This is a genomic window from Brachybacterium phenoliresistens (genome assembly GCF_000576425.1).
In the GTDB taxonomy this organism is placed as follows: domain Bacteria; phylum Actinomycetota; class Actinomycetes; order Actinomycetales; family Dermabacteraceae; genus Brachybacterium; species Brachybacterium phenoliresistens.
This window is the reverse complement of record NZ_KK069990.1, coordinates 1-56,820: the sequence shown is the minus strand read 5'-3', so window position 1 is coordinate 56,820 and position 56,820 is coordinate 1. Positions and strand designations below refer to the sequence as shown.

The 56,820-nt window shown below is 74.1% G+C and carries 51 protein-coding genes and 1 tRNA gene (1 of these 52 only partly in view); 23 read left to right on the top strand and 29 right to left on the bottom strand.

Annotation, left to right across the window (positions count from 1 at the left end):
* Together BF93_RS05535 and BF93_RS05530 are read right to left on the bottom strand one after the other, a co-directional pair.
* Positions 1–71 carry the 5' end (the start) of an ABC transporter permease gene (locus BF93_RS05535; RefSeq protein ID WP_051486581.1) on the bottom strand. Its footprint begins 946 nt before the window's first position, so the window shows 71 of its 1,017 coding nt (coding positions 1–71); the start codon lies at positions 69–71; the stop codon falls past the left edge of the window.
* A gap of 4 nt (positions 72–75) precedes the next feature.
* Entirely contained in the window at positions 76–1,068 is a 993-nt protein-coding gene (locus BF93_RS05530) for an ABC transporter permease (protein WP_038371215.1), read from the bottom strand.
* Positions 1,069–1,353: 285 nt separating this feature from the next.
* Here BF93_RS05530 and BF93_RS05525 point away from each other — a divergent pair, with 285 nt between their 5' ends.
* The gene (locus BF93_RS05525) at positions 1,354–1,665 is read left to right on the top strand and encodes a hypothetical protein (protein ID WP_038371214.1); all 312 of its coding nucleotides are present in this window, start codon (positions 1,354–1,356) and stop codon (positions 1,663–1,665) included.
* A gap of 47 nt (positions 1,666–1,712) precedes the next feature.
* Here the strand turns inward: BF93_RS05525 and BF93_RS05520 are convergent, their stop codons facing one another.
* A complete protein-coding gene (locus BF93_RS05520) occupies positions 1,713–3,083 on the bottom strand; it encodes a molybdopterin molybdotransferase MoeA (protein ID WP_051486580.1) in 1,371 nt (456 codons plus the stop codon).
* Between the two features lie 83 nt (positions 3,084–3,166).
* Between BF93_RS05520 and BF93_RS05515 the strand changes: the two genes are divergently transcribed.
* The 10 genes from BF93_RS05515 to BF93_RS05470 all read left to right on the top strand — a co-directional run bounded on the left by BF93_RS05515 (position 3,167) and on the right by BF93_RS05470 (position 13,439).
* Positions 3,167–4,135, top strand: coding sequence for an NADP-dependent oxidoreductase (locus tag BF93_RS05515; protein ID WP_038371213.1), 969 nt, complete (start codon positions 3,167–3,169; stop codon positions 4,133–4,135).
* A gap of 57 nt (positions 4,136–4,192) precedes the next feature.
* Positions 4,193–5,518 (top strand): class I SAM-dependent methyltransferase, encoded by a 1,326-nt coding sequence (locus BF93_RS05510; protein ID WP_198025362.1) that lies wholly within the window; start codon positions 4,193–4,195, stop codon positions 5,516–5,518.
* Positions 5,515–6,282, top strand: coding sequence for a DUF4129 domain-containing protein (locus BF93_RS05505; RefSeq protein ID WP_038371212.1), 768 nt, complete (start codon positions 5,515–5,517; stop codon positions 6,280–6,282). The genes BF93_RS05510 and BF93_RS05505 overlap by 4 nt, the downstream gene beginning before the upstream one ends.
* Positions 6,279–6,872 carry a hypothetical protein gene (locus BF93_RS05500; protein ID WP_051486579.1) on the top strand — a complete coding sequence of 198 codons (594 nt, stop codon included), beginning with the start codon at positions 6,279–6,281 and terminating at the stop codon, positions 6,870–6,872. The genes BF93_RS05505 and BF93_RS05500 overlap by 4 nt, the downstream gene beginning before the upstream one ends.
* Entirely contained in the window at positions 6,869–7,906 is a 1,038-nt protein-coding gene (locus BF93_RS05495; RefSeq protein WP_051486578.1) for an AAA family ATPase, read from the top strand. Before BF93_RS05500 ends, BF93_RS05495 begins: the two co-directional genes overlap by 4 nt.
* A complete protein-coding gene (locus BF93_RS05490) occupies positions 7,903–9,282 on the top strand; it encodes a DUF58 domain-containing protein (protein ID WP_232226211.1) in 1,380 nt (459 codons plus the stop codon). The genes BF93_RS05495 and BF93_RS05490 overlap by 4 nt, the downstream gene beginning before the upstream one ends.
* Positions 9,282–9,878 (top strand): hypothetical protein, encoded by a 597-nt coding sequence (locus BF93_RS05485; RefSeq protein ID WP_038371210.1) that lies wholly within the window; start codon positions 9,282–9,284, stop codon positions 9,876–9,878. The genes BF93_RS05490 and BF93_RS05485 overlap by 1 nt, the downstream gene beginning before the upstream one ends.
* A gap of 67 nt (positions 9,879–9,945) precedes the next feature.
* On the top strand, positions 9,946–10,656 hold the full coding sequence (msrA, locus tag BF93_RS05480; RefSeq protein ID WP_038371208.1) for a peptide-methionine (S)-S-oxide reductase MsrA: 711 nt from the start codon (positions 9,946–9,948) through the stop codon (positions 10,654–10,656).
* 103 nt (positions 10,657–10,759) lie between these two features.
* Positions 10,760–12,217, top strand: coding sequence for a DUF2079 domain-containing protein (locus BF93_RS05475; protein ID WP_084148297.1), 1,458 nt, complete (start codon positions 10,760–10,762; stop codon positions 12,215–12,217).
* Between the two features lie 388 nt (positions 12,218–12,605).
* Entirely contained in the window at positions 12,606–13,439 is an 834-nt protein-coding gene (locus tag BF93_RS05470) for a hypothetical protein (protein ID WP_038371206.1), read from the top strand.
* 107 nt (positions 13,440–13,546) lie between these two features.
* Here the strand turns inward: BF93_RS05470 and BF93_RS05465 are convergent, their stop codons facing one another.
* From BF93_RS05465 to BF93_RS05455, 3 genes are read right to left on the bottom strand one after another with little or no spacing between them, the layout of a single operon-like run.
* On the bottom strand, positions 13,547–14,869 hold the full coding sequence (locus tag BF93_RS05465; RefSeq protein WP_038371408.1) for an alpha/beta fold hydrolase: 1,323 nt from the start codon (positions 14,867–14,869) through the stop codon (positions 13,547–13,549).
* Positions 14,866–17,028, bottom strand: coding sequence for a prolyl oligopeptidase family serine peptidase (locus BF93_RS05460; protein WP_051486576.1), 2,163 nt, complete (start codon positions 17,026–17,028; stop codon positions 14,866–14,868). Before BF93_RS05460 ends, BF93_RS05465 begins: the two co-directional genes overlap by 4 nt.
* Positions 17,025–17,639 (bottom strand): hypothetical protein, encoded by a 615-nt coding sequence (locus tag BF93_RS05455; protein WP_038371405.1) that lies wholly within the window; start codon positions 17,637–17,639, stop codon positions 17,025–17,027. Before BF93_RS05455 ends, BF93_RS05460 begins: the two co-directional genes overlap by 4 nt.
* 35 nt (positions 17,640–17,674) lie before the next feature.
* On the opposite strand from BF93_RS05455, the gene BF93_RS05450 reads away from it, so the two are divergent.
* A complete protein-coding gene (locus tag BF93_RS05450) occupies positions 17,675–18,892 on the top strand; it encodes a glycoside hydrolase family 3 N-terminal domain-containing protein (protein ID WP_038371205.1) in 1,218 nt (405 codons plus the stop codon).
* A 13-nt stretch (positions 18,893–18,905) separates the two neighbouring features.
* Here the strand turns inward: BF93_RS05450 and thiD are convergent, their stop codons facing one another.
* Positions 18,906–19,784, bottom strand: a complete 879-nt coding sequence (thiD, locus tag BF93_RS05445) for a bifunctional hydroxymethylpyrimidine kinase/phosphomethylpyrimidine kinase (RefSeq protein WP_038371204.1) — start codon at positions 19,782–19,784, stop codon at positions 18,906–18,908.
* A 95-nt stretch (positions 19,785–19,879) separates the two neighbouring features.
* On the opposite strand from thiD, the gene BF93_RS05440 reads away from it, so the two are divergent.
* Positions 19,880–20,806, top strand: a complete 927-nt coding sequence (locus BF93_RS05440) for a hypothetical protein (RefSeq protein ID WP_038371203.1) — start codon at positions 19,880–19,882, stop codon at positions 20,804–20,806.
* A 94-nt stretch (positions 20,807–20,900) separates the two neighbouring features.
* The gene (locus BF93_RS05435; protein ID WP_038371202.1) at positions 20,901–21,686 is read left to right on the top strand and encodes a hypothetical protein; all 786 of its coding nucleotides are present in this window, start codon (positions 20,901–20,903) and stop codon (positions 21,684–21,686) included.
* A 42-nt stretch (positions 21,687–21,728) separates the two neighbouring features.
* Here BF93_RS05435 and cls read toward each other — a convergent pair whose 3' ends face one another.
* The 10 genes from cls to BF93_RS05385 all read right to left on the bottom strand — a co-directional run bounded on the left by cls (position 21,729) and on the right by BF93_RS05385 (position 31,345).
* Positions 21,729–23,207, bottom strand: a complete 1,479-nt coding sequence (cls, locus tag BF93_RS05430; RefSeq protein WP_232226222.1) for a cardiolipin synthase — start codon at positions 23,205–23,207, stop codon at positions 21,729–21,731.
* Between the two features lie 97 nt (positions 23,208–23,304).
* Entirely contained in the window at positions 23,305–24,159 is an 855-nt protein-coding gene (locus tag BF93_RS05425; RefSeq protein WP_038371201.1) for a Bax inhibitor-1/YccA family protein, read from the bottom strand.
* Positions 24,160–24,327: 168 nt separating this feature from the next.
* A complete protein-coding gene (locus BF93_RS05420) occupies positions 24,328–25,113 on the bottom strand; it encodes an amino acid ABC transporter ATP-binding protein (RefSeq protein ID WP_051486575.1) in 786 nt (261 codons plus the stop codon).
* A complete protein-coding gene (locus BF93_RS05415) occupies positions 25,097–25,765 on the bottom strand; it encodes an amino acid ABC transporter permease (protein WP_038371199.1) in 669 nt (222 codons plus the stop codon). The genes BF93_RS05420 and BF93_RS05415 overlap by 17 nt, the downstream gene beginning before the upstream one ends.
* A gap of 6 nt (positions 25,766–25,771) precedes the next feature.
* Entirely contained in the window at positions 25,772–26,620 is an 849-nt protein-coding gene (locus BF93_RS05410) for a transporter substrate-binding domain-containing protein (RefSeq protein WP_051486574.1), read from the bottom strand.
* Between the two features lie 26 nt (positions 26,621–26,646).
* Positions 26,647–27,780 carry a trans-sulfuration enzyme family protein gene (locus BF93_RS05405; RefSeq protein WP_051486573.1) on the bottom strand — a complete coding sequence of 378 codons (1,134 nt, stop codon included), beginning with the start codon at positions 27,778–27,780 and terminating at the stop codon, positions 26,647–26,649.
* Positions 27,781–27,906: 126 nt separating this feature from the next.
* Positions 27,907–29,205 carry an MFS transporter gene (locus BF93_RS05400; protein ID WP_051486572.1) on the bottom strand — a complete coding sequence of 433 codons (1,299 nt, stop codon included), beginning with the start codon at positions 29,203–29,205 and terminating at the stop codon, positions 27,907–27,909.
* A gap of 274 nt (positions 29,206–29,479) precedes the next feature.
* Complete coding sequence (locus tag BF93_RS05395; RefSeq protein WP_038371197.1) at positions 29,480–30,199, bottom strand: YggS family pyridoxal phosphate-dependent enzyme; 720 nt, start codon at positions 30,197–30,199, stop codon at positions 29,480–29,482.
* A gap of 4 nt (positions 30,200–30,203) precedes the next feature.
* Entirely contained in the window at positions 30,204–31,205 is a 1,002-nt protein-coding gene (locus tag BF93_RS05390; RefSeq protein WP_038371196.1) for a DUF368 domain-containing protein, read from the bottom strand.
* Positions 31,206–31,271: 66 nt separating this feature from the next.
* Positions 31,272–31,345, bottom strand: a tRNA-Leu gene (locus BF93_RS05385).
* 51 nt (positions 31,346–31,396) lie between these two features.
* Here BF93_RS05385 and BF93_RS05380 point away from each other — a divergent pair.
* Positions 31,397–33,577 (top strand): helicase-associated domain-containing protein, encoded by a 2,181-nt coding sequence (locus BF93_RS05380; protein ID WP_038371398.1) that lies wholly within the window; start codon positions 31,397–31,399, stop codon positions 33,575–33,577.
* Here the strand turns inward: BF93_RS05380 and BF93_RS18845 are convergent.
* A complete protein-coding gene (locus tag BF93_RS18845; protein ID WP_156954055.1) occupies positions 33,543–35,237 on the bottom strand; it encodes an HNH endonuclease signature motif containing protein in 1,695 nt (564 codons plus the stop codon). The genes BF93_RS05380 and BF93_RS18845 overlap by 35 nt on opposite strands.
* 627 nt (positions 35,238–35,864) lie before the next feature.
* Here BF93_RS18845 and BF93_RS05370 point away from each other — a divergent pair.
* Entirely contained in the window at positions 35,865–36,110 is a 246-nt protein-coding gene (locus tag BF93_RS05370) for a hypothetical protein (protein WP_038371194.1), read from the top strand.
* A gap of 96 nt (positions 36,111–36,206) precedes the next feature.
* On the opposite strand, the gene gndA is transcribed toward BF93_RS05370, so the two are convergent.
* A complete protein-coding gene (gene gndA / locus BF93_RS05365) occupies positions 36,207–37,670 on the bottom strand; it encodes an NADP-dependent phosphogluconate dehydrogenase (protein WP_038371193.1) in 1,464 nt (487 codons plus the stop codon).
* 285 nt (positions 37,671–37,955) lie between these two features.
* Here gndA and BF93_RS05360 point away from each other — a divergent pair, with 285 nt between their 5' ends.
* The 5 genes from BF93_RS05360 to BF93_RS05340 all read left to right on the top strand — a co-directional run bounded on the left by BF93_RS05360 (position 37,956) and on the right by BF93_RS05340 (position 43,565).
* Positions 37,956–38,882: a hypothetical protein gene (locus BF93_RS05360; protein WP_051486570.1), complete on the top strand. Its 927-nt coding sequence runs from the start codon at positions 37,956–37,958 to the stop codon at positions 38,880–38,882.
* A gap of 69 nt (positions 38,883–38,951) precedes the next feature.
* Positions 38,952–40,610, top strand: a complete 1,659-nt coding sequence (locus BF93_RS05355; protein ID WP_038371191.1) for a DNA repair helicase XPB — start codon at positions 38,952–38,954, stop codon at positions 40,608–40,610.
* A gap of 82 nt (positions 40,611–40,692) precedes the next feature.
* Complete coding sequence (locus BF93_RS05350; protein WP_232226210.1) at positions 40,693–41,190, top strand: LapA family protein; 498 nt, start codon at positions 40,693–40,695, stop codon at positions 41,188–41,190.
* A 73-nt stretch (positions 41,191–41,263) separates the two neighbouring features.
* Positions 41,264–41,983: a response regulator transcription factor gene (locus BF93_RS05345; RefSeq protein ID WP_038371190.1), complete on the top strand. Its 720-nt coding sequence runs from the start codon at positions 41,264–41,266 to the stop codon at positions 41,981–41,983.
* A 4-nt stretch (positions 41,984–41,987) separates the two neighbouring features.
* On the top strand, positions 41,988–43,565 hold the full coding sequence (locus BF93_RS05340; protein ID WP_084148294.1) for a sensor histidine kinase: 1,578 nt from the start codon (positions 41,988–41,990) through the stop codon (positions 43,563–43,565).
* Between the two features lie 31 nt (positions 43,566–43,596).
* Here the strand turns inward: BF93_RS05340 and BF93_RS05335 are convergent, their stop codons facing one another.
* On the bottom strand, positions 43,597–44,445 hold the full coding sequence (locus tag BF93_RS05335) for a histidine phosphatase family protein (RefSeq protein WP_051486569.1): 849 nt from the start codon (positions 44,443–44,445) through the stop codon (positions 43,597–43,599).
* Between the two features lie 170 nt (positions 44,446–44,615).
* Here BF93_RS05335 and BF93_RS05330 point away from each other — a divergent pair, with 170 nt between their 5' ends.
* Entirely contained in the window at positions 44,616–45,944 is a 1,329-nt protein-coding gene (locus tag BF93_RS05330; RefSeq protein WP_051486568.1) for a TetR/AcrR family transcriptional regulator, read from the top strand.
* 24 nt (positions 45,945–45,968) lie between these two features.
* On the opposite strand, the gene BF93_RS05325 is transcribed toward BF93_RS05330, so the two are convergent.
* The 9 genes from BF93_RS05325 to BF93_RS05285 all read right to left on the bottom strand — a co-directional run bounded on the left by BF93_RS05325 (position 45,969) and on the right by BF93_RS05285 (position 55,276).
* Positions 45,969–46,508 carry a DUF4031 domain-containing protein gene (locus BF93_RS05325; protein WP_038371189.1) on the bottom strand — a complete coding sequence of 180 codons (540 nt, stop codon included), beginning with the start codon at positions 46,506–46,508 and terminating at the stop codon, positions 45,969–45,971.
* Positions 46,505–47,707 (bottom strand): DUF418 domain-containing protein, encoded by a 1,203-nt coding sequence (locus BF93_RS05320; RefSeq protein ID WP_232226209.1) that lies wholly within the window; start codon positions 47,705–47,707, stop codon positions 46,505–46,507. The genes BF93_RS05325 and BF93_RS05320 overlap by 4 nt, the downstream gene beginning before the upstream one ends.
* Entirely contained in the window at positions 47,704–48,717 is a 1,014-nt protein-coding gene (locus tag BF93_RS05315; protein WP_038371188.1) for a ribonuclease HI family protein, read from the bottom strand. The genes BF93_RS05320 and BF93_RS05315 overlap by 4 nt, the downstream gene beginning before the upstream one ends.
* 125 nt (positions 48,718–48,842) lie before the next feature.
* Entirely contained in the window at positions 48,843–49,607 is a 765-nt protein-coding gene (locus BF93_RS05310; RefSeq protein ID WP_038371187.1) for a hypothetical protein, read from the bottom strand.
* Entirely contained in the window at positions 49,604–50,503 is a 900-nt protein-coding gene (locus BF93_RS05305) for an ATP-binding cassette domain-containing protein (protein ID WP_051486567.1), read from the bottom strand. Before BF93_RS05305 ends, BF93_RS05310 begins: the two co-directional genes overlap by 4 nt.
* Positions 50,500–50,895 (bottom strand): GntR family transcriptional regulator, encoded by a 396-nt coding sequence (locus BF93_RS05300; RefSeq protein WP_038371186.1) that lies wholly within the window; start codon positions 50,893–50,895, stop codon positions 50,500–50,502. The genes BF93_RS05305 and BF93_RS05300 overlap by 4 nt, the downstream gene beginning before the upstream one ends.
* Positions 50,896–51,005: 110 nt before the next feature.
* Positions 51,006–52,076, bottom strand: a complete 1,071-nt coding sequence (locus BF93_RS05295; RefSeq protein ID WP_038371185.1) for an alcohol dehydrogenase catalytic domain-containing protein — start codon at positions 52,074–52,076, stop codon at positions 51,006–51,008.
* An 86-nt stretch (positions 52,077–52,162) separates the two neighbouring features.
* The gene (locus BF93_RS05290; RefSeq protein ID WP_198025361.1) at positions 52,163–54,112 is read right to left on the bottom strand and encodes a glycoside hydrolase family 2 protein; all 1,950 of its coding nucleotides are present in this window, start codon (positions 54,110–54,112) and stop codon (positions 52,163–52,165) included.
* A gap of 141 nt (positions 54,113–54,253) precedes the next feature.
* A complete protein-coding gene (locus tag BF93_RS05285; protein ID WP_198025360.1) occupies positions 54,254–55,276 on the bottom strand; it encodes a LacI family DNA-binding transcriptional regulator in 1,023 nt (340 codons plus the stop codon).
* Between the two features lie 319 nt (positions 55,277–55,595).
* Here BF93_RS05285 and BF93_RS05280 point away from each other — a divergent pair.
* The coding region (locus BF93_RS05280; protein WP_038371184.1) for a DEAD/DEAH box helicase at positions 55,596–56,820 on the top strand (1,225 nt) is incomplete at its 3' end.

Genomic DNA, 56,820 nt, shown 5'->3' with positions numbered 1-56,820 from the left:
TCGGCCGGGTCGGAGTGCGCCTGCAGCTGGGCGGCCTCGTCGGTGCCGCGCATGTCGGAAGGATTCGTCATGGGGTCACCGGATCCTCGGGTCGAGCACACCCTGCAGGAAGTCTGCGAAGGTCGCGGAGAGCAGGGTCAGGATCGCCGTGTACAGCACGACGCCCGCGGTCCCGTTGACGTCGGCCATGCCGATGGAGGACACGGCGAAGCGGCCGATGCCCTGCCAGTTGAACATGAGCTCGACGAACAGGGACCCGGTGAAGGCCGCCCCCACCGCGAAGGCGAAGTACTGGCCCATCGGGATCAGGGCCATCCGCAGACCGTGCTTGGTCATCGCCCGGCCGCGGGTGAGCCCCTTGGCGCGGGCGGTGCGCAGGTAGTCGCTGCCCAGCACGTCGAGGGTCGTGACCTTCATGTACCGCGAGTAGGACGCGGCGGCGAAGAGCGCCAGCACGATGGTGGGCATCACCAGCGCCTTGATCTGGTAGCTGATGGACTCCCAGGAGCCGGGCGCCAGCAGGGGGTTGATCGGGTTGATCGCCGGCAGTCCCCAGCCGGTGAGGTCCATGACGCCCTGGTTCGTCTGCTGCACGATGAGGATGACGACGGGGGTCGGCAGGGACAGCAGCACGAAGGCGAGGAAGGTGGAGACGCGGTCGCCGATCGAGTTCCGGCGCACGGCCGAGACCATGCCCACCAGCACGCCGAGCACGGTGCCGATGACGGTTCCCAGCACCACCAGGCGGAGGCTGATCGGGATCCTGGTGGCCAGCTCCTGCACCACGGGCACCATCGACTTGTTGGTCCCGGTGGTCACGCCGAGGTCCCCGCGGATCAGCCCGCCCAGCCACGTCGCGTAGCGCTCGAACAGCGGGGTGTCCGGGTTGACGTTGCGGACGTCGAGGTACATCTGGGCCGTCGCCGGCGGGATCGGCTGCGTCGCGATCGGCGGGTAGAGCACCTCCTCGGGATGCATCAGCGAGGCCGCCAGCAGGTAGGCGAAGCTCGTGGCGACGAACGCCAGGATCACGTAGGTCAGCAATCGGAGCGAGACGAACCTAATCACGTCGTCTCCCCACCAGGCTGTGCATCATCGCGAAGTGTTCCTTTCCGTACCCAGGGTGCCGCTCGTCGACCGGGCCCCGCTCGGGACCGGGGGCGACCGCGCCGGGCCCGCAGGCTCCGGCCGCTGTGCCGGGTCGAGCTCGAGGTCCGAGCTGTCGCGACGCAGGAGGGTCAGGAACCGGTCCGTTCCGGACGGTTCCGTCGGTCACCATAACGCTTTGCAGTCGTCCAGAGTGCCGCACATCGGAGGTCTCCCCCGTGCCCGGGGGCTGGTTATGCTCGAATCGTGACCTTCTGGCATCTGATCCTCCTGGTCGTCGGCATCCTCGCCGCGATCGCGTCCGCCGATGCCCTCCGCCACCGCGGCATCGGCGTCTGGCCTGTGGGGATCCTGGCCCTCGCCCTGGTCTTCCTGGCGGGCTGGACCTACAGCGCGTGGCTCTCGGCGCTGAGCCTCGGAGCCGCCGCCGGCGTGGGGATCGTGCTGGTCGCGACGATGGTCCGCGGCATCTCGCTCCGACGCCGGGACCGGCGCGCCGCCCGGGCGGCGCAGGACGAGGCGCTTCGCCGGCGCCTCGAGGACCGCTCTCCCGGCTGACCCGATCGCTGACCCCGCCCCGGGCGCCCGGGCGCATCACCGAGCGCTCACGCCCCCAGCCGGACCACCGGCACCGCCGCCCCCTCCTCCGCCTCCTGCCCGGGCGCGAGCTCCAGCAGCACCAGGGCATCGGCGCGGGCGAAGGGCGCGAGCCGGCGTCCCGGCAGCAGCAGCGCCCGCGGGGCCCCGTGACCGGCGTCGTCGTGCTCCTCGAGGACGGCCGGCAGCGCGTGCAGCCGCGTCTGCGCGGCGCCGCCGCTCCCCCGCCGGCCGGGCTGCGGGCGGGCGGCCTCGGGGATCGGACCGAGCACGCCCTGCGTGATCTCCCCGGCGCCGAGCAGCGGGCGCACGAAGAGATGGAACCCGACCAGGGCGCCGACGGGCGTCCCGGGCAGGTGGACGAGCGGGGCGAGGGAGCCGTCGGCGCGGGCGAGCGTCCCCCGGCCCTGCGGCCCGCCGGGGCGCAGGGCGAGGTGGGCGAAGCGGGAGCCGCCCGTGCCGCCCTCCCCGAGCACCGCCTTGACCACGTCGAAGGCGCCGTGGCCGATGCCGCCCGTGGTGAGCACGAGATCCGCCTCCTCGGCGGCCTCGCGCAGGGATCGGAGGAACGGCGCGGGCGCGTCGGAGCAGCGTCGCGGCAGGGCCCGGGCGCCGAGCTCCGCCAGGGCCGCGGCGAGCATGACGCCGTTGGAGTCGCGGACGGCGCCATCGGCCTGCCCGGCGGCGATGTCGTGTCCGGGCAGGACCTCGTCGCCCGTCACCAGCACGGCCACCCGAGGGCCGTCCGCCCGCGTCCGGGAGGGCAGCCCCGGCGCCAGGGGCAGGCGGCCCAGCCCGAGCATCGCGGCCACGGCCACCAGGCCGGGCGTCACCTCCTGCCTGGCGGGGGCGATCACCGCGCCGCGGGGGATCTCCTCGCCGGGGCGGCGCACGTGCCGCCCGGGGCGCAGCTGCGGGACGGGGCCGATCCTCACCTTTGCGGGCGCCGCACCCGCCCGGGCGGCGTCGGTGCGCTCGACCTCGATCACGGCGTCCGCACCGGTGGGGACGGGGGCGCCGGTCATGATGCGCGCGGCCGTGCCCGGCGACAGGCGCCGCGCGCCGCCGGGGGCGGCGGGGATGTCGGCGAGGACGGGCAGCACGGTGGGGCCGGCGGGGTCGACGTCGGCCGCCCGCACGGCGAAGCCGTCCATCGCGGAGACCGGCAGGGCCGGCACGTCCTCGGGGGCGCGGAGGTCCTCGGCCAGGCGCCCGCCGAGGGCGGACAGCAGGGAGGCCGTGCCCGCCTCGGGCCGGGCCTCGCCCGCATCCTGGGGACGGCGCGCGGCGCCCGTCCGCCCGCCGCCTGCCGTGAGCAGCGGGCCCAGCTGCTCGGCGAGCTCCTGGCGCCACGACCAGGGATCCGGATGCTCCACCACGTTCGCGTCCTCCTGACCTCGTCGCGCGCCGGCCGACACGCCGCACCGCCCCGATGATCCCATCGGTGGGACAGAATCGAGGCATGCGAGAGATCATCATCGACACCTTCGGCACCCCGGACGTCCTCCAGCTGCGCGAGAGCGCGCCTCCTGCTGCGGGGCCCGGGGACGTGCTGGTGTCGGTGGCGTTCGCCGGGCTGAACCCGATCGACTACAAGATGCGCGACGGCAGCTCCGGCCAGGCGAAGAACCTCGAGCTGCCCGCCGTGCTGGGCCGGGAGATGTCCGGGCACGTGATCGGCGCGGCCGACGACGTGGACCTCGAGGCCCTGGGCATGCCGGTGGGCTCCCCCGTCTTCGGGGTGAGGACCCTCGGCGACATGCGCGGCGCCTACGCCGAGACCGTCGCCTTCTCCGCCCACGACCTGTGCCCCGTCCCCGGCGCCGAGCCTGACCTGCGCGCCTACGCCGGCCTGGCGCTGGCCGGCACCACCGCGCAGACGGCCCTCGAGGACGACGCCCGCCTGCGCCCCGGGGAGACCCTGCTGGTCCACGGCGGCACCGGCGGGGTGGGCCAGCTGCTGATCCCCCTGGCCCTGCAGGCCGGGGCCGCCCGGGTGCTGGCCACCGGCCGCGCCGAGAACGCGGAGCGGATCCGCGAGCTGGGCGGGGAGCCGATCGCCTACGACGAGGAGGACTGGGCCGAGCGGGTGCTGTCCGAGACCCGCGGCCGCGGGGTCGACGTCGTCATCGACCTGCACTACTTCACGACCTTCCTGCCCAGCCTGGACGTGATCGCCGAGGGCGGCCGGATCGTCGCGGTGCCGAGCCTGGCCGACCTCGCCCCGGCCCGCGAGCGCGGCATCCGCGCGAGCGTGACCCGCATGTCCCCCTCCCGCGGCCGGCTGCAGCAGCTGGCGCAGGGGCACGCGAGCGGGCTGCTGCCGCTCGAGGTCGCCGCGGTGCTGCCCCTGGCGGAGGCGGGCCGCGGCCACGAGGTCCTCGAGAGCGGCCACGCCCGGGGGAAGATCGTGCTGGAGACCCACGCCTGAGCGATCCGGAGGGCGTCCGGCCCCGTCGGGACAGCGGATTCCGATAGTCTCGTGCGCATGGATCCGTCGACGCCGCATTCCTCCGCCTCCGCGGATCCCGCCCCCGACCCGCTGGTCGCCGAGCTCGAGCAGGTGCTGCAGCCGGCCGGCTGGGATCTGCTGAACTCCCTGCCCCCGTACGAGGAGAGCGGCGCGCTCGCCCTCGGCGCGCGGCTGCGCGGCGCCGGCCATGCGCCCGAGCTCGTCGCCGCCGCGCTCACCCAGTCGCGGCTGCGCGCCCGCGCGGCGGACAAGTTCGGGGAGTTCGCCGCGACGATGCTGTTCACCCCGCACGGTCTGGAGCAGGCGACCCGGCTGCCCGTGGCGGCGCTGCACGCCCGCCGCTTCCGGGACGCCGGGGTCGCGTCGGTCGCGGACCTCGGCTGCGGCATCGGCGGGGACGCCATGGCCAACGCCGCCCTGGGCACCGAGGTGCTGGCCGTGGACCGCGACGCCGCCACCGTCGCCGTCGCGACCGTGAACCTGCGCCCCTTCCCCACCGCGAGCGTCCGCCTGGGCCGTGCGGAGGACCACGACCCCTCGGCCACCGAGGGCATCTGGCTGGATCCCGCCCGGCGTGCCCCGGCCCGCGGCCGCACCCGCCGCCTGCACGACCCGGAGGAGTACGAGCCGCCGCTGTCGACGGTCCACGACCTCGCCCGCCGCATCGGCCGCGACGGCCAGGCCGGCCCGCTGGGCGCCAAGCTGGGCCCCGGCATCGACCATGCGGCGCTGCCGGAGGGGACGGAGACGCAGTGGCTGTCCTGGCACGGCCAGGTCCTCGAGGCCACCTGCTGGTTCGGTCCGCTCGCGGCCGACGGGGTGCGCCGCAGCGCCCTGGTGATCGGCCGCGACGGCGCCCATGCGCTGCGCGAGCGCACCGGCGAGGAGGTCCCCGACCCGGACTCCGGCCCCGTGGGCGCGCACCTGTACGAGCCGGACGGCGCGGTGATCCGCGCGGGCCTCATCGGCCAGGTCGCCGCGGGGATGGACGCCCGCACCCTGGACCCGAGCATCGCCTATCTCACCGCCGACCAGCGCATCCGCTCCCCGTTCCTGCAGGGCTACGCGGTGCGGGACGTGTTCGGCTTCTCCCTCAAGCGCCTCGCCGCCTACCTGCGCGAGCATCGCATCGGCGTGCTCGAGATCAAGAAGCGCGGGACCGCGATCACGCCGGAGGAGCTGCGGCGCAGCCTGCGGCCGCGCCGCTTCGGCGACGAGAAGGCGACCCTGATCCTCACCCGCATCGCCGGGGAGCAGTCGGTGATCGTCGCCTCCCCGCACACGGAGCAGGCAGAGCACACGGAGCAGACGGAGCACACGGACGGGGACGGTCCCGCATGAGCCGGGAGGGGGTCCGGGGGGACGGCGCCGAGCAGGCGGACGGCGCGGCACGGCGATGGAGCATCGGCCCGTGGGCCCTGCTCGTGCTGGCCCTGGGGACGCTGTGCCTGGTGCTGGCGGGCCTCGCCTCCACCCGCAGCGACGAGCCGCTGGCCTCGTTCGAGCCGGCGGCACCCACCTCCTCGCGGGAGCTCACCGTGCAGGACCCGGGGCCCGACGAGCCCGAGTGGGCCACGCGGGATGTCACCCCGCCGCCGGTGCGGGAGGGCGTGCGCGAGGCGATGGACCTGATCGGTCTGGTCCTGGGCGTGCTCGCAGGGCTGGTCGTGCTGGTGCTGGTCGTCTGGATCGCCCAGCGCGTGATCGCGCTGGGCCGCCGGGAGCGGCGCTCCGAGGCCGCGGCCGAGGCCGAGCCCGAGGAGCTCACCGCCCAGCAGGCCGCGACCGCGCTGGACGAGGCCGTCGTCCAGCTCACCCGTGCCCGCCGGCCCGGCGATGCGGTGATCGCCGCGTGGCTCGCCCTCGAGCAGGCGATCGCCGAGGCGGGGATCCGCCGCGGCGGATCCCAGACCACCCGCGAGTTCGTCCTCGCGGTGCTCGGGGCCCTGTCCCTCCCCCGGGAGGATCTCGAGGACTTCGCCCGGCTGTACGGCCGGGCGCTGTTCTCCGGCACCCCCATCACCGAGGCGGACCGGGAGCGGGCGATCGCCCTGCTCACCTGGCTGTCCGCGGATCTGCGCTCCCAGACGGGCACCGGCGCATGAGGGCCGCGCTGCGCGACCGCGGGCCCGTCGGCGAGCTGGTGATCCTGGTCCGCGACACCGGGATCGCCCTGGCGGTCGCCCTGGTCGTGATGCTGGTGCTGGCCCTCGCCGGCGCCCACCTCGACCCGGTGCTGCCGGTGTCCCTGGCCCTCGCCGTCGCCGCCTGCTCCTGGTTCCTGCGCCGCGGGATCGCCCGCGCGGACGCATCGGCCGCGCCGCCCCTGGACACCGACCCCGACGCCGCCCGCCTCGACGGACGCGATCTGCGGGTGCGGCGCCTGGAGGCCGCCGCCTATTCCGCGCAGCCGGCCCGGAAGATCACCGCCCGCGCCATCGGGCAGGCCCTCGGGGAGATCGCCGCCGAGCGCGAGCATCGCGAGGACGCCCCGCCGCTGTCCGAGCCGCTGCGCCGTCTGATCGCGGAGTCCGCCCACGAGGACCACGACGCCCACCCGGTGGCCCCCATCGACCGCGCCACCCTGCACCGCTACCTCCGCGAGCTGGCCGTCGCGCCCCCTGCACCGATCGCCGCCCCCACCGGGCGGACCCCGCATCCCGCCCCGACCCCGACCGAGGAGTCCCGTCCATGACCGCCAGCCCCGAGCGCACCGCCTCCGACCCCGCCCCGGAGCCCGTCGCCCCGCAGCCCGAGACCCCCGAGGAGGCCTTCGCCTCCGCCGGCGCCGTCCTGGACGCCGTCGAGCAGGCCGTGGTCGGCAAGCGGGAGGCCCTCGAGCTGGTGCTCGCCGGCATCCTCGCCGGCGGCCACGTGCTCCTCGAGGACCTGCCCGGCCTCGGCAAGACCCTCGCGGCCCGCTCCTTCGCGCAGGCCCTGGGCCTGCCCTTCACCCGCGCCCAGTTCACGCCGGACCTGCTGCCGGCCGATCTCACCGGCGCGGAGGTCTTCGACCAGCGCACGGGCGAGTTCGCCTTCCGGCCCGGCCCCGTGTTCACCGGCCTGCTGCTGGCCGACGAGATCAACCGCACGCCCCCGAAGACGCAGTCCGCGCTGCTCGAGGCGATGCAGGAGCGGCAGGTCACCGTCGAGGGCACGACCCGCCCGCTGCCGCGGCCCTTCCATGTGCTGGCCACCGCCAATCCCGTCGAGCACGAGGGCACCTACCCGCTGCCCGAGGCGCAGCTGGACCGCTTCCTGCTGCGGCTGTCCTTCGGATACCCCAGCGCCCAGCAGGAGTGGGACGTGCTCTCGCGCCGGCTGCGCCGCGGCACCGAGGAGCAGTCCGTCCCGCAGGTCATCGACGCCGCCGGCCTGCTCGCGGTCCAGGAGGCCGTGGAGCGGGTCCACGTCGAGGACGAGGTCGGCGCGTACGCCGTCGAGCTGGTCCGCGCCACCCGCCGCCACCCCCACGCGCTGGTGGGAGCCTCCCCCCGCGGGACCCTCGCGCTGATCGTCTGCGCGCGGGCGCTCGCGGTGATCCGCGGCCGCGGCTTCGTGCTGCCCGAGGATGTCAAGGACCTCGCCCACGCCGCCCTGGACCACCGCGTCACCATCAAGCCGGAGCTGTGGCTGCAGAACGCCAGCAGCCACGCCGTGGTCGCGGCGGTCCTCACGGAGGTCGAGGTCCCCGTCGCGCAGCCCGCCGGCGCGGTGCCGGCGCCGTGAGCGGGAGCGCGCAGCCCCGCGTCCCGTCCGGCGGGGTCCGCACCCCGGCCGGGCCGCCGCTGCGGCTGCGCCCCACCCCCGCCCACACCCGCGCCGTCGTCGCCGGCGGCGGCGCCGGGGCCATCGCCGTGCTCGCCGGCCGGCCGGACCTGCTGGTGGTCGTGCTGCCGCTGCTGGTGTGGGCGCTGCTCGCGCACGCCGCCCTCCTGCTGCGCGCCGGCGCCCCCGGGCCGATGGCGGAGCCCGCCCCGGTGCTGCGCCTGGGCACGGACCGCCTCCCCGAGGGCGGCACGGTCCGCGCGAGCGTCCACGTCGCCCCGGGTACGGTGGCCGGCGTGGTGCTGCCCCCGCGCGCGCACGCCTACACCACGCCCCGCTACGCGACCGCGGCCGATGCGGACGCCGTCTCCCTCTCCCTGACCGTGCGGCGCTGGGGCAACTACCGCATCGGCCCCGTGCACGTGCAGGTGGCCGACGCCGCCGGCGCCTTCCGCGCCCAGAGCGTGCTGGGGCCCCTGGACCTGCAGGTCACCCCCGACTCCCCGATCCTCGAGGCGCCCGTGGACGTGCCCTCGGTGATCGGCATCAGCGGCGCGCACATCTCCCGCCGCCGCGGCCCCGGCACGGCCCTGGCCGATGTGCGTCCGTTCCAGGCCGGCGACCGCCTGCACCGCATCAACTGGCGCGTCACCTCCCGCACGGGCACCATGCACACCAACGCCACCTTCTCCGAGCAGGACACCGACGTCCTCCTGGTCACCGACACCCTGGTGGACATTCCGCCGCTGCCCTCGGCCCCGCCGGAGTCCCCCTCCAGCCTGGACGTGACCGTCCGGGCCTCCGCGGCGGTCGCCCGCCACTACCTCGCCGCCGGGGACCGGGTCGCCCTGCACGACCTCGGCCATCTCATCGGCCCCGTGCGCGCCGGCACCGGGCCCCGCCAGCTGCGGGTGCTCACCGACGCGCTCTCCCGCGCCACCCGGGAGATCGGCAGCGGCCGGGCGGTGCGGCTGCGCACCGTGCGCACCGGCACCCTCACCGTGGTGTTCTCGCCCCTGCTCAGCGAGCCGGTGATCGCCCAGGTCGGCGACCTCGTCGCCCAGGGGGCCGATGTGATCGTCGTGGACCCCCTGCCGCTGTCCGTCGGCGACGCCTCGGCGCTGCACGGCCGGCCCGAGCGCCGCCCCGACGGCCGGGCCTCGGACCGGTTCTGGGCCGAGGCCTGGGTGATGCGGCGCCTGCTGCGCGAGCAGATCGTGCGGGAGCTGCGCGAGCGCGGCGTGCCGGTGACGGCGTGGGAGGGGCCCGCGTCCCTGGCGCCGGTGGTCCTGTCCCTCATGGCGGCGGGCTCCGCCCCGCGGATCCGGAGGTCCTGATGAGATCGCTCGTCGAGGGCGTCGCGCAGGCCATCGCGGACCTGCGCATCGTGGACCCGAGCCAGTGGGCGCTGCGCCTGGGCGCGCTCGCGGCGCTGCTGCTGGCTGCGGCGCTGGTGACCGGCATGGCTCCCTTCGGCTCGCCGCAGGCGGTGCTGCTGACCCTGGTCGTCCTCCTGCTGGGACTGCTGCAGACGGCGCGGCCCGACGCCGATGCGGGACTGGTCGCCTTCTGCGTGCTGGTGATCGCCGTGGTGATCGCCGGACCGCTCGGGGCCGGGGCCACGCTGGCCCTGGCGGCGCTGCTGATGGTGTCCCACGCCCTGTGGGCGCTGGCGGCCTCGGTCCCCGCCCACGGGGTGGTGCGGCGCGGCGCGCTGGCGGCGACGGTGCGGCGGGCGCTGCCGGCGCTGGGCATCGGCCTGGTGGCCGGGGCGGGGCTGCTGGCCCTCGCCGGCGCCGGCGCGGCGGTCCCGGCCTGGCTGATGATCCCGGGCGTCGTCGCGGTGGTCGTGCTGCTGGTGCTGCTGCTGCCGCGGGACGGGGCGCCGCCCGCCCCGCGGGACCCGACCGCCCCGCGGGATCCGGCCGCCTGATCCCGCCCGGCGCGATGCGCGACACCTTCTCCCCCACGGCGCCCCGCACAGGTCTAGCGTGAGGACCATGTGGCAGATGATGGATCTCCTGTACGGGCACAAGAAGCAGATGGTCACGCGCGAGGAGGCGCTGCCGGGCCGCGACGCGTCCCCGTACCCCCTGCTGCGCGAGCACCTCGTGCTGGGCACCGACATGCTGGGCCCCGACGCCCCCGTCGACCCCCGTCCCTGGCCCGCCGACGCGGAGGAGATCATCCTGGCCGGCGGCTGCTTCTGGGGCATCGAGCGGATCGCCTGGCAGATCCCCGGGGTGCACACGACCTCCGCCGGCTACGCCGGAGGCTTCACGGCCCACCCCACCTACGAGGAGGTCTTCTCCGCGAGGACCGGGCACGCCGAGGCCGTGCGGGTGATCTACCGCGGCGCCGACCAGGACGCGCGCGACGCCGTGCTGCGCGCCCTGCTCACCGAGTTCTGGCAGCAGCACGACCCGACCACCGCCATGCGCCAGGGCAACGACGTCGGCACCGAGTACCGCAGCGCCGTCTACTGGACGACCGCGCACCAGGGGGAGATCGTCACCGCCTCGGCCCGCAGCTACCAGCAGGCGCTGGACGCCGCAGGCCGCGGCGCCATCACCACCGAGCTCGCGGCGCTGGCCGACGCCGGGGACGGCGTCTACTACACGGCCGAGCCCGAGCACCAGCAGTACCTCGCCAAGAACCCCGGCGGCTACTGCAACCACGGCTTCAACGGGGTCGCCTGCTCGATCTCCTGATCGGAGGCCGGGGCGGCCCGCCCTGCGCACCGGCCGGACCGGGCCGATGCGCCTATCCGGGCCGATGCGCCCCGCCGGGCCGTGCGCCAGTACCCTCGAGTCCATGAGCGCGGCCGTGAGCACCGAAGGCGCCGGGGTCCCCGGCATCCGCCCCGGGAACGCATCCCCGGCCCCTGCCCCGGAGGCGGTGCGCGGGGGCGTGCCGCTCGCGATCGCCGCCGCCGCGACCGCCGTCTACGGCCTGCTCGGCGTGCAGCAGTGGCGCAGCTTCGCCTCCCGCTCCTGGGACCTGGGCATCTTCTCCGAGCTCGCGAAGGCATACTCCGAGCTGCGCGCCCCCATCGTCCCCATCAAGGGCGACGGCGTGAACCTGCTCGGCGACCACTTCCACCCGCTGCTCGTGCTGCTGGGCCCGGTGTGGGCGGTCTGGCCCTCGGGGCTGGCGCTGCTGTGGACGCAGGCGCTGCTGTTCGGTCTCAGCGCGATCCCGCTGACCCGCCTGGCGATCGACCGCCTCGGCCCCGGGCTCGGCACGCTCGCCGGCCTGGCCTACGCCTTCTCCTTCGGCCTGCAGTCCGCGGCCGATGTCCAGTTCCACGAGATCGCCTTCGCCGTCCCGCTGATGGCGTTCTCCCTCACCGCTCTGCTGCGCGGACGGATCGTGCCGGCCCTCGTCCTCGCGGCGCTGCTCGTGTTCGTCAAGGAGGACCTGGGCCTGACGGTCGCGGTGCTCGGCGCGGTCGTCGCCCTGAGGCGGCGCGAGCATCGCGTCCACGGCGCGGTGCTCGCCGCGTGGGGGCTGGGCTGGTTCGTGCTGTCGACCTTCGTGATCCTGCCGCTGCTGAACACGGCAGGGCAGTACGACTACACCGGCAACCTCGGCTCGCCGCTGGACGTGTTCTTCCCCGCCGACAAATGGATGACGGTGGGGATGCTGCTGCTGGCCGCCGGTGTGGTCGGGGCCCGCTCGCCGCTGATCTGGCTGATGCTGCCGACCCTGGCCTGGCGGTTCACCGGAACCGTCGAGTTCTACTGGACCTGGTACTGGCACTACAACGCGATCCTGGTTCCGATCGCCCTCGCGGCCCTGCTCGATGCCCTGGGCGACCGCCGCACCGGCCGCGCGACCGCCTGGCTCACGGCCGATGCGCCCCGCCCCGGCGGCCTCGTGCGCACCACGGCCGTCGCCGCAACCGCGGCCGTCACCCTCGTGCTGGGCTCCCAGATGCCGATCGCCGCCCTGGCCCGCCCCGACGCCCTCGCCCACAGCCCCCGCTGGGACGCCGCCCAGGCCGCTGTCGCGGCGATCCCCGACGGCACGGTCGTCGCCTCCGACATCACGCTCATGGCCTACCTGGTGCCGGACCACGACGTGCAGTGGACCCACGGCCCCAACACGCGGGTGCCCGACTGCGTGCTCGTGGACCAGGCCGCGTTCTCCTGGAGCGGGAACCCGCCCGCCGATCCCGCCCAGTGGGCGGCTGACACCTACCAGGTCGCCTACCAGCCCCTCCTGGACGAGAACGGCTTCCAGGTGTCCTGCCGCACCGAGGCCCTCTGACCCGGAAGGCCTCGCGGCGGGAGCACGCCTCGGGCGGGAGCACGCCTCGGGCGGGACCGCGCCTCGACCTCGGAACGTCGCAGGTCCGCGAAGGCTCCTCTCGGCACGGGGAGCCGGGGTGTCCCGCTCTGCGCACTCTGCTCGACTGATCACTTCGGCCCCGGAAGACGCCCGCGAAGGGCATGCGATCGATCAGTCGCCCCGAGGCTCCGGCATGGGAATCCTCCCGCACGACGGGGATCGTTCGGGGACGGAACTCGGGAGGCCGGCGACCTCATCGATCCGGGGAGACCGGCGACCCCGATCTCGCAGGTCCTGGTCCGGCCACCTCCTGCGTCGGCGACCGCTGCGTCAGGGCGAGGTCGGCTCCGGCAGCCCGGGCGTCCCCGTGCTCCTGGGCGTTCCCGTGCTGCTGGGCGAGGCGGAGGTGCTCGGCGACCCGCTCGTGGTCGGGCTGCTGCTCCCGCTCGGGGTGCCGCTGGGGGTCCCGCTCGGGGTGCCGCTCGGGGAGCTGGGCGGGGCCGAGCTGCTCGATGCCGTGGACGTCGGGGTCGAGGTCGTGCTCGGCCGCGAGGACGGCGTCCCGCTCGTCGTCGTCTCGGGGGCGCTCGGGGTCTGCTCCGGCGGCTCGGTCGATTCCGACGGCTCGGGCTGGGTCGAGTCCGACGGCTCGGGCTCGCTCGATTCCGACGGCTCGGGCTCGGTCGAGTCCGTCGGCTCGGGCTCGGGGGAGGGATCCTCCCCGGTCGGCTCCTCGGTGGGGACCGGGACCTCCTCGCCGGGGTCGGAGGGCCGCGGCCGCGGGGAGGGATCCCTGCCGGGCCGGGACCCCGATCCCTTCCCGGGCGAGGGCTCCGCGGGCTCTGCGGGATCCGAGGAGTCCTCGACATCCGCGGGGTCGGTCTCCTCGGACGTCGGGCGCTGCGACGGGGCGGAGCTGCTCGGATCGGGCGAGGGCGGATCGGGCGTCGCGGAGGGATCGGAGGCGGTCGACGGATCCGTCGACGGATCTGGGGACGGGGCGTCCGTCGACGGGGACTCCGCGTCGGAAGGCGCCGCGGCGCCGGTGCTCGGGGAGGTGGTGGTCGCCGGGCCGCCGGTGGTGTCCGTGTCGGCGGGGCGTCCGCCGAGCGGCGCGAGGGGACCGACGCCGACCAGTCCCCCGGCAGCCAGCGTCCCCACGGCGACCACGGAGGCGAGCGCCGCGACCGCTGCTGCGTAGGGTCGGCGGCGCGGGACCTCGGCGAGGGATCGGACCCCCTGGGCGCGCTTGCGCATCGGCACCTCCTGCGTCGCGGTCAGCGTACCCGGCCGTGCCGGTGCCGGGCGCTACATCTTCACGGTGCGGGCCCGCCGCGAATGCGGGTCGACGCTGGCGCCCTCGCGGTCGTGGCGCACCGTCTGGATGCGCATCCGCCAGGGGGAGATCTGCTCGGCGGCGAGCGCGAGGTGCAGCCCGCTGGTGAGGGCGCGGTTGGCGGGGGTGCGCGGCAGGGCCGCGAGCTCATCGGCCCGCTCGACCAGAAGATGGCCGGCGCCGGCGCCGCTCCAGCGGGCGGCGATCTGCGCGATCGCGGCATGCGAGTCGAGGATGCTGTGCCCGGTCTCCCGCACGGGAAGCAGGCGGGCCCGGGGCATCCTCGCGACGAGGTCCTCGGCGACGGCGCGCGGGGTGATGAGGTCGAGGTCGCCGCTGAGCACCAGGGCGGGCACCCCGATCTGCGCGCTGAGGGCACGCAGGTCCAGCTCCTCGCCGGCGAACTCGGGCACCCCGCGGGTGCGCTGCGCGCTGACCTGCAGGGCGTCCAGCGGCCCGCCGTCGGCGTGGCGTCCCTGCCCCAGGCTGGTGCGGGAGATGTGCGCGACGAGGTCGTGCTCGCACACGTAGGGGGCCGACTGCAGCCAGTCCTGCGCGAGCACCTGGCGCACGCTGCGCCAGGTGAGGGATCCGCGACCGGTCACCAGCAGGTCCACGAGGTCCCGCACCGCGCCGATCCCGCCGTACTCGTGGACGGCGAGGATCACGCTGCCCGCGTGCGGGCCGTCGATGTCCCCGGAGGCGACGAGCCTCCGCAGGGCCGCCGCGATGGTGTCGGTGCGCAGGTCCTCGCCGTGCCAGTACAGGCGGCGCAGCTCCGCCTGCGCGACCACCTCGTCATCGGCCGAGGTCAGAGGCGAGTCCAGGACGAGGGAGTGCACCCGCTCGGGGTGCAGGGCCGCCAGGCCCAGGGCGAGGTAGGCGCCGTAGCCGACCCCGAGGACGACGGCCTGCTCGACCTTCCCGTGCTCGAGGACGGCGGCGAGGTCGTCGATCGCCTCGCGCACGCGCATGGCGCTCGCAGGCAGGTCGTGGCCCTGCGCATCCAGGCGCGAGAGGCCCACGCCGCGGTGCTCGACCATCAGCACGTCCAGACCGGCGGCGCTGAACGTGCGGCGCAGCGGGTCGTAGGGCAGCACGGAGGCCATCGCCGGGCCGTCGGGGATGATCAGGACGGGCACGGGCGCGCCGCGCCGCGCCGGCATGCGCGAGTAGCGCAGCGGGAACAGCCGCGGGTCCTCCGCGCTGATCGGCCGATACACGGTGACCAGATCGTTGCGGATCTGGAGCAGCTCGTCCTGGCCCGCCCGGTCGAGGATGCGCTGGGCGCTCACGGCGCGCCCGGCTCGCTCCCCCGCGGCTGCGAGCGGCCGATGCTCGCCCACAGGAAGGTGTACAGGAGGGCGTTCATCCGGGCCGCCTGCTCGTTCGTCGCGGCCCCGCCGTGCCCGCCCTCGATGTTCTCGAAGGAGCGGACATCGGCCCCCAGGGACTCCAGAGCGGCGACCAGCTTGCGGGCGTGCCCGGGGTGGACGCGGTCGTCGCGCGTGGAGGTGAGCACGAAGGTCGGCGGGTACTCGACGCCCTCGCGCAGCAGGTGGTAGGGGCTGAAGGTGCGGATGAACTCCCAGTCGTCGGTGTCCGGGTCGCCGTACTCGGCCATCCAGGAGGCGCCGGCGAGCAGGTGGGAGTACCGCTTCATGTCCAGCAGCGGGACCTGGATGATGACGGCGCCGAACAGCTCCGGGTACTGGGCGAGCATGTTCCCGGTGAGCAGGCCGCCGTTGGATCCGCCGCGCACCGCGAGGTGCTCGCGGTCGGTGACGCCGCGCTCGAGGAGGTCCTTCGCCACGGAGGAGAAGTCCTCGTAGGCGCGGTGGCGGTTCTCGCGCAGGGCGGCCTGGTGCCAGGCCGGCCCGTACTCGCCGCCGCCGCGGATGTTCGCCACCACGTAGGTGCCGCCGCGCTCGCACCAGGCCTTGCCGATGGCGCCCAGGTAGGAGGGCGTCAGCGAGATCTCGAAGCCGCCGTAGCCGTACAGGAGGGTGGGCGCGGCCTGCCCGCCCCCGTCGGCCGGGCCGATCTGGAAGTAGGGCACGCGGGTGCCGTCGTCGCTGGTGGCGAAGTGCTGGGTGACCTCGAGGCCGCTCGCGTCGAAGCGCTCCGGGGTGGACTTGATCAGCTCGAGCTCCCCGGCCGGCCCTCCGGCAGCGGCCTCGGCGAGGTCGCCCAGCAGCAGCCGGGTCGGGGTGAGGAAGCCGGTGTCGGTGACCCAGACGCGGTCGTCCTCGTCGGAGTCGACGGCGCTGACGCCGAGGGCGCCGGACAGCTCGGGGTACAGCTCCTGCCCCGTCCACTCGCCGTTCTCGTCGCGCACGTGCAGCTCGAGGCGGTCGATCACGTCCTCGAGGACGGTGAGCACGACGGTGCCGCGGGTCAGCGTCATGCCCTGCAGCGAGGTCGAGGGGGTGGGGGTGAACAGCTCGTGCAGCTGCGCCTGGCCGCGCAGGAAGGCGTCGAAGTCCCCGACCACCAGGGAGCCGGCCGGGTGGACGACGCCGTCCACCTCCCAGTCGCTGCGCGGCGAGAAGACGGCCAGGTCGCGATGGGCATTGGCCTCCATGTCCCGGGGCACGTCCAGGGCGGTGAGGGTCGCGGGGCTCGTGGAGCGGTCCAGCAGATGCACGGTCGTGTCGTAGAAGGCGTGCATCTGGATCACCCAGTCGCGCTCCCAGCCGGGGGTGGAGTCGTGGGAGACGAACACGCCCATGTCATCCTCGGCGGCCTCGAAGACGAGCTCGGCCTCGGTCAGGTCCGTGCCGCGGCGCCAGATGCGGGCCTGGCGCGGATACCCGGAGGTGGTCAGGGTGCCCTCGCCGAAGTCGGTGGCGATCAGCAGCGTGTCCTCGTCGATCCAGCTCGCGTGCCCCTTGGCCTCGGGCCGCACGAAGCCGCCCTCGGCGGCGGGCACGAAGGCGCGCGCGTCGAGGTCGAACTCGCGGGTCACGTCGGCGTCGGAGCCGCCCCGCGACAGGGTCACCAGGGCGCGGCGGTAGGGCTCGCCCTCGGCGGGGCGCAGCAGGGAGGCGCCGTGCCACACCCAGCTCTCGCCCTCCTCCTCGCCCAGCGCGTCGACGTCCAGCAGCACGTCCCAGACGGGCTCGTCGGTGCGGTAGGAGTCCAGGGTGGTGCGCCGCCACAGGCCGCGCTCGTGCTCGGCGTCGGTCCACAGGTTGTAGAGGTGCTCCCCGCGCTTGACGACGGCGGGGATGCGGTCCTTGGCGTCGAGGATCTCGCGGATCTCGCGCTGGAGGCTGCGGGCGAGGCTCTCGCCGTCGGGCCCGGGCACGGCGTCGATCTCCGCCTCGGCCCGGGCGTTGCGCTCGCGCACCCAGGCCAGGGCCTCCTCGCCGGTGACGTCCTCGAGCCGCTGCCAGGGGTCGCTGCTGCCGTCGGGGGCGGGCAGCTGCGGGGCGGGGGGCGGGGTGGTCATCGGGTCTCCTCCGGGGCGTCGGGTCGGGTGCTCAGGTGCTGGGCGAAGTCGGACAGGACGGTCTTCCAGGCGCTCTTCCAGGTCTCGCGCTCCGCGGCGGTGGCGAGCTGCTTGTGCTCGACGGCGACGGTGCTGCGCGGTCCGGCGGCCGCGGCGCGGGCGCCGCCTGCGGGCGCGGCGCTGATGTTCACGGAGAGCTGCGAGCCGTCCTGGACGTCGGCGCGCCAGTAGCGCCACCGGTCGCTGGCGCTGCGCCGGCCGGGCCCCAGGCCCAGCTCCTCGCGGCGGGCCTCGTCGGCGAAGGCGTCCCAGGCCTCGGCGACGGCGTCGAGGTCCCCGGCCACGGTGCGGGAGGCGCTCGCGGCGTACTCGCCCGTGCAGCTCTGCCCCACCTCGCGGCGGCCGATCCACTGCTCGTAGGCGACGGTGACGCCCTGCGCCCACCATTCGGTGATCTCCCAGCGCTGCGGGAGCTCGCGGGCGATGCTCGCATGGTCCAGCTCGGGCCCGCCGAGGGCGTCGATGCGGCGTGCCCATTCGAGGAAGTCGGTGCCGGTCGCGGCCGAGATCGCCCTCGCGCGCGGCGGCAGGGGACGGTCCTGTCTCGTCATGTCCGCCACAGTACTTCGTCTGGGAGACTGGCCGTATGTCCTCTCGACCCGCCCGCCGTGCCCTGCTGCTGGGCATGCCGGCCCTCGCGGCCCTGACCTCGTGCTCCCCCGGGGGCGGGAGCGGGGCTCCCTCCGACGCGGCCGATGGGCCCGCGGGGTCCGACGGCGGCGGGGCAGGTGATGCGACATCGGCCCCGGGGTCCGCGAGCCCGACGACGGCTCCGCCGAGCGCCGCCGAGCAGGCGCTCGCGGAGATGAGCGTGCGCGAGCAGGCCGCCCAGCTGGTGCTGGTGGGGGTGCGGGCGGGCGAGTCCTTCCCCGAGGAGTCGGTCTCCGGGCTCGGGCTCGGCGGGTTCTTCCTGCTGGGCCGATGGTCGGAGGTCCCCGCCGTCGTCGAGACGGTCGCCTCCGCCCGCGCGGCCGTCGGCGAGGCGCCCGCGCCGCTGCTCGCGGTGGACCAGGAGGGCGGGCGGATCCGCATGCTGCGCGGGGACACGGCGCGGGAGACCCCGAGCGCCGAGGAGCTCGGCGAGGAGGGGCCCGAGGCCGTCACCGCCGCCTACCGCAGCATCGGCGAGGACCTCTCGGCCCTGGGCCTGCACGTGGACCTCGCCCCGGTGGCGGACGTGGTCGATCCCGAGCTCGGCGAGGACAACGCGCCCGTGGGCGCCCTCGAGCGCGGCTTCGGCACCGAGCCGCAGCAGGTGGCCGCGTGCGTGCGCGCCGCCGTCGAGGGCCTGGGCGAGGTGGGCATCGCCGCGACGCTCAAGCACTTCCCGGGGCTGGGCCGGGTGCGGGAGAACACCGACTTCTCCGCCGAGGGCGTCACCGACGGGACGACCACCGCGGAGGACCCGTTCCTGGAGCCCTTCGCCGAGGGCATCGCCGCCGGGGCCGAGATCGTCATGACCTCGAGCGCCCACTACGCGCAGATCGACCCCGGCGTCCCGGCGATGTTCTCCCCCGCCGTGGTGCGCGACCTGCTGCGGGGGCGGATGGGCTTCACGGGCCTGGTGATCACCGATGACATCGGCTCGGCGAAGGCCGTCGCCGACGTCCCCGTGGCCGAGCGCGCCGCCCGGGTCCTGGAGGCCGGCGGCGACGCCGTCCTCACCGCGGACCCGACGATCGCCGGCGAGCTCGTCGACGCGGTCGAGGAATGGGCGGGGACCTCCGAGGAGGCCGCCGCGCACCTCGCCGAGGCCGCCGGCCGCGTGCTGCGGCTCAAGGAGCGCTTCGGCCTGCTGGCCTGAACAGGCCCCCCGATCAGCCCGCCGAGAGCGTGATCAGGTGGTTCAGCGGGCCGTGGCCCGTGCCGGGGGTGCGGGAGAGCTCCCAGGTCTGCGCGTCGATCATGGTGCTGGCGAGGAACTCCCGCGCGGAGGCGATGATCGTGATGTCGTCGTCCTGCGTGCCCTCGCTGCCCACCTGGTCGTCCTGGCCGGTGCGGCCGAACTCCTCCACCCGCGCGTACTGCGCGGCGATCGCGGCGGTGAGCGTCGCGCCCGCCCCGCGGGTGTGCGCCGAGTCCACGCGGGCGCTGCGCAGCACATCGGTGCCGCCGGGGTGGACGAGCACGTCCACGGCATCGGCGCCGCCCAGCCGCGCGCCGGTGACCAGCACGCTGCGCGGGCCCAGCTCGCGCAGGGCCAGGGCGTGCTCGCGCAGTCCCTCCGCATCGGTCGCGGGGGCGCGGCCCAGCAGCTGCCCGGCCTCGAGGGTGTTGGCGACCAGGACGTCGACCTGCGGCACCAGCTCGGCGGCGAGGACGGCGGCGCCCTCCGCGGTGATCAGGGCGGTGCCGTCGAGGTCCACCATCACGGCATCCAGCACGAGGGTGCCCAGCTCCGCGCGGTGCTCGCGGACGCGGCGGGAGACCTCCGTGGCCGCGGCCGCGCCGCCGAGGGCGCCGATCTTCGTCGCATCGGGCCGCACATCGGCCAGGACGGCGTCCAGCTGCGCGCCGACGACGTCCCCCTCCAGGCGGTGCAGGGAGCGGACGCCCTGGGTGGAGCCGACGGCGATCATGGTGGTCACGCCCGCGCCGTAGACGCCGAGAGCGGTGAGGGTCTTGAGATCGGCCGCGAGCCCGGAGGCGCCGAGCGGATCGGAGGCGGAGATGCTGAGCACGAGTGGCGGGCGCATGAGCGGACCATAGCAAGGGCAGCTGTCGGGGACGTGGGCGGCCCGCGTGCGAGAATCGTGGTCGAGCACGCACGGACGCCTGAGGAGGAAGCCCGATGACCCAGCCTCCCGGCGGCATGCCCGCGCAGGGCCTGCCGGACTTCACCGCGGCCGGGAGCCCGGCCGGCGCCTCCCTCCCGGACTACGCGGCCCAGGCCCAGGAGCCCGGCCCGCTCAGCGCCCCGGGGCCCAGGGCGCGCTCCCGGGCCCTGGTGATCGTGCTGTCGGTGATCGGCTCGGCCGTGGTGCTCCTGGCGATCGTGGCCCTGGTGCTCTCGCAGACCGTCTTCAAGGGCCCCGAGGCCGGGCCGACGGCCGCCCCTGCCACCGGGGAGCAGCGCACCGAGCGGGGCGAGGGCGAGTACGTCCCGGACCAGAACGACCCCGACATCGCCCCTCCCCCGCCGATCTTCACGCAGAAGCCGACCACGGACTGCTGGATCCCGGACTGGCGGCCCGGCGAGGACTCCTCCCCCGGCACGATCCGCGGCGGGGACCTCGAGTACACGATCCCGGACGGATGGGACTACCCGTGGGGCTCCGGCGGCCTGCCCTACATGGACCAGACCAACGCGCAGGGTCGCAACGTCGAGGGCAGCTGGTACTCGGTGGTCAACCTGGGCCGCGCCGTGTTCCCCGACTCCGAGGGCGGCTACCCGGGCCTGGAGCAGGCGGCCGTGACCATCTTCCAGTGCTACGCGACGACCTCCGGCGTGGTCAGCCACTTCGGGGAGTCGCCCAAGGTGACCGACTACCGCACCGAGTCGATGATCGTCGACGGCTACCCGGCGTGGATCGTGCAGGCCACCTACCACTTCGAGGACCCCGAGATCCTCGAGACCACGAGCGCCTCCGTGGTGACCTCGATCGTCGTCGAGGGCCCGAACGGCCCCAGCGCCCTGGCCTCCGACGTCGCCGCAGACCAGCCCGAGCACGTCCAGGGCCTCGAGGAGATCATCGCGAGCCTGAAGGTCGTCGGCTGAGCCCGGCCCCTACGGCCCCCCCCCCCCCCCCCCGTCCCGTCCTTCTCCTCCCTCCCCGCCCCGCATCCCGTCCCCGCGAAGGAGCACCGCCCCGATGTACACCGCACCGAAGCCTCCCCGCGGCGGCGGCGGCCGCACCCGCGCCCTGCTCTACGGAGGCATCACCTTCGCCCTGGTGTTCCTGCTCATCGTGGGCATGGCGGTGGCGTACCTGGTGGTGCGCACCGTGACGGCCGGCGGCGACCCGACCAGCGCCCCCACCACGAGCGCCACCGCGGCGACCACGACGAGCGCCTCGGCCACCCCCACCGGCGAGGTCGCCGAGGAGCGCTGCTGGGCCCCCGAGGACCAGGGCCGCAGCTCCACCAACCCCAGCGGGAAGCTGCGCGGCGGGGGCCTGCAGTTCACGCCGCCGTCGAGCTTCCCGGACCGGCACTACACGACGAACCTCCACTTCACCGAGGACAGCGCCATGGCCGTCGCGCCGGCGGCCGCGGACAGCGACTGGGTCTCCACGGTCTCGGTGGCCAAGGTCCACTGGCAGGACGGGGTCGAGTACCCGGGGGACAAGGCCGCCGCCGAGCGCATGACCGACTGCTTCATCAGCAGCTCGTGGCTGTGGAGCGAGGCCTCCGGCCGCGCGGAGTCGAACCGCAAGGGCACGGAGGTCGAGATCGACGGGATGACCGGCTACCAGGTCACCGTCGACTACCTGTTCACGAAGGGTCCCTCGGAGAGCATCACCGGCTACGCCATCACGCTCGTGGTCGTCTCCACCCCGGAGGGGCCGAGCGTCTTCCTCTCCGAGGTCCCCGTCGACAACGCCGAGCAGAAGCAGGCCGTCGCCGACGCCCTGGCCTCCGTCACCGGCATCAGCTGAGCGCCGGCGACCGGGCGAGGCCGCGGACCTCGCCCCGCCGCCTCACACCACCGCGGAGGCCAGGCGGCAGGTGTTGTCCAGCAGCCGGGTCAGGGCCGGGCGCCCCCGCCACTCCTCGAGGGTGAGCTCCCGGCTGCGAGAGCGGTAGACGTCCTCGACCTCGTGCATCTTCACCATGAAGTCGGTGCCGCCGATCATCATGGAGGACTCCATGTCCAGCAGGAACGAGCGGATATCCATGTTGGAGGAGCCGATCACCGTCACCGAGTCGTCGATGCTCACGTGCTTGGCGTGGAGGATCCCCGGCGCGGCGTACAGCTGGATCCGCACCCCGGCCTCGAGCAGGGCGGTGTAGTACGAGCGCTGGGCGTGGTACACGAGGAACTGGTCGCCGATCTCGGACACGAACAGCTCCACGTCCACGCCGCGGCGCGCCGCGGTCACCAGGGCGGAGAACATCGACTCGTCGGGCACGAAGTAGGGCGAGACGGCGACGATGCGCTCCTGGGCGCTGTAGAAGAGCTGGTTGAACAGCAGCAGGTTGTTCTCGAGGACGAAGCCCGGGCCGCTGGGCACCAGCTGGCACTCGTAGCTGCCCGTGGCGTCCGGCGCGGTGTTCACGACCGTCGCCCGGTCCAGGCTCTGCCCGGACTCGTAGAACCAGTCCGTGGCGAACAGCAGGTTCATCTCCGAGACGATCGGCCCGCCGAAGCGCACCATCGTCTCCTGCCAGCGCAGTCCGCGGCGGATGTTCGCGCGCTTGTCGTAGTGCGGGGCGATGATGTTCTGGCTGCCCATCCACCCGATGCGCCCGTCGACGATCAGCAGCTTGCGATGGTTGCGCAGGTCGGGGCGCTGGAAGGCGCCGTCGCTGAACGGCTTCACGGGCATCATCGGGAAGTGCTCGATCCCGTGGGCGTCCAGGTGCCGGCGCATGGCGCGGTAGACCGGCCAGTGGGTCACCGAGCCCAGGTGGTCGTAGAGCACGCGCACGTGCACCCCGCGGTCCGCGACCTCGGCGAGGGCGTCGAAGAAGTTCCGGGTGACGTCGTCCAGGCCCATCGTGTAGAAGAGCACGTGGACGTCCGAGGTGGCGGTGCGGATGTCCGCGGCCATGCGGTCCAGCGAGGTCTGGTAGTCGATCTCGAAGTCCGCGCTGTTGTGGCCGGTCAGGGGGAAGGCGCCGAGCTCGCGGTTCAGCCGCACGGCGGACTGCAGCCAGCTGGGGACGTCCTCGTCCAGCTCGCTGTCGGGCAGGGACTGGGCCCGCACCCGCATCAGGCGGTTGACGATCTTCTGCTTCTCGCGGCGCTTGCGCGGCAGCTCGGCCTTGCCGAGCATCAGGTACAGCGGGAACCCGACCACGGGCAGCAGCATGATGGCGAACAGCCACGCGACCGCGGAGCCGGGACGGCGGCGGCGGGGCACCACGATCACGCCGACGATGCGCAGCACGACGTCCACCGACCAGTACAGCCAGGTGAGGAGGAGGACGTAGTGCTCCGACAGCCAGCTCAGCAGCTCGTGCACGCGCGGTCTCCTCGGCTCGGACGCAGGAACGGCGGGCCCCGAGGGACCCGCCGTTCCAGCATATGCGAGAGGCCGTGCCCCTCCGGTGTCAGTCGCTGCCGCGCAGGATCGCGATGATCCGCAGGATCTCGATGTACATCCACACGAGGGTGGCGGCGACGCCGAAGGCGCAGCGCCAGGCGTAGGCGCGCGCCACGTTCCCGACGCCCGCCTGGATCTCCTCGAAGTCCATGACCAGCGAGTAGGAGGCCAGGCACACGGCGATGCCGCCGATGACCATGCCGATCAGGCCCGAGCGCAGGCTGTAGCCGGCGAAGATCATGAAGCCGATGTTCACGAGGCCGAACAGCAGGTAGGCCACCATCGCCACCATGAAGATCTTCGTCAGCAGCGGCGAGGTGCGCAGGATGCCCATCCGGAAGAAGACCAGGACGGTGCCGGCCACGGCGAAGGTCGCGATGACCGCCTGCAGGGCGATGCCGGGGTAGGTCATCTCCAGCATGCCGCTGAGACCGCCCAGCAGCAGGCCCTCGAAGACGGCGTAGACGAGCACGGCCACCGGCCCGGGCTGGCGCCGGAAGGCGTTGACCAGGCCCATCACGAGGGACCCGATGAGGCCGATGATCAGGGCGCCCATGCCGATGGCCAGACCGATCTGGGCACCGGTCTCGCCCATGACCAGGGACAGCGCGGTGGGCAGGAAGGTCACCACGGCGCCGACCACGATGATCACGCCCAGGGTGGCGGTGATCGCGTTCAGCGCATCGCGCATCGTCATGCGCCCGGTGTCGTGACCGGTCGCGGCGGGGCGTGCGTAGAGGGTCTCGAGATCCTCCTGGGGCGCCTGGTACGGCTGCCAGGACTGGGCCTGCTGGCCGGCGCCCGCGTAGGCGGGCTGATGCAGCTCCTTGTCTCGACCGAAGATGATGTTGTGGCGGGCCATGTCGCTCCTTAGCTGGCACGTGCGTGCGATGCGGCACATGCTACCGGGGCAACCCGGGCGCCAGCTGGGCCTCCGCTCTGGGCGCAATGGGGGCGGCGGACGCACGGGGCGCGGCGGACCCACGGGGCGCGGTGGCCGCACGGGGCGCCCGCCCGGCGGCCCCGACGGTCACACCGAGCCGACCACGTCCCGGAAGCGCCGCAGCCGCGGGTCCTCGCTCTCGAAGAAGTCCTGCGGGGAGCCGTCCTGGACGATGCGGCCGTCCTCGAGGAAGACCACGCGGTCCGCGACGCGGCGGGCGAAGGCGAGCGAGTGGGTGACGACCACCAGGGTGCGGTCCTCCGCGGCGAGGTCCGCGAGCACGGCGACGACCTCCGCCGCGAGCTCGGGGTCCAGCGCGGAGGTCGGCTCGTCGAACAGCAGGAAGTCGGGGTCCATCGCGAGCGCCCGGGCGATCGCGACGCGCTGCTGCTGGCCGCCGGAGAGGCGGTCGGGGTAGGCATCGGCCTTCTCCGCGAGGCCCACCTTCGCGAGCAGGCCGCGGGCCAGCTCATCGGCCGCGGAGCGGGACAGGCCGCGCGCATGGACCGGGGCCAGGGCGACGTTGCCGAGCGCCGTCAGGTGCGGGAAGAGGTTGAACTGCTGGAAGACCATGGTCGAGCGCGAGCGCACCTGGCGCACCGTGCGCCGCGGCAGGATGCCGCCGAGGTCCACGGGCCCGTCGCCCAGGTCGATGCGCCCGGCGTCCGGCGTCTCGAGCAGGTTGATGCAGCGCAGCAGGGTGGACTTCCCGGAGCCGGAGGGCCCCAGCAGCACGGTCGTGGTGCCGCGCGGCACCTCGAGGTCCACGCCGTCCAGGGCGACGAGCTCGCCGAAGGTCTTGCGGATCCCCGTCAGTCGCAGCGGCGCGCCCGCGGTGCGGCCGGCGGCGGGACGGTCAGCTGCTGCGGACATGGACGGACACCTTCCTCTCGAGCACGCCCTGCAGGATGCTCAGCAGGGAGACGATCACCAGGTAGATGAGGGCGACCAGGGTGTACATGATCAGCGGCTCGTAGTTCGCGGCGGCGATCTGCCGACCGACCTGGAAGACGTCGGTGATGGTGATGGCGAAGACCAGGCTGGTGCCCTTGACCAGGTCGATGAAGTCGTTGGTCAGCGGCGGCAGCACGATGCGGAAGGCCTGCGGGGCGACCACCCGGCGCAGCGTCGTGGCCCGCGAGAGGTTGAGGGTCTGCGCCGCCTCGAACTGTCCGCGCGGGATCGACAGCAGGCTGGCGCGCACGGCCTCGGAGGCGTAGGCGCCCGTGTTCAGGGCGAGGGTGACCACCGCCGCCGTGAACGAGGAGAAGACGATGCCGACGTTGGGCAGGCCGAAGAACACGATGAACAGCTGGACCACCAGCGGCGTCCCGCGGAACACCCACACGTACAGCCAGGCGACCGCCTTCAGCGGCGCCGGGCCGTACAGGCGCAGCAGCGCCGTGATCACGGCGATCACCAGGGCGATCGCGAAGGAGATGAGGGACAGGGGGACGGTGGTGCGGATCGTCGCGCCCAGCAGGCGGGGCAGCGAGGAGATCCACAGGTCCAGCAGCTCGGGCACGGGCCCTCACTCCTGCGGGGAGAGGTCCTGGCCCACCCACTCCTGGTAGATGCCGGCGAGGGAGCCGTCGGCCTTCATCCCGGCGAGGATCTCGTCGACCTCCGCCAGCAGCGCCTCCTGGCCCTTCGGCATGATCACGCCGACCACGGTCTCGGTGGGCAGCTCCTCGTCCAGCAGGCGGAAGGCGGCGTCGGGGTGCTCGTCGAGGTAGGACTGGAAGGAGACGAGGTCGTTGGCGGTGGCGTCCACGCGCTCCTGCACGACCAGCTCGATGGCCTCGGCGAAGCCCTGCACGGGCACGATCTCCAGGCCCAGGCCCGTCATCTGCTCGGCCCAGTTGGAGGTCGCCGTCTGCGCGGCGCGCTTGCCCTCGAGGTCTGCGATCGCCTGCGCGCTCGAGGACTCCGGCACCGCCACACGGCCGATGGACCGCGCGTAGGGCTCGGTGAACAGGTACTTCTCCTGGCGCTCGGGGGTGATGCCCACGTTGTTGATGACCAGGTCGTACTTGTCGACGTCCAGGCCCGCGATGAGCGAGTCCCATTCGGTCTCGATGTACTCGGGCTCGGCGCCCAGGCCCTTCGCGACGGCGTCGGCGATGTCCTTCTCGAAGCCGACCAGGGCACCGGAGGCGTCGTGGAAGGCGTAGGGCTTGTAGGTGCCCTCGAGGCCGATGCGGACGGTGCCGCTGGACCGGATGCGGGCGAGGGTGTCCTCGGCCGCGGAGGAGCCGCCGTCGCTGACGACGGACCCGTCCTCGGAGCGGTTCTGGGCCGGACCGCAGGCGGCCAGGAGGGCGGCCAGGCCGGTGCCGCTCGCGGCGACGAGGGTGGTGCGGCGGGACAGGGAGGTCATCTCAACTCCAGGGGGTGGGGGCGGGGTCAGCGGGCGGCGGCGAGGGCCTGGTCGAGGTCCTCGATGAGGTCGGCGACGTCCTCGATGCCGACGGACAGCCGCAGCAGCTCCTGGCTGATGCCGGCCTCCGCCTGCGCCTCGGGCGTCATGGCCTCGTGCGTCATGGTGGCGGGGTGGCAGATCAGCGACTCCACGCCGCCGAGGCTCACCGCGTAGGCGGGGTACTTCAGGGCCCGCAGGAACGCGACGCGGTCCAGCTCGGGGGCCAGCTCGAAGGAGAGCACGGCGCCGGGGCCGGTGGCCTGGGAGTCGTGGATGCGCGCCTCCTCCTCGCTGAAGGAGCCGGGCACGTGCACCGCGGCGATCGCCGGGTGCTCGCGCAGGTGCTCGGCGATCGCGACGGCATTGGCCTGCTGGCGCTCCAGGCGCAGCGGCAGGGTCTTGATGGTCTGGATCAGGCGGTAGGAGTCGAAGGGCGGCAGCACCCCGCCGAGGGCCTTCTGCGCGAGGGCGAAGCGGGCGGCGAGGTCGGCGTCGTTCGTGGTGATGGTGCCGGCGAGGATGTCGGAGTGGCCCGAGAGGAACTTCGTCGCCGACTGCACGACGACGTCGGCCCCGAGCTCGAGGGGGCGCTGCAGCACCCCGGTCATGAAGGTGTTGTCCACGATGACGAGGGCGCCGTGGCGGTGGGCGAGCTCCACGATGCGCCGCAGGTCCGTGATGCGCAGGGTCGGGTTCGCCGGGGTCTCCACGAAGACGATGCGGGTGCGCTCGGTGAGGTCGTCGTCGGTGAGGGTGCCGAGGTCCTCGACGAAGCGCGGGGTCAGCCCGCGGGCCGCGAAGTACTTGTCGACCAGGCGGTACGTCCCGCCGTACACGCCGGCGGAGAGGATCACCTCGTCCCCGACCTCGAGGATCGAGAACGCCGCGGCGGTGGCCGCCATGCCGGTGGCGAAGGCGAAGCCGTGCTCGGCGCCGTCCAGGACCGCGAGGACCCGTTCGAGCTGCGCCCGGGTGGGGTTGGAGCCGCGCTGGTAGGCGTAGGGGCCATCGGCCGTCTCCGGGTCGAGCTCGAAGGTCGAGGCGAGGTGGAGGGGCGGCACGACCGCTCCGTGCTCGTGGTCGCGCAGGGTCTGCACAGCGGCGGTCTGGATGTGCACGGATGATCCTCCGGATCGGCTCGGTCAGGCGGTGGCTGCAGCCACTGTATGCCCGGGCCGGGCCGACCGGAGGAGGTCGATGACGCTGTGTGTCAAGCCGCGGCGCTGATCAGGCCGCGGTGATGATCAGGCCGCGGTGCGCTGGCGGGAGGTGAGGGCGATGTCCGCGCTCTCCAGCTGCGCGAGGCGGCGGCGGGAGCGGATCCGCAGCAGCGCCAGGGCGGTGACGACCATGCCCATGCCGAGCACCGACAGGGCCAGGGCGATGAGGATCGGCGCCTCGAAGCCGAAGCCCGCGGCGATGACGGCGCCGCCGAGGGCCGCGCCCAGGGCGTTGGCCACGTTGAAGGAGGCGTGGTTCAGCGAGGCCCCCAGCACCTCGCTGCGGCCGGCGATGCGGATCAGCCAGGTCTGCATCGGCGGGATCAGCACCGCGTTGGCCAGGTTCACCAGGAAGAAGGTGAGGATCAGGCCGCTGGGGCTGTGCGCGCTGAGGACCATGGCCACCAGCGCGCCGATGTACACCGGGAAGGTGCCCAGCAGCGTCCCGAACAGGGAGCGGTCCGCCGCCCAGCCGCCGAGCAGGTTGCCGATGGTCATCCCGAGGCCCGCCGCGGCCAGCAGCCAGGGCACGAAGCTCGCGGGCGCCCCGGCGACGTTCTGGGCGATGTCGGAGATGTAGCTGAAGACCGCGAAGGCGCCGGCGAAGCCGATCGCGGCGATGCCCATGACGACCCACAGCTGCAGGCGGCGGAAGGCCCGCAGCTCGTCGATCAGGCGCCGGCCCACGGGCTTCTCCTGGCGCGGGACGGCGCGCACCAGCAGGATCACGGTCGCCCCGAAGATGAGGGCGATGATGCCGTAGGCGACGCGCCATCCGGCGGCCTGCCCGATCGCGGTGAGCACGGGGACGCCGGCGAGGTTCGCGACGGTCAGCCCGGACATCGCCAGGGCGACGCCCTTGCCCTGGTTGCCGGGCCCCATGAGGCTGGCGGCGAGCAGGGAGGCGAGCCCGAAGTAGGCGCCGTGGGGGACGCCGGCGACGAAGCGCGCCAGCAGGCCCAGCTCGAAGGTCGGCATGAGCGCGGACAGGAGGGTGCCGAGCGCGAGGGCCCCGGCCATCAGCACGATCATGCGGCTGCGGCTCATGGTCACGGCCAGCAGGGCGAGGGTCGGGGCGCCGACGACGACGCCGAGCGCGTAGGCGCTGATCATGAGCCCCGCGTGGGCGATGCCCTGCTCGGGGTCCACGGCCATGGTGTCCGGCAGGAGGCTCTGGGCGATGCCCGGGAGCAGCCCCATCGAGACGAACTCGGCGCTGCCGATCCCGAATCCGCCGAGCGCCAGCGCGAACAGCGCGTAGCGGCGGCGCGCCGTCGAGATCTCCGGCTTCTGTACGACTGGCGTCGCGATGGATTCCGTCATGGGTGCACCTCCCGGCTCACGATGGGGTCATGTCCGGACGTGACGTGCATCCGGGCACAAGAAAAGAGCGCGGACGGTGCTCAACCACGGTGTCCGACGCTCGTCCCGAAATGCTACGGGCCCTGCGACGGTGCATGCCAGAGGAATGGGGGCCGCGGGGCCGATGCGGCGCCTCCGTGATCAGGACATGCACCGATGTGCGCAGGAATCGGCTTTCCCGGGCGTGCGCCTCGTGAGCGGAGTTACCCTCCGGTATGCACGGGGGTGGCGCCGCTCACGCCGGGCGCGGGCCGAAGATCGCCGAGCCGACGCGGACGATGCTCGCGCCCTCCTCCACGGCGATCTCCAGATCCCCGCTCATGCCCATCGACAGGTGCTGCACCGCGGGGTCGGCGAGCTCGTCGCGCAGCTGCCGGAGGCGGGACAGCGACGCGCGCACGGCCCCGGTCTCGCTCGTGTTCGCGCCGATGGTCATGAGGCCCGCCGGCACGAGCATGCCGCCTTCGCGCAGCCGGTCGACGGCGGCGGCGATCTCCGCCGGGTGCGGAGGGTAGCCGCCCTTGGACTCCTCCCCCGAGGTGTTGACCTGCACGAGGACCTTCCGCGTGAGGCCCGCGGTACGGGCGCGGCGCTCGAGGGCGTCGATGATGTCCGGGCGGTCCACGCTGTGGATCATGGAGGCGAAGGCGACGACGTCGCGTGCCTTGTTCGTCTGCAGGCGGCCGATGAAGTGGCGAGGCACGTCGAGTCCGGCGAGCGCCGGATCGGCATGCTTGGCGATCTCCTGGGCCCGGTTCTCCCCCACCGCGACCTGGCGGCCGCGCGACCGCACCAGGGCCACGGCCTCGGCGATCTCGGCGGGGGTGCGGGACTTGGTGGCCAGCAGCAGGAGGATCTCGCGCCCGTCGCGTCCGTTGCGCTGCGCGGCGGCGTCGATGCGGGCGAGGACCGCGTCCAGGCGCGCGGCGAGGTCAGGGTCGGGCGTGGAGGTCATGGGGTCATTGTTCCGCACCGCGGGGATCGGCCGGCCGGGCGATCCTCGTCTCGACCACGATCAGCGCGATCACGACGGCCGCACCGGCCAGGGCCAGCAGGATCGGGGCGGCCAGCGGCGCGCTCGGGGCGAGCAGGGCGCCGTGCCCCTCGGCCGAGCCGGTCCCGCCCTGCCAGGGCCACAGGGCCCGCAGGGAGCCGAGCATGAGGCCCGTCATCGCCAGCAGGGTGGCGCGGCGGTGGGTGTGCAGCAGGCGGCTGATGATCTGCACGATGGTGAGCAGCCCGAGCACGGCCCCGGCGCCGAAGACGGCGACGTAGCCCAGGTCCCGCTCGTCGACCGCCTGCAGGGTGGGCGAGTACAGGCCGATGGCGAGCAGGAAGAACGATCCCGAGACCCCGGGGACGACCAGCGCGCAGACCGCGACGGCGGCGGCGAGGAACACCATCCAGATCGGCGGATCGGCGAGGGTCCCGCCGCCGGCGAGACCCACCAGGGCGAAGGCCACCGCCGCCGGCACCGCCACCACCGCGATGTCGCGCACCGCGCCTGCCGCGCCGCCCCGGCCCGCGGGCAGGAGGCGGATCGGGACCACGAGGCTCGCGGCGACCAGCCCGAAAAACAGGCCGCGGGAGCTGATCGGGTTGTCGGCCACGAGATGCTCGACGACGCCGGCGGCCAGGAGCACCGCGGCGGCCATGCCGGCGAGCATCGGCAGCACCAGCCAGCCGTCGACCCGGCGCAGGTTCTGCAGGAAGCCGGCCCGGCGGTCCGGCCCCTTCACCAGGGCCACGGCCGCGGCGATGAGGTGGTGCGCGGCCTCGATCGCCCGCTCGTACACGCCGGTCACCAGCGCGACGGTCCCGCCGGAGACCCCGGGCACCAGCTCGGCCATCCCGATCAGCGCTCCGCGCACGGCGTTCAGCGGTGCCTGGGCGGGACGGGCCCGCGGTGCGACGGGAGACGTCGACGACGGCGCGGACGGGGTGGGGGCGGAGTCGCGCATGCGTCTCTCCTCGGGCCGGGGACGGGACCTTCTCACGATAGAGGCCCCGGATGGGAGCTCCCCGCGTGCCCCCAGCGGGACTCGAACCCGCACTGCGCCGCTTTTAAGGCGGCCGCCTCTGCCGATTGGGCTATGGGGGCCCTCTCGCACCCCGATCGGGTGCGCAGGCACAGCCTATGCTGGTGGGCACCATGCCAGCTCAGCCCAGGTCCCTCGCCGATGCGCTGCGCACGTTCACGGACGAGCAGCTGCAGCATCTGCTCGATGCGCGCCAGGACCTGCTCGCCCCGCTCCCGCAGGGCATCGGCCCGCTCGCGGCGCGCGCCGCCTCCGCGCCCAGCACCCAGCGGGCTCTGCTGCGGCTGGACCGCCCCGCGCTGCAGGTCGTCGAGGCCCTCGCGGTGCTGCCCGAGCCGGTGCGCCCCGAGGACCTCGCCCCCGCCGTGGGCGCCGATCCGCAGGACCTCGCCCCGGTGCTGGAGCGGCTGCGCGGCCTCGCCCTGGTGTGGGGCACCGAGCAGCTGCGCCTGGTCCGTGCCCTCCGCGAGGGCCTGCGCCATCCCGCGGGCCTCGCGCCCGCCCTGGAGGGCGATCCCTCCGATCAGGAGGCGGCGGAGCTGGTCGAGCGCGCCCGCCGGCGCGGCCCGGAGATCGCCGCCGCGCTCGAGGCCCTGGCCTGGGGCCCGGCGCGGCTCGAGGCCGGGCAGAGCCCCCTGGCCGCGGTCCTGGCGGAGGCGCGGGTCGCCGTGCCCGGGACCGGGGACGTGCTGAGGATCCCTCGCAGCGTGCATCGCGTGCTGCGCGAGGGACGCGTGCATCGGCGCCTCGCGGCCGAACCTCCGCGGCTCGAGGCCGTCGAGGTGCGCGAGCGCTTCGCCGGGTCCCGGACGGCGCAGGCGGTCGATGCGGCCTTCGAGGCGCTGCGGATCGCCGGGACCATCGGACGCTGGGATGCGGAGGGCCCGGGGGTGCTCACCCGCGGCGGCCTGCCGCAGCGCGAGCTGCGCCGGCTCGCGGAGGAGGCCGATGCGCCCCTCTCCGACTACGTCACCGTGCTGCAGTCGTGCTGGACGGCGGGCCTCGTCGGCCATGACGGGCTGACCTGGCAGCCCACGCGGGACTGGGATCTGTTCCTCGAGCGCTCCGCCGAGCAACGCTGGGCCGAGCTGGTGCTGGGCTGGTGCCGCAGCGAGGACCTGCCGTCCCTGGTCGGCACCTCGGATGCGCAGGGTCCGGTGCGGCCGGCGCTCTCCGCGGTGACCCGCCGCCCGGGCTGCCGTGCGCGCCGCCGCTCCCTGCTGGATCTGCATGCGCGGCTGCGGCAGGACCGGCCCGATGCCGCCGCCGAGGAGGGCTCCCTGGTCGAGGCCCTGGCGTGGCACCATCCGCTGGTCCCCCGCCCCGTGCTCGAGCAGGAGGTCACGGCGTTCCGCCAGGAGGCGGCGGCGCTGGGCCTGGTCCTCGCGGGGGTCCTGTCCGAGCTCGGGGCCGCGCTCGCCGAGGTGGAGGGCCTCCCGGAGGCGGAGGCCGATGCGCGTCTGGTCGAGGCCCTGGCCCGCCATGCCCCGGCGCCGGTGGACGAGGTGCTCCTGGACGCGGACCTCACCGCGGTCATCCCGGGGCGGCCGTCCCCGCGGCTGGCCGTGCTCGAGCAGTGGACGGAGCCGGTCTCCCGCGGAGGAGGACTCACGCTGCGGTTCACCCCGCAGTCCGTGCGCCGCGCCCTGGACGCGGGGGCGGATCCCGATGCCCTGCAGGAGATGCTCGCCGAGGCGTCCCGCACCCCGGTGCCGCAGGCCCTCGAGGTGCTGCTGCGCGATGAGCGCCGTCGCCACGGCCGGGTCGCCGTGATCCCGGCGGTGACCGCCGTCTCGGCGGAGGCGGAGGTGCTCTCGATCGTGGTCTCGCATCCGGAGGCGGCCTCGCTGGACCTGCACCGCATCGCCCCGACCCTCGCGGTGACGATGTCCGGGCCGGCCGCGGTGATGCGCGCGATCGAGCGGACCGGGCTGTCGGGGGTCGCGGTGGGCCGCGACGGCACGGTCAGCGCGCCGGAGCGGATCCACCGCCTGCCCGGCGCCCACCGGGAGGACACGACGGACATCGGCCCCGAGCTGCCGCTGGATCCCGCCGAGGCCGTGCTGCGCATCCGGGCGGCCGATGCGGGCGAGACCGCCGTCCCCGTGGCCGACCGCCTGCTCGACGCCATCGCCCGCAGCGCCGAGCTGCGGATCGGGATCGTCGACGGCCGCGGCGGCATCGCCGTGCGGCAGGTCCTCCCCCTCGCCCTGGACGGCGGCCGGCTGCGGGCCCGCGACGCCGCCGACGGCGAGGAGTTCACGGTGCTCGTGCACCGTGTGACGCTGGGGTGACCTGGCCGGGGCCTCCGCCGCCGGTGCCGGGGCCGGAGCCGGAGCCGGAGCCGGAGCCGGAGCCGGGGCCACGGTCGCCGTCACCACCTCCACCGCCACCGCCGACGTCATCGTCACCGCCGACGCCATCGTCATCCCCGCCGGGACGGGGTCCGTCGCCGGGGCCGTCCGCGCCAGGTGGCGGATCGTCGGGCTCGTCGTCCTCCGGGATGAGACGGCCGAAGTGGCGGCAGTCCGCGTCGCACAGGGCGTGGGCATGGTGGAGGAAGTGCTGTTCGAGCACCTTCACGGTCATCGTCCCGATGAGGTCGACGTCGTCGAGGACGTCGCGGACGGCGTGGTGCCCGTCCCGGTTCCCGATCAGCCACCGGGTCCTGCCCGGGCCCACCGTGCCGTCGGCCGTGCCGCACTCCGCACCGGTGGCCGGAGGCAGGCGATCGGGGTCCAGGAGCCCTTCGGTCTTCTCCTGATGGTGGAACCAGCACAGCCAATGCAGGTTCTCGATCGCGGTCGCCCCGCCCGCCAGGAACTCCTGGATGTGATCGCACTCCGCCGCCAGCGAGGCCGGCCGAGCGCAGCCCGGGACGGCGCACTGCGGCCCGCGCAGGCGCAGGTGCTCCTGCATCGCGGCCGTCGGCCGGTAGGTTCCCGGGGCCAGCGGGAGGAAAGCCCCCGTCACCGGATCCGTGAGCACGCGGTACCAGACCTGCTCCCTCCCCGCGAGGGCGCGGGCCACCTCCGCCGGGACGGGCGTCGTCCCGTCCAGCATCCCGGGGGCCTCGGTGACCCCGAGCATGGTCAGCACCGGCACCGTGAGGGTGATCCGGAAGCGGTCCGCGGGCACGTCCACGCCGTCGGTATCCGGCTCGGCGCGCGTGGCCAGCAGGAACCGCAGCGTCGCCAGGGACATCGGCTTCTCGGCCGAGGCCACGGTCCCGTCGGGGTCCCACGGGACCTCCCCGCCGGTCTGCAGCGCGGCGCGCTGGGCGGCCTGCACCGCCCGCGCTGCGATGTCCAGACGGCGTGCCGCCGAGAGGATCTCGGGCGTCGGACCGGTCAGCGTCATGCAGGACAGGCCCTCCCCGATCTCCTGGACCGTCACGCTGCGCTCGACCGGGAAAGGCTCCTCGTCCTGCTGCTGGAGGGTCTCCGCCCAGGTGACCAGGGCGCGCAGACGCCGCACGAAGGTCTCCGGCGTCATGTGCAGGTCCCAGCCGGCGACGACCTCGTCGATCCCGCGCTGGAAGAGCTCCCGCAGCCTCCGGGTCATCCGCAGCATGCGCCGGAACCACGGCGCCGGGAACTGCGCGCCCTCCAGGCGCACCAGGCAGGAGGGGAAGTTCGTGACCGCGTGGTGGGCGTCGCGGATCTCGTGGACGGACTGGGACTCGGTCAGCCGCAGCGCCTCCGCCGCGATCAGGGCGTTGCAGTCGCCGTCCAGTCCGGGCTCGGGGTCCTCGTCCGGGCCGCACCAGAGCATCGACAGCGCCGCGTACTTCTCCGCCAGCCACGGCCCTTCCTTCGCCGCGATGTCCCACACCGCCTTCGCGACCCCGGACAGCAGCGGATCCCCGGCGACTCCCGCCCGGCCCGGCAGCGCCTCGCGCGACACCGTCCGCCGCACCGCACCCCGGCGGAGCTCCGCAGGCACCTGGTCCACGAACGCCTCGACGGACGCCGGGCGCGGTGCACGCCCCGGAGCGGCAGAGGCTCGAGCCCGCGAGGCGGGGTCGGACACGCCCGGGATCCGATCCTCCGACATCCCGACCACCCCTCCCTCAGCTCGACGGCCGCCTCGTCGTGGCCATTTCGATTGCCTGTTCGAAACTCAGCCTACACCCCTCACATCGTGAACGGAAGGCATCACACACCCTCTGTGGACAATCGCCGCACTCCCCTCCTCCCCATCCGGATGCCCGCCGCGGATCGGCTCGCCACCTGGGACGTCATGGTGGCCGGAATCCTCACTCCCGAGCGCAGGACTTCCGCACTCATCCTCCCCAGAACCCCTTTTTCCACCATTTCACAGCAGGACTTGACATCGGAAATTCCATCCATCGGGAGCAATCGTCCGCCTGTCCGCTGCGAGATCGTCCCCCGCCGCGCTCCCGCTGACCTCCCGATGGCCTCCCGAAGACTTCCCGATCAGGCGTCCATGGGGACTCCTCCCCATGGGCTCAGGACCTTCTCAGGGTTATGCTCAGGTACTGCGCCGAGCGGACCCGAGCCACGGCGACTCACAGAGCCAGAGCGGCAGGCTCGCCGCCCGACCCTGAAGGGACCAACCATGAACATCGAGAGCATCAAGAAGAACGCCCTGATCGCCTGCATCGTCGGCTTCGTCTGCGGTGGTGTGATCCCCGGCATCCTCGGCCTCCTCGGCTACCTCAAGGCCGACACCGAGCCCCAGACCGCCCAGAAGTTCACCAAGTGGGCGTGGATCGTCTTCGCCATCATCTGGGTCCTGAACATCCTCTGGATCGTCATCGCGATCGCTACCGGCGTGTTCAGCGCTTCCATGAGCACGTACTGATCGACCGCCCGTCATCGGGCATGCAGAAGGGCCCGGACCGATGGTCCGGGCCCTTCGTCATGCCAGGAGCCGTTTCCGGCCCCCGGCAGGGGTGGATCAGGCGTCCTGGTTGGTCTCGCGACGATCCTCGGACCACTCGACGTGGAAGGTGCCCTCGCCGTCGACGCGCTTGTAGGTGTGCGCGCCGAAGAAGTCGCGCTGCGCCTGGACCAGGGCGGCCGGCAGACGCTCGGCGCGGACCGCGTCGTAGTAGGACAGGGTCGAGGAGAACACCGGGACCGGGATGCCGTTGGCGGCGGCGAAGGCCACCACGCGGCGCCAGGCCGGGATGCACTTGGTGATCTCGGCGGTGAAGTACTCGTCGGCCAGCAGCAGCGGGAGGGTCGCGTTGCGCTCGTACGCCTCCGTGATGCGGTTGAGGAACTTCGCGCGGATGATGCAGCCGCCGCGCCAGATGCGGGCCATGGCGCCCAGGTCGATGTCCCAGCCGTACTCCTGCGCACCGGCGGAGATCTCGTCGAAGCCCTGCGAGTAGGACACGAGCTTCGCGGCGTACAGCGCCTTCTGCAGGTCGTCGATGAAGGAGGCCTCGTCCAGGACGGCGAGGTCCTGGGTCTCGGCCGGGAGGACCGCGCGGCCGGCCTCGCGCTGCGGCACGGAGCCGGAGACGGAGCGGGCGAAGGTGGCCTCGGCGATGCCGGTGACCGGGACGCCCAGGGAGAGCGCGGTCTGCACGGTCCAGGCGCCGGTGCCCTTCTGGGCGGCCTGGTCGAGGATGACGTCCACGAAGGCCTTGCCGGAGGTGGCGTCGGTGTGGTGGAGGACCTCGGCGGTGATCTCGATGAGGAAGGACTCGAGGTCGCCCTTGTTCCACTCGGCGAAGACGTCGCCGATCTCGGAGGCGGGCTTGCCCAGCGCCTTGGACATGAGGTCGTAGGCCTCGGAGATGACCTGCATGTCGGCGTACTCGATGCCGTTGTGGACCATCTTCACGAAGTGGCCGGCGCCGTCGGCGCCGACGTGGGTGCAGCAGGGGACGCCGTCCACGTGCGCGGAGATCTTCTCGAACATCGGGCCGAGGCGGTCGTAGGACTCCTTGGTGCCGCCGGGCATGATGGACGGGCCGTTGAGCGCGCCCTCCTCGCCGCCGGAGACGCCGGTGCCCACGAAGTGCAGGCCCTTCTCGCGCAGCGCGGCCTCGCGGCGGCGGGTGTCGGAGAACAGGGCGTTGCCCGCGTCGACGATGATGTCGCCCTCCTCCATGTGCTCGGCGAGCTCATCGATGACGGCGTCGGTGGGGCCGCCGGCCTTCACCATGATGATCGCGACGCGCGGCTTCTGCAGCGAGGCGACGAAGTCCGCGGTGGACTCGGACGGGAAGAACTCGCCCTCGTCGCCGTAGGAGTCGATGACCTTCTCGGTCTTGCCGACGCTGCGGTTGTGGATCGCGACCTTGAACCCGTTGCGCGCCAGGTTGCGCGCGAGGTTCGAGCCCATCACCGCCATACCGGTGACGCCGATATCGGCAGCGTTGGCGGGGGATGCGGCGAAGGTTGCCATGGATTCTCCTTGGGTCGAGGACCTGTCGGCGGGGTGCACGGAGGTGTGCCGGCGTCGTTCCGCACGGCGGCACCCCGGCCATCGGGCCCCATTCTAGGTTCCCCGGTCGCCGCGAGGGGCTGGCGCCCATGTCGGGCCCATCCCGTGAGATCCCGCGACCCCGTCCGCACGCGACGATGCAGGCGGGGGCGACGTCGCGGCGGGCGGATGCGGTTTCGCGCGCGCGAGCGCGCGCCGTAGTCTGTGGCGGACCTCTCCCCTGGACACGTTCGATCAAGGACACGCATGAGCTCCGCATCCCAGCCGCCTCAGTTCGGCCAGCCCTCGGCCGGCGACCCCTATGCCCAGCCCGCCCCGTCCCCGGCTCCGGGGACCGCCGGGAACGACCCCTTCGCCCCGCCCGCCGCGGGCTCGCCGTACGCCCAGCCGGGCCCCGGCTCCCCGTACACGCAGCCGGCCCAGCAGGCCCCCGCGCAGCCCGGCGGGGCGCCGCGCCCGGCCCCGGGCACCTCGCTGGGCGACGACATCAGCGCCGGGTTCGGCTTCGCGTGGAACACGCTGCGCACCAACGTGGCGGCGGTCGTCGTCCCGGGCGTCGTCTACGGCATCGTGATGGCGGTGATCACGGGCATCGCCATGGCCGCGATGTTCGGCATCATGGCGGCCGTCTTCGCGACCATGACCCCGGGGAGCGAGCCCGACGAGTCCGTGATGGTCGGCGGCATGCTCGGCGCCTATGCCGCCTTCTTCGGGATCCTCCTGCTCCTGGTGCCGGTCACGGTGGTGTGGGCCTCGGGCGTCTACCGCGTCGGGCAGAGCATCCTCGAGCTGCGCCGCCCCACGGTGGGCCAGGGCTTCATCGGCACCGGCCGCGTCGTCCTGACCTTCCTGCTGACGGGGCTGATCGTGCTCGTCGGCAGCGTGCTGTTCTACCTCCCGGGCCTCGTGGCCGCTCTGCTGCTGCTGTTCGCCCCGGCCGCCGCGTCGCGCGGGGCCTCGCCGGTGGAGGCGATGAAGGAGAGCTTCACGCTGGTCAAGAACAACATCGGCGCCTCGCTCGTGGCCTACCTCGTGCTGATGGCGATCTCGTACGTCGGCGGGATCCTGGTGGTCACGCTGGTCGTGTCGATCCCGCTGGGGTACCTGTTCACGCTGGGGATGTACGAGCGCCTGAGCCGCCGCGAGCTGCCCGATCCGGAGGCCGCCCGCTGACCCGGTCGGCGCCGATGATCTGATCACCTCCCGGGGGCCGTCGCCCATCGCACGCCGTAGCCTGGTGCGATGACCGACGGCCCCCTCATCGTCCAGAGCGACAAGTCCCTCCTGCTCGAGGTGGGGCATCCGCGGGCGCAGCAGGCGCGGGCCGCGATCGCCGCCTTCGCCGAGCTGGAGCGCTCCCCGGAGCACATCCATACCTACCGGATCACGAACCTGGGGCTGTGGAACGCGCGCGCGGCCGGGTTCGACGCGGAGAGCGTCGTGGCGGCCCTGGTCGAGAACTCCCGCTACCCCGTCCCCCACGCCCTGCTCATCGACGTCGCGGACACGATGGACCGCTACGGCCGCCTGCAGCTGCGGGCCGATGCCGCGCACGGCCTGGTGCTGCACGGGCTGGACCGCGCGGTGCTCGAGGAGGTCGTCCGCTCCCGCCGGATCGCCGGCATGCTCGGCGCCCGGATCGACGAGCGGACCGTGGCGGTCCATCCCTCCGAGCGCGGCGCCCTCAAGCAGGCCCTGCTGAAGATCGGCTGGCCCGCCGAGGATCTCGCCGGCTACGTCGACGGCGAGTCCCATCCCATCGGCCTCGCGGAGGACGGCTGGCAGCTGCGCCCGTACCAGGCCGAGGCCGTGGACGCCTTCCGCCACGGCGGCAGCGGCGTGGTCGTGCTCCCCTGCGGCGCCGGGAAGACGCTGGTGGGGGCCGGGGCGATGGCGGCCATGGGCCGCACCACGTTGATCCTCGTGACGAACACCGTCTCGGCCCGGCAGTGGCGGGCCGAGCTGCTGGCCCGCACCACCCTCACCCCGGAGGAGATCGGCGAGTACTCGGGGGCGAGCAAGGAGATCCGGCCCGTCACCATCGCCACCTACCAGGTGCTCACCACCAAGCGGAAGGGCGTGCATCCCCATCTGGAGCTGATGAGCGCCCGCGACTGGGGACTCATCGTCTACGACGAGGTGCATCTGCTGCCGGCGCCGGTGTTCCGGATGACCGCGGACCTGCAGGCCCGCCGCCGCCTGGGCCTGACCGCGACGCTCGTGCGCGAGGACGGCCGCGAGGACGAGGTGTTCTCGCTCATCGGCCCCAAGCGTTACGACGCCCCGTGGAAGGACATCGAGAGCCAGGGCTACATCGCCCCGGCCGAGTGCACCGAGGTGCGAGTGGACCTGCGCGAGTCCGAGCGGATGGCGTACGCCATGGCCGAGCCGACGGACCGGGCGCGGCTGGCGGCCTGCCACCCCCGCAAGGTGGACGTCGTCGAGCAGGTCTCCCGCCGCCACGAGGGCGAGCCGATGCTGGTCATAGGCCAATACCTCGACCAGCTCGAGGAGGTCGCGCAGCGCCTGGGGGCCGAGCTCATCACCGGCCGCACCAGCGTGAGGAGGCGCCAGGAGCTGTTCGACGCCTTCCGGGCCGGCGAGATCGACCGCCTGGTCGTCTCCAAGGTCGCGAACTTCTCGATCGATCTGCCGGAGGCCTCGGTCGCGGTGCAGGTCTCGGGGGCCTTCGGCTCCCGCCAGGAGGAGGCCCAGCGCCTGGGCCGGCTGCTGCGCCCCAAGGCCGACGGGCGCTCCGCGCACTTCTACACCGTGGTCACCCGGGACAGCGTGGACCAGGACTTCGCCGCGCACCGCCAGCGCTTCCTCGCCGAGCAGGGCTACGCCTACCGGATCGTCGAGGCCGATGAGGTCGGGCCGGCGCCGCGCGACGCCGTCTGAGGCGCGATGTGAGGACATCGGCGCCGCGGAGTGGCAGGATCGGGAGCGCATGGACCCTTCCCCGAGACCTCAGGAGCCTGCGGTGAACCAGCCGACCGACCCCCGCAACCCCCTCGATCCGGCCGACGCCCCCCGCGAGGACGCGGCCGCTCCCCCGATCTCGCGCTCCGCGGACTCCGCCTCCATCGAGTCCACCCCGGCCGATCCGACGGTCCCCGCCGCCCCGCGGCCCGAGGCGACCCCGCGGCAGGAGCCCGCCGCCCGCCCCCGGCCCGAGCTGCCGCCGGAGGACGACTCCCGCCCCGGCGGGCTGTCCGTGGGGCTGTGGATCTCGCTGATCCTCGGGGCCATCGTGCTGATCCTGCTGCTGATCTTCGTGATCCAGAACAACGTCTCGACCGGCTTCGAGTACTTCGGCGCGCAGTTCTCGCTGCCGCTGGGCGTGGCGATGCTGCTCGCGGCGATCGCCGGTGCGCTGGTGATGGCGCTGGTCGGATCGGTGCGGATCATGCAGCTGTCGTGGACGATCCGGAAGATGCGCAAGAACGAGAAGCGCATCCGCTCCGCGATCGAGCACTGATCCGCGCGGCCGCCGCGCCCCGCGTCCAGGAACCGTCCAGCGAACTCCCACGTTCGAGGATCACGGTGGGGTCATGACCATCGACACCCCCCAGGACTTCGAGGCGCGCCTGCTCGTCGTCGACGACGAGCCGAACATCCGCGACCTGCTGGCCACCTCCCTGCGCTTCGCGGGCTTCGAGGTGTTCACCGCGGCGACCGGCAACGAGGCGATCCGCCAGGCGACCGAGAACCAGCCCGACCTCATGGTGCTGGACGTGATGCTGCCCGACATGGACGGCTTCACCGTGACCCGGCGCCTGCGCGATCGCGGCGAGCTGTACCCGATCCTCTTCCTCACCGCGAAGGACGAGACGAAGGACAAGGTCGCCGGCCTGACGGTGGGCGGGGACGACTACGTCACCAAGCCCTTCAGCCTCGAGGAGGTCGTCGCGCGGATCCGCGCCGTGCTGCGCCGCACCCACGGCGGCGTGGAGGAGCCCGTGGACGCGAGCCTCGTCGTCGGCGACCTGCGCCTGGACGAGGACTCCCACGAGGTCCATCGCGGCGACGTCTCCATCGAGCTGTCGCCGACGGAGTTCAAGCTGCTGCGCTACCTCATGCTCAACGCGGGCCGGGTGGTCTCCAAGACGCAGATCCTCGACCACGTGTGGGACTACGACTGGTCCGGCGAGGTCGGCATCGTCGAGTCGTACATCTCCTACCTGCGCCGGAAGGTGGACGTCATCGGGGACCCGATGATCCACACCAAGCGCGGGATCGGCTACGTGCTGCGCGCCGCCGACGGCTCCTGAGGCCTTGTCCTTCCCCTCGCTGCGCGCGGACCGGCCCGTCTCCCTGTGGACACGGATCGTCGCGCTGATCTCCCTGCTGCTGGTGCTGGGCACCACCATGACCGGCGGCCTGTCGCTGTTCCTGCTCAACCGCACCCTGATCCAGGGAGTGGACAACGAGCTCGAGCGGTCGATGACCGACATGACGGCGCTGGCGGCCGCGGAGATCGACCAGGAGGCGGCGGGCGAGGAGGGCGACTCCTACGCCCCCGTCGACTTCATCGTGGAGATCCGCGATCACGACGGGAACACGCGGCGCCAGGTCGTCCACCGTCATGACGACCGGCCCGTCGAGGTGGTCTTCCCGGAGCTGTCCGAGACCCAGATCATCCAGCGCGGCGGGGAGCCCTTCACCGTCATCGACTCGTCCGAGAGCCGATGGCGCGTGAAGGCGATGATCAACGGCAGCCCGGGCGGCGGCAGCGTCTTCGTGGCCCTGCCGCTGGACGGCGTGGACCGCACCATGCACGAGATGGCCCTGATCATCGTGCTGGTCGGCACGGGCGTCGTGCTCATGGGCATGGGCTGCGGCGGCTACATCGCGCACCGCGCCCTGGAGCCGCTGCGCGACGTCGAGGCGACCGCGGCGCAGATCGCCGCCGGCGACCTCTCCCGCCGTGTCCCGGAGACGACGACCTCCATGGAGGTCCATCGCCTCTCCCGCTCGCTGAACGAGATGCTCGTGCACATCGAGCAGGGCTTCGCCGCGCAGTCCGAGTCGGAGTCCCGCGCGACGGCCTCCGAGGCGCGCATGCGGCGCTTCGTCTCCGATGCCAGCCACGAGCTGCGCACCCCGCTGGCCGCGATCCGCGGCTTCGGCGAGCTGTACCGGATGGGGGCGCTGGGCACCGACGACTCCGTCGCGCAGGCGATGCGCCGCATCGAGGACGAGGCCCGCCGCATGGGGTCCCTGGTGGAGTCGCTGCTGCGCCTGGCCCGCCTGGACGAGAATCCCGACCTGGCGCTCGAGCCGCTGGACATCTCCGACGCCCTGTTCGACGCCGCCCAGGACCTCCGCGCCCTGGACCCGACCCGCCAGGTCATGGTCGTCTCCCTGACCGGGACGCCGCTGACCGTCTCCCCGCACGTGGCGGTGGGCGTGATGGGCGACGAGCCGTCCCTGCGCCAGGTGATCCTCAACCTCGTCGGCAACGCCAACCGCCACACCCCCAAGGGCTCCCCCGTCGAGATCGCCGTCGGCACCCTCGAGGAGACCGGCCGCACCGTGATCGAGGTGCGCGACCACGGCGAGGGCATCGACGCCGAGCAGCGCGAGAAGATCTTCGAGCGCTTCTACCGCACGGACTCCTCCCGGCAGCGCAGCGCCTCCCAGGGCGGCGGCGCGGGCCTGGGCCTGTCCATCGCCGCCAGCATCGTCCAGCAGCATCGCGGGAGCATCTCCGTGGTCGAGACCCCGGGCGGCGGCGCGACCTTCCGCGTCGAGCTCGTCGCCGCGGACCTCGACCAGGCCGCCGCGGAGGCGGCGGAGGCGGAGGCCGCCGCGGCCCAGGCCGCCGCCGAGGGGGACACCGGGGACCGCTGACGTCCCCGGCGCCCCGGGCGGCCGCGACGGCTCAGGCGCCGGCGCCCTGCTCGACGTAGTGCATGTCGTTGATGGCGCCGATGGTCCAGCTGCCCTCCTGGTAGGTGAGGGTGGAGACGGAGGCGTTGTGGAAGCCGCCGGTCACGGAGCTGAGATCGGCGCCCAGGGCGTGCAGGGCCAGGTAGATCGTCAGGCCGCTCGTGACCACCAGGACGGTGCCGCCCTTCCTCGTGCGCGACTGCGCGATCTCCTCGAGGGCCGCGAGGGCGCGATCAGCGCAGTCCGCGGAGGTCTCCGCGGGGACTGCCGTGCCGTCGCTGAGCGCCGCGCCCGCATCGAGCGCCACGCTCATGTCGAAGTCCGGGGAGGCGAAGAGCTCCTCCTGCGAGGCGTGGCCGAGGGACTGCGCGATCGCGGTCCACATGACCCCGTTCCGCTCGCCCTCGTAGCTGCCGAAGCTGATCTCCCGCAGCCGCTCGTCGCGGATCGGCTCGAGGTCGGCGCCGAAGGTCTCGAGCACGGCCGAGGCGGTCTGGTGGTGGCGGACCATGTCCCCGCAGTGGACGGCGTCGATCTCGACGCCCTCGAGGGCCAGGCCCCGGCCCAGGTCCTCGGCCACCGCGACCCCGGCGTCGGTCAGCGGCGAGTCCGACCAGCCCTGGACCCGGTCCAGGGTGTTGAGCATCGTCCTGCCGTGGCGGGTGACCAGCAGGGTGACGGCCTTCCGCCCGCCGCGGCCCGCGCCCCGGCCCGCGCCCTGGCCGGGCTGGGCGGCGACGGGGCCGATCCATGCGGTCGCCGCGGCCAGGCCGAGACCGCCGGCGGCGGCGAGGCCCGCACGGCGGGTGAGGCGGGACGAGTGCAGAACATCGTTGTCCATGGGATTCCTTCGTCGGAGGGGAGGCGAGGGCCGGCAGGCCGTCGCAGCCCGCATCGTACCCAGATATTGACCGATTGGAAACCCAATCCTGACCGTGTGGTCACTCACGGTATCCTGGACCGGTCGGCGCACCCGCGGCCGATGCCACCGCCGAGGCGAGGAGGAGCCGGGTGACCACGGACCCCGGGGTCTCGCCCCGCACGGTGCAGCGCGAGCGCACCCGTGAGCGGATCCTCGAGGCCGCCCGCGCGCTGTTCGTCCAGCAGGGCTACCGCGGGACCTCCCTGCGCGAGGTCGCCGCGGCCGCCGGCATCAGCCATCCGGGCCTGGCGAAGCACTATTCCTCCACCGACGAGCTGCTGGCCGCGGTGCTCGCGCGCATGGAGGCGGAGAACGCCCGCGCCCTCCCCGCCGTCGCCCGCGACGGGACGCTCCCCTTCAGCGCCCTCGCCGCCCGCAACGCCGCGACCCCCGGCTACGTCGCCCTGTTCGCCGCCCTGCTCGGCGAGGCGTCCACGCCCTCGCATCCCTCGCATGCGGCGATGGCGGCGCGCTACGCGGAGGTCGAGCGCGAGAGCCTCGCCGTCCTGGACCGGGCGCGCCGGGCCGGGAGCATCCACCCCGACCGGGCCACCGCCGCGGAGATGCGCCGCTTCGATGCGATCTGGGACGGCCTGCAGCTCATGGAGCAGTTCCTGCCCGACCGGGTCGACACCCCGGCCCTGCTGCGCCGCCTCGAGGAGCGCTGGCGGGAGCCGCCGGCCGCCGCACCCGCTCCCCCGGACCCTGCCGCCGGCCCTGGTCCTGACCCCGGGCCGGGTCCAGAGCCCGGGCAGGGTCCAGAGCCCGGGCCGGGTCCTGAGCCCGGGCCGGGAGCCGGTCCGGACGTCGCGGCGGGGGCCGTACCGCCCGATGCCTCCGGCTATCGCACCGGTCGGGAGCGCCGCGCGCAGATCCTCGCGGCGGCATCTGCCCTGTTCGCGCAGGACGGCTACGCGGAGACGTCCCTCGCCCGGATCGCGCGGACCGCCGGGGCGTCCAAGGCCGCGGTGCTGCATCACTTCGGCTCGAAGGAGGGGCTGGTCGAGGCCGTGCTCGACGCCCGGGACCGCGAGCTGCGGGCGCTGGCCGGTCACCGGCCGAGCCCGCCCGGCGGCCGCGAGGGACTGCTCCTGCTGGTGCAGCAGGCGCGGGTGGCCGCGCGCCGCGCCCCGGGCCTGATCCAGCTGTACGCGGTGCTGTCCTGCGAGGCCGCTCCGGCCTCCCACCCGGCGCACGGCTACGTCGCCGATCGCTTCCGGGCGGTGCTCGCCGACAGCGAGGCCCTGTTCGCCCGCGCCCGGGAGGACGGCGACCTGCCCGCGCACCGCGACCCGGCGCAGGAGGCGCTGCTGTGCATCGCCCTGTGGGACGGGCTGCAGTACCGATGGCTGTACGACCGCGGCATCGACCTCACCGCCGACCTCGAGGCGCACCTCGCCCAGGTGCTCGCCCCCTGAGGCCCTCCCCGGCAGCGGCGGCGCTCACGGCGCGTCCATCACCTGGCCCTGCCAGAAGGGATGGCCCGCCGCCCGGGCGAGGGCATCGGCCCGTTCCAGGAACGCGGCCGCGGCCCGCTCCCCCGCGGCGTCGTGGGCCTGCACGCGCGGCAGGGCGATCTCGTCGCGGCTGATCCGGAAGGCGCCGGGCAGGTCCGGCATCGGATCGACGTGGCCGCGCGGGCCCCAGATGAAGTCGCGGGGCACCCGATCCAGGCCCAGCCGCGCGGCATCGGCGGCGCTGCGCTCGGCCCGGGCACGGGCGCGGCGGGCCAGCGGCACCCGCAGGCCGGAGGCGAGGAGCACGCGCGTGAGCTCCCGGTTGCCGACCATGGTCACACCGTGGGCCTCGAGCCGCCATCGCGCGTCCACCGGCCAGTCGTAGTGGTCCAGGTCGAAGGCGCGGCCGGGGAGGCCCGCCCGGGCGGCTCCGGCGTGGAGCTCGTCGAGGGACGTGTCGGATATCAGGTGGCCCCACACGGTGCCGTGGTTGTCCCAGCGCGGGGTGTCGGCGAACAGGGTCATCCGCGACCGCCCGTCGTCCGCGGGGGCGGCGGCGCCGCGAGGGAGCGCAGCACGTGCTCCAGGGGGCCGCGGCGGCCGGCGCGGTCCAGCACCACCGCCAGGACGAGCCCCGCCGCCCAGGCCAGCACCATCAGGGCCGAGGCCCCTGCCGAGCCCAGGCGTCCGCCGAGCCCCAGCGTGAAGGCCGGGAAGAGGGCGAGGGCGATCACCGACTGCAGCACGTACCCGGTCAGGGACATCCTGCCGAGCGCGGCGAGCGCCGCGACGATCGGACCGTGGAGCCGCTCGGCGGCGAGCGCGGCGAGGGCCGCGCCGGCGACGGCCCCGCCGAGCCCGCTCAGCTGGTGCACGACGCCGAGGATCCCGCGCACCGTCTCGCTGCCCAGGTGCTCCGCCCGCGGGTCCAGGACCAGCACGAGGGTGAGCGGGAGCGCGCCGAGCAGGGAGATCGGCAGCAGGGTGCGCCACAGGCGGCGCAGCAGCGCCCGGTGGCGGGCCACGTCCTCGAGCAGCCGGACGCGGGCCAGGAGAACGCCGATCAGCATCGGGGTGAGCAGGCCCAGGTCCGTCGCCGGGAGCAGCATCAGGTCGACGCCGACCTCCTGGGCGCGGATCATCACCGAGTCGGCGTAGGTGGCGGCCTCGACATCGGGCAGGCGCCCGCCGCCGGCGGGGCCGATGGTCCCGTCCAGCCAGCCCCACATCGCCAGCATCGGGCTCGCCAGCAGCGCCGCCGCGATCACGAGGATCCGGCGGCGGTCCGCGAACAGGACCGCGAGCATGCCGATCACGGCATAGGAGGCGACGATGTCGCCGGCGAACAGCAGCACGCCGTGCGCGAGGCCGATGCCCAGCAGCACCAGGTGGCGGCGCAGCATGCGCCGCCGGAATCGGCCGGGCGTCTCGCCGCGCTCCCGGCCGCGGCGCAGCAGCACGCCGATCCCGTAGCCGAACAGCATCGCGAACAGCGGGAAGCCGCGGTTGTCCACCAGCAGGGACATCGCCACGTCGACGGCGCGGTCCAGCGCCCCGGCGTCGCGCTGCTTGACCAGCGCGGTCCAGGCGCCGCCGTACATCCAGCCGACGGTGTTGGCCAGGGCGATGCCGAGCAGCGCCGCGCCGCGCGCGAGGTCCGGGCCGACGGCGCGCTCGCCCAGGGGCACCGCGGCGACGGCCACCGGGGCCCCGCGCGAGGTCATGGCCGCGCCGGCGTTCCCTGATGGTGGCGCAGCAGCCACTGGCCCTGATGGCGCACCCACACGCTCGAGCGCAGCACCGTGCGCACGGCGCCGCCGGAGCGGTCCTCGGTGCGGTAGCGCACGAGCACGACGTCCGGCGCGAGGGCGTCGGCGATCAGGTCGCTCGCGGTGGTCCCGGGGACGGGGCCGAGGGAGGCGAGGATCTCCTCGCGGGTCCAGGCGCGGCCCGAGGCCCCGATCTCGGTGAAGTCGGGGTGCAGCAGCTGCGCCGCCCGGGAGGGCTGGGCGCGCACCAGGTCGGTGAGCAGCGCCAGCTCCCGCTGGGTGACCTCGTCGAGCTCCGAGGTCGCCGGCGCGATCGGCGTCGGGGCCGAGGCGGCGCTGGCCCGGCGGGGAGCCGCCGCCGGGGCGGGCGCGGGCTCCGGCTCGGGCGCGAAGTAGGCGAAGAGATCCTCCGGCTCCGGCGCGGCCGATGCGGACGCGGCGGGGGCGGACGCGGGGGGCGCGGTCCGGGAGGCGGGCACGGGCACGGACGCGCCGGATCCGGCCCGGTAGCCGGGGCCGACCTCGGGGTCGCGGCCCTTCGAGAAGGCGGTCGCGGCGGCGTTCGCGCGGCGGTCCGCGGCCTCGTTCATGGCGTGGCCGGCGTGGCCCTTGACCCATTCGAACTCGACGCTGCGGCCCGCCAGGGCGCGGTCGATGGACTGCAGCAGCTCGACGTTCATGACGGGCTTGCCGTCCTTCTTGCGCCAGCCCTTGCGCTTCCAGCCGGGCATCCACTTCGTCACCGAGTTGATGACGTACTGGCTGTCGCACAGGATGTGCAGGTGCTGGTCGGCATCCACCGCAGTGGCCTCGAGGAGGTCCAGGACGGCCTTGAGCTCGCCCATGTTGTTGGTGCCGTGGGGCCAGCCGCCCGCGCGCCAGGTGTCCTCGTCGATGTACCAGGCCCAGCCGGCGGGCCCGGGATTGCCGAGGGCGGAGCCGTCGGCCGCAGCGGTGATCGTCATGAGGGCAATCGTTCCATAGAGCGGGGACGGGCCCGCACCGGCGGCCCGCACCCGCGGCCCGCCGCACCGGCTCAGCCGCGCGAGACCTCCCCGCCCGCATCGAGCGCACCGGCTCAGCCGCGCGATCAGCCGCGCGAGACCTCCCCGCCCGCATCGAGCGCCCCGGCCCAGACGCGGACGCGGCGGCGCAGCAGCTGCAGGGCGAGGACCAGCAGGATCGCGAGCAGGACGATCTGCGCGAGGCCGAAGAGCCGGATCCCCTGCTCGAAGGGGAGCTCGGTGAGGTGCATCAGCTGGAGCACCAGGAAGCCGCCTGCCATGGCGAGCAGGGAGGTCAGCAGGACCGCTCCGCCGTAGCTGATCAGCGACAGCGGCCACATCCAGGCGCTGGGGCGCCGGGTCGTGCACTCCTTGCCCACGATGAGCCCTGTGACGGTGAGCTGCAGACCGATCGTCAGCGCCTCGATCGGCAGGACCAGCGGGACGGGCGCGACCGGGCCCTCGGCCGTGCCGCCCAGGACGACCAGAGAGGTCGCGCCGTCCATGCCGACGGCGTCGGCGATGCCCGTGCCGACCGCCGTGACGACCGTGAGGACGAGGGAGAGCAGGACGACCAGCGCTGCGCGGCCGCGCAGCGCATCGGCCCGGGACAGGCCCAGGCCCGCCCGCAGGTCCGCGGCCTGCTCGACGTCCTCGCGGCCCAGGCGGTACCACAGGAGCGCCGCCCACAGGGGCGCGACCCAGATCAGGATGTCCGTCAGCAGACCGGCGGCCAGGAGCGCGATCACGGAGAAGGCGACCGTCCCGGCGACCGTCTCCCGGTGCAGCCTCAGCTCGAGGCGCAGGGCGCGCAGGGCTCGGGTCCGGGGCGGTGTCGTGGTCGTGGTCATCGGTTCGTCCTGTCTGTTCCGCGGGCGTGGCGCAGCGCGCCGGTGACGAGGTCGGTCAGCCCCGGTCGCAGGAGCCGGGCTGCGGGCGGCAGCCCGGCCGCGTCGTCGGCGGGCAGCAGGCCGCGGGTCAGGTCGCCGATCTGCTCCGCCCCCTCCAGCACGAGCCCGGACGGGAGCATGCCGGGCAGCTCGACCAGGACCAGCTCGTCGCGCAGGTCCTCCACCGCGCCCTCGAGGACGCAGCGGCCGTCGGCGATCACGACGAGATGGTCCACGAAGCGGTCCATCCCGTCGAGGTCGTGGGTGGTCAGGACGATCGTGGTGTCCTCGGTCGCGAGCTGGGTGCGCAGCCGGTCCACGAGCTCCTCGCGGGCCAGCGGATCCAGGCGGGCGAGCGGCTCGTCGAGGATCAGCAGGCGCGGAGCGGAGGCGAGCGCCGCGGCGACGAGGAGCTGCGTGACCTGCCCGCGGGAGAGGTCGCGGATCCGGGCGTCGAGGTCGACCTCGTGCGCGCGCAGCTCGGCGCCGAACCGGCGGACGGAGAAGCGGGGCACGCAGCTCTGGTGCAGCCTGGCCACGTCGTGGGCGGTCCAGTGGTCCGGGTAGGGGGAGGCGTCGGCGACGACGGCGACGTCCTCCGGCAGCGGGACGTCGGCGGGGCCCAGGGCGCGCCCCATCACCTCGATGCTCCCGGCCGCCGCGGGGACGGCGCCGATGATGGCGCGCAGCGCGGTGGTCTTGCCGGCGCCATTGGCTCCGACGATCGCGGTCACCTGGCCGGCGGGAGCGGTGAAGCTCAGGCCGCGCAGGATCGCCGCGGGTGCGGTGCCGGGCCTGCGCGGCGGACGGAGCCGGACCTGCAGGCCGCGGACGGCGATGGCGGGGACAGAGGTCATCGGTCATCCTTCGGGGGGTCGAGGGCGAGGTCGAGGCGCGCGTGCAGCTCCTCGGCGCTCATGCGGGCGGCGCGGGCGGCGCTCGCGGCCTGGGCGAGCGCCTCGTCGATGCGGGGAAGGGCCCTCTCGCGCAGGGCGGCGGGATCCTGCGCGCGGACGAAGACGCCCTTGCCGCGGACGGCGTCGACGAGGCCGTCGGCGACGAGCTCGTTATAGGCCCGGGTGGTCGTGATGACGCTGACGCGCAGGTCGCGCGCGAGGACGCGGATCGAGGGCAGCGACTGCCCGGGCTCGAGGTCGCCGCGGGAGATGGCGGCGGCGATCCCGGCGCGGATCTGGGCGTAGATCGGCTCGGGGGCCGAGGGGTCCAGGGGCACGTCGAGATCCGCCATGACCGCTCCCTCCGCCCTCGACTGCATCTACTGTCTATATGCACTATAGACAGTTCTCGGGGCGTGCGGAAGTCCTGACAGCTGTCACGGGTGCTCCGACGCGCGCGACCCTAGGCTCGGGAGGAGTCAGGGACGGTGCGGGGCGCGGGGGCGAGGCGCGCGACGGTCATGCCGGCGCCGCCCGCCCCGGCGCCCATCTCCGCGAGCGCCTCGGGCAGGTCCTCCAGGCCGATCACGGCGCCCACGGCGCGCTGCGGGTCCAGGCGCCCGGCCGCGATGTCGGCGAGCATGGCCGCGTACTCCGCCACCGGCAGGCCGTGGCTGCCGAGGATCTGCAGCTCCTGGCCGATCACCCGCCCCATCGGCAGCGGCGGGTCGGCGTCGGCCCCCAGCAGCAGGCCCACCTGGACGTGCCGTCCGCGAGGGCGCAGGCACGAGATCGCGGCCGCGGCGGTGGCCGCCGAGCCGAGGGCGTCCACGCTCACGTGGGCTCCGCCGTCGGTGAGCGCGCGCACGCGCGAGGGAGCCTCCGGCCCGGCCGGCACGATGCTCGCGCCGAGCTCCCGGGCCGCGCCGAGCGCCGCCGCCGAGACGTCCACGGCGATCACCTCCGCGCCCGCGGCGACCGCGATCTGGACGACCGAGAGGCCCACCCCGCCGCAGCCGAGGACGACGAGGGACTCCCCCGCCCGCAGCCGGGCCTGCGCATGGACGGCGTGGTAGGCGGTGCCGAAGCGGCAGCCGAGCCCGGCGGCGGCGACCATGTCCATGCCCGCGGGCAGCGCCACCAGGTTGTGGTCCGCCTCGGTGACCACGACCCGCTCGGCGTAGGAGCCGGGCAGGTCGAAGCCGGGCTGACGCTGCTGCGGGCACACCTGCCCGGCCCCGGCGCGGCACTGCGCGCAGCGCCCGCACGCGAGGATGAACGGGGCGGTGACCCGATCGCCCGGGGCGAAGCGCGTGACCTCCGGGGAGACCTGCTCGACGACGCCGGCGAACTCGTGGCCGGGCACGTGCGGAAGGGTCACGGAGTCGTCGTGGCCCTGCCAGGCATGCCAGTCGCTGCGGCACACCCCGGTGGCGTGCACCCGGATGACGGCGCCGCGCGGCGGGGCGATCGGATCGGGCAGCTCGACGAGCTCGGGCGTGCCGCCGAAGGCGGCGTAGGAGATGGCGCGCATGCCCCGATCCTCCCCCACCGGAGCGAGTGCCGGGTGACGAGCCAGATCTGCGGGGCAGATGGCTCGTCACCCGGCACTCGCCGGGATCAGTCCCGCTCGTAGGCGGCGGTCTGCTCCTGGACGGCGCGCAGGCGGGCCAGGTCGAGCTTGCGGCCGCGGGCGAAGTCGACGATGCCGTTCTTCTCCTGGAACACGTCGGTCATCTGCGTGTAGCAGTAGCCGAACATCTCCGGGTCCTCGAGCAGCACGCGGGTGAGGCCCTCGAACCGCGTGTACAGCTCCTCCTCGCTGCCGATGCGCTGGCCGTAGCCCCAGGACGCGGCCGCGTTGTTGCCGGCCTCCTCCGCCGCACGGCGGGCCTCCTCGGCGTTCCACCAGATGCCGCCGTACTCCGAGACGAAGTAGGGCTGGCCGGCGTAGGGCAGGGAGAAGGAGCCGTCGGCGTGGGGCATCTCGTCCGGGGCGAGGTCGCGGCGGTTCACGTACGGCGCCCCCTCCGCCAGGCCCGACTGCTCCGCACGGAAGGCCTCCGGGTCCTGCTCGTAGGAGTGGGAGTCGTAGATGTCGGCCCCGCGCACGCGATGCGAGTAGCCGGAGGCGTCCAGCACGGGCCTGGACGGGTCGGCGAGCTTGGTCGCGTCGTACATCGCCTGGGTGACGTCGTCGAGGACGGTCAGCCGGTCGTGGATGACCTGGTGCGTCTCGTTCAGCGGGCACCAGCCGATGATGCTGGGGTGGCTGATGTCGCGCGCGACCGCCTCGATCCACTGGCCGATGAACGCGGCGGTGGGCTGCTGGTTGTGGCCCAGCCCGCCGCGGCCGGAGACGCCCCAGTCGCCGAACTCGCCCCACACGAGGTACCCGTGCAGGTCGGCCCAGAAGAGCATGCGCTCCTCGAAGACCTTCTGGTGCAGGCGCGCGCCGTTGAATCCGGCCTCGTAGGCCAGGCGGATGTCCTCGACCATGGCCCGGTCGGTGGGGCTGGTCATGAAGGTCTCGGCCCAGTACCCCTGGTCGAGCACGAGCCGCTGGAAGACCTTCTGGCCGTTGATGCGGAACTCCCGGCCGTCGAGGGAGGTCGAGCGCAGGCCCGCGTACGAGGAGACCTCGTCCAGCACCTCGCCCTCGGCCCCGAGCAGGCGCACGGACAGGGCGTACAGCTCCGGGGCGCCGGGCCCCCAGACGCGCACGTGCTCGGCGGGGATCGCGAGCTCGAGGTGCGGGGCGAGGTCGAGGTCGGCCCGCACCTGGGCGGAGGCGACCTCCTCGCCGCCGGGCACCGAGGCGCGGACCTCGAGGACGGTGCCGGGGCGGTTCGCGCTGAGCGGCGCATCGATCGCGAAGGAGGATCCGGCGAGCGAGGGGATCACGCGCAGGGAGCGGATGGCGACCTCGGGCACGCCCTCGAGCCAGACCGTCTGCCAGATCCCGGTGGTGCGCGGGTAGGTGGCGTGGGTGGCGTGGTACCAGACGGACTGCTTCCCGCGGGCCTGCAGGGCGTCGCGGTGGTCGCGGGCGCGCACGACGATCTCGACCTCCTCGCCCGCGCGGGCGATGCCGGAGAGGTCCGCGCTGAAGGGGGTGAAGCCGCCGCGGTGGCGGGCGACCTCCTGGCCGTTCGCCCACACCGTCGCGTCGTGGTCCACGGCGCCGAAGCGGAGGATCGGGCGCAGGCCCTCCCAGTCCGCGGGCACCGTGACGGTGCGGCGGTACCAGACGGCCTCGAGGAAGTCGAGGGTGCCGATGCCGCTGGCCTCGGTCTCCGGCGCGAAGGGCACGGTGATCTCGCCCTCGAGCTCGCGCTCGAGGATGCCGCGGTCGATGCCGCTGTCCCCGCCGTCGATCTCGAACTGCCAGGTGCCGTTGAGGTTCAGCCAGGTGGGCCGATGCAGCTGCGGGCGCGGGTGCTCGGGGCGGGGGACGTCCCCGGCGACCGAGGCCGGCGCGTCCAGCAGCGCGGCGAGGGAGTCGGCGGCGGCGAAGAGGTCGGTGAGGTGCGAGGGCAGCGCGGCGGCCGCGGGCGAGGAGGTGCTCACGAGGGCTCCTGATCGAGGGAGGACGACGGTGGTCCGGACGGGTCCAGTCCACCACGACTCCCGGTCGGATTTCAACGTGAGAATCGAGAAAGTTCCTCGATCGGCCCCGGGATCGGCGCCCCGAGCCCGGGAAGCGGGAGATCAGGAGGCCGCGGAGCTGCCGCGCACCAGCAGGCGGTGGGGCACCACGACCTCGGGGGCCGGGCAGCCCGCGCCGCCGCCGTCCCCCTCGGGCGCCAGCGCGGCATCCAGGGCGGCCTGCACGAGCGCGTCGACATCCGGCGCGACGGTGCTCAGCGGCGGCACCGCGAAGGCGGCCTCGGGGATGTCGTCCCAGCCCACGACGGCCACCTCCTCCGGGACGGAGATCCCCCGGGAGCGCAGGGCCTCGAGGGCGCCGATGCCCAGCAGGTCGTTCGCGGCGACCACGGCATCGATCTCCAGCCCCTCGTCCAGCGCCGCGAGCGCGGCGTCCCGGCCGCCCTCCCGGTTCCAGTGCTCGACCGGGCGCAGCAGCCGAGGGTCCGCGTCCAGGCCCGCGAAGCGGATCGCGGCCCGCAGGCCGACGGTGCGATCCGCGCCGGTCGAGGGCGGGGTGCGCTCGGCGCCCAGGAACAGCAGCCGGGACCGGCCGGCGTCGACGAGATGGCGGACCACATCGGCGGCGGAGGCGATGTTGTCGATCGCCACGTGCACGACGTTCTCCGCGGCGGGGATCCTCTCCCCCAGCAGCACGACCCGCGGTCCGGAGCGGCGGGCGACGAGATCGGCGGCCGAGAGCGCGGCGGGCGAGATGATCACCGCGTCCACCGGGCGCGGCACCTGGCCGAGCACATGCATGCGCTCGACCGCGGCCGAGCCGAGGGAGACCTCGACGCTCACGGAGTGGTCCCGCTCGCGGGCGGCGGCCTGCATGCGCTCGGCCAGCCGCGCGAAGTAGGGGTTGCTCAGCTCGGGCACGACCAGGCTGAGGGTGCGGGTGGGGCCGCCCCGCAGGTCGCGGGCCGCGAGGTTGGGGACGTAGCCCAGCTCCTCGATCGCGGCGAGCACGCGCTGCCGGGTGTCCGGGCGCACCACCGGGCGGTCATGGACCACGTTGGAGACCGTCTTCCAGGAGACGCCCGCGCGCTGCGCGACGTCCTTGATGCTCACCCTGCGCGCCACGGGCACCTCTCCTCCACGGCGGGCCCGGCGGCCCGACCGGACCAGGGTACTGGTCCGCGGTCCGGCCGCCACCCCCTCACTCCCACGTGGGAACGTGGGATGCGGAGCCGGTGGTTCGTCACATCGGCGGCCCCGACCGGCCGCCGCGGGGCCCTCCCGTACTAGTGTGGGCAGCACGAGTGCCGTCGCCCCGTCGCGGCACCAGGTCCCGCCCTCCCCCTGAGGCGGAGACAGCGCTGGGCCCGTGGGGACGCCGGAAGGAACGAGCGTCCCGGCAGCGAGCGCGCCGGGCGGGCAGCCTCCACCAGAACGGATCCTCGTGACCACCTCTGATTTCGCGCGCCTCGGCGTGCCCTCCGCCCTGATCGATGCGCTCGCGCCGCAGGGCATCACCTCCCCCACCCCGATCCAGGCCGCGACGCTGCCGGACTCCCTGTCCGGCCGCGACGTGCTGGGCCGCGGCCGCACCGGCTCGGGCAAGACCTACGCCTTCCTGCTGCCGCTGGTCGCCCGCCTCCTGGCGGATCCGCGCCGCCGCGCCGCGCGCCGCCCCCGCTCGCTGATCCTCGCCCCGACCCGCGAGCTCGCCGCGCAGATCGGCGAGGCCCTGCGCCCGCTCGAGCGGGCCGCCTCCCTGCGCAGCGCCGTCATCTTCGGCGGCGTGGGCCAGCGTCCCCAGGTCGATGCGCTCGCCGGCGGCGTCGACGTGCTCATCGCCTGCCCCGGCCGCCTGCTGGACCTCATGGGCCAGGGCCACGCGGACCTCTCCGCCGTCGAGATCACGATCCTCGACGAGGCCGATCACATGGCCGACATGGGCTTCCTGCCGATGGTCCGCAAGATCCTCGACAAGACCCCCGAGCGCGGCCAGCGCATGCTGTTCTCCGCGACCCTCGACGACGGCGTGCAGAAGCTGGTCACCCGCTACCTGCACTCCCCGGTCACGCACTCGGCCGATCCGGCCTCCAGCCCCGTGGGCACCATGGAGCACCACGTGCTCGAGGTCGACGGCGCCGCCCGCTTCGACGTGCTGCGCGACCTGGCCGCCGCGCCGGGCCGCACCATCATGTTCACCCGCACCAAGTACGGGGCCAAGAACCTCGCCCGCAAGCTGACCCGCATGGGCGTGGGTGCGGTCGAGCTGCACGGCAACCTGTCCCAGGGCGCCCGCACCCGCAACCTCGAGGCCTTCGGCAACGGCACCTCCCCGACGCTGGTGTGCACCGACATCGCCGCCCGCGGCATCCACGTCGACGAGGTCGCCCTGGTCGTCCACGCCGACCCGCCGATCGAGCACAAGGCGTACCTGCACCGCTCGGGCCGCACCGCGCGCGCCGGCGAGTCCGGCACCGTCATCACCGTGCAGACGCCCGACCAGAAGAAGGACGTCCACGACCTGATGCGCAAGGCGCGCATCACCCCGACCTACCACGCGCAGGTCCGCGCCACGAGCCCCGTGCTCGAGCAGCTCGCCCCCGGCGAGCGCGTCTTCGGTGCGGCCGAGATCCTCGAGGGCGAGCCCGCGGACGTCCCGCGCGGCGAGC

Excerpts from the sequence above, each read along its gene's own strand:
- BF93_RS05500 (WP_051486579.1), top strand. The coding sequence starts at position 6,279 with ATGAGGGCCGCGCTGCGCGACCGCGGGCCCGTCGGCGAGCTGGTGATC.
- BF93_RS05360 (WP_051486570.1), top strand. The coding sequence starts at position 37,956 with ATGAGCTCCGCATCCCAGCCGCCTCAGTTCGGCCAGCCCTCGGCCGGC.
- BF93_RS05485 (WP_038371210.1), top strand. The coding sequence starts at position 9,282 with ATGAGATCGCTCGTCGAGGGCGTCGCGCAGGCCATCGCGGACCTGCGC.
- BF93_RS05300 (WP_038371186.1), bottom strand. The coding sequence starts at position 50,895 with ATGGCGGATCTCGACGTGCCCCTGGACCCCTCGGCCCCCGAGCCGATC.
- msrA (WP_038371208.1), top strand. The coding sequence starts at position 9,946 with ATGTGGCAGATGATGGATCTCCTGTACGGGCACAAGAAGCAGATGGTC.
- BF93_RS05305 (WP_051486567.1), bottom strand. The coding sequence starts at position 50,503 with ATGACCTCTGTCCCCGCCATCGCCGTCCGCGGCCTGCAGGTCCGGCTC.
- BF93_RS05320 (WP_232226209.1), bottom strand. The coding sequence starts at position 47,707 with ATGACCTCGCGCGGGGCCCCGGTGGCCGTCGCCGCGGTGCCCCTGGGC.
- BF93_RS05370 (WP_038371194.1), top strand. The coding sequence starts at position 35,865 with ATGAACATCGAGAGCATCAAGAAGAACGCCCTGATCGCCTGCATCGTC.
- BF93_RS05395 (WP_038371197.1), bottom strand. The coding sequence starts at position 30,199 with ATGACCTCCACGCCCGACCCTGACCTCGCCGCGCGCCTGGACGCGGTC.
- gndA (WP_038371193.1), bottom strand. The coding sequence starts at position 37,670 with ATGGCAACCTTCGCCGCATCCCCCGCCAACGCTGCCGATATCGGCGTC.
- BF93_RS05335 (WP_051486569.1), bottom strand. The coding sequence starts at position 44,445 with ATGGACAACGATGTTCTGCACTCGTCCCGCCTCACCCGCCGTGCGGGC.
- thiD (WP_038371204.1), bottom strand. The coding sequence starts at position 19,784 with ATGCGCCCGCCACTCGTGCTCAGCATCTCCGCCTCCGATCCGCTCGGC.
- BF93_RS05345 (WP_038371190.1), top strand. The coding sequence starts at position 41,264 with ATGACCATCGACACCCCCCAGGACTTCGAGGCGCGCCTGCTCGTCGTC.
- BF93_RS05400 (WP_051486572.1), bottom strand. The coding sequence starts at position 29,205 with ATGACGGAATCCATCGCGACGCCAGTCGTACAGAAGCCGGAGATCTCG.
- BF93_RS05450 (WP_038371205.1), top strand. The coding sequence starts at position 17,675 with ATGTCCTCTCGACCCGCCCGCCGTGCCCTGCTGCTGGGCATGCCGGCC.
- BF93_RS05355 (WP_038371191.1), top strand. The coding sequence starts at position 38,952 with ATGACCGACGGCCCCCTCATCGTCCAGAGCGACAAGTCCCTCCTGCTC.
- BF93_RS05420 (WP_051486575.1), bottom strand. The coding sequence starts at position 25,113 with ATGTCCGCAGCAGCTGACCGTCCCGCCGCCGGCCGCACCGCGGGCGCG.
- BF93_RS05515 (WP_038371213.1), top strand. The coding sequence starts at position 3,167 with ATGCGAGAGATCATCATCGACACCTTCGGCACCCCGGACGTCCTCCAG.
- BF93_RS05295 (WP_038371185.1), bottom strand. The coding sequence starts at position 52,076 with ATGCGCGCCATCTCCTACGCCGCCTTCGGCGGCACGCCCGAGCTCGTC.
- BF93_RS05475 (WP_084148297.1), top strand. The coding sequence starts at position 10,760 with ATGAGCGCGGCCGTGAGCACCGAAGGCGCCGGGGTCCCCGGCATCCGC.
- BF93_RS05325 (WP_038371189.1), bottom strand. The coding sequence starts at position 46,508 with ATGACCCTGTTCGCCGACACCCCGCGCTGGGACAACCACGGCACCGTG.
- BF93_RS05425 (WP_038371201.1), bottom strand. The coding sequence starts at position 24,159 with ATGGCCCGCCACAACATCATCTTCGGTCGAGACAAGGAGCTGCATCAG.
- BF93_RS05315 (WP_038371188.1), bottom strand. The coding sequence starts at position 48,717 with ATGACGATCACCGCTGCGGCCGACGGCTCCGCCCTCGGCAATCCCGGG.
- BF93_RS05310 (WP_038371187.1), bottom strand. The coding sequence starts at position 49,607 with ATGACCACGACCACGACACCGCCCCGGACCCGAGCCCTGCGCGCCCTG.
- BF93_RS05440 (WP_038371203.1), top strand. The coding sequence starts at position 19,880 with ATGACCCAGCCTCCCGGCGGCATGCCCGCGCAGGGCCTGCCGGACTTC.
- BF93_RS05510 (WP_198025362.1), top strand. The coding sequence starts at position 4,193 with ATGGATCCGTCGACGCCGCATTCCTCCGCCTCCGCGGATCCCGCCCCC.
- BF93_RS05390 (WP_038371196.1), bottom strand. The coding sequence starts at position 31,205 with ATGCGCGACTCCGCCCCCACCCCGTCCGCGCCGTCGTCGACGTCTCCC.
- BF93_RS05380 (WP_038371398.1), top strand. The coding sequence starts at position 31,397 with ATGCCAGCTCAGCCCAGGTCCCTCGCCGATGCGCTGCGCACGTTCACG.
- BF93_RS05455 (WP_038371405.1), bottom strand. The coding sequence starts at position 17,639 with ATGACGAGACAGGACCGTCCCCTGCCGCCGCGCGCGAGGGCGATCTCG.
- BF93_RS05505 (WP_038371212.1), top strand. The coding sequence starts at position 5,515 with ATGAGCCGGGAGGGGGTCCGGGGGGACGGCGCCGAGCAGGCGGACGGC.
- BF93_RS05410 (WP_051486574.1), bottom strand. The coding sequence starts at position 26,620 with ATGACCTCCCTGTCCCGCCGCACCACCCTCGTCGCCGCGAGCGGCACC.
- BF93_RS05495 (WP_051486578.1), top strand. The coding sequence starts at position 6,869 with ATGACCGCCAGCCCCGAGCGCACCGCCTCCGACCCCGCCCCGGAGCCC.
- BF93_RS05460 (WP_051486576.1), bottom strand. The coding sequence starts at position 17,028 with ATGACCACCCCGCCCCCCGCCCCGCAGCTGCCCGCCCCCGACGGCAGC.
- BF93_RS05435 (WP_038371202.1), top strand. The coding sequence starts at position 20,901 with ATGTACACCGCACCGAAGCCTCCCCGCGGCGGCGGCGGCCGCACCCGC.